This is a genomic window from Paenibacillus sp. 1_12 (assembly GCF_900114475.1).
GTDB lineage: Bacteria > Bacillota > Bacilli > Paenibacillales > NBRC-103111 > Paenibacillus_S.
In genome coordinates, this window is the sequence record NZ_FOTE01000001.1 from 486,320 (window position 1) to 543,990 (window position 57,671).

42 protein-coding genes and 1 pseudogene (2 of these 43 running past the window's edge) are annotated in these 57,671 nt (G+C 39.6%); 16 read left to right on the plus strand and 27 right to left on the minus strand.

Going from position 1 to position 57,671, the window contains the following annotated elements:
• On the minus strand, window positions 1-70 hold the beginning of the coding sequence (locus tag BM210_RS02130; RefSeq protein ID WP_143100979.1) for a hypothetical protein. 218 nt of this gene lie to the left of the window's left edge; the window shows 70 of its 288 coding nt (coding positions 1-70); the start codon lies at window positions 68-70; its stop codon lies off the left edge, out of view.
• Window positions 71-235: 165 nt separating this feature from the next.
• On the opposite strand from BM210_RS02130, the pseudogene BM210_RS36150 reads away from it, so the two are divergent.
• Window positions 236-463 (plus strand): annotated as a pseudogene (locus tag BM210_RS36150) (group II intron reverse transcriptase/maturase); the annotation flags it as partial.
• A 79-nt stretch (window positions 464-542) separates the two neighbouring features.
• On the opposite strand, the gene BM210_RS02140 reads toward BM210_RS36150, so the two are convergent.
• The 9 genes from BM210_RS02140 to BM210_RS02185 all read right to left on the minus strand — a co-directional run bounded on the left by BM210_RS02140 (window position 543) and on the right by BM210_RS02185 (window position 18,690).
• Window positions 543-1,853, minus strand: coding sequence for a stalk domain-containing protein (locus tag BM210_RS02140; RefSeq protein WP_091163991.1), 1,311 nt, complete (start codon window positions 1,851-1,853; stop codon window positions 543-545).
• 977 nt (window positions 1,854-2,830) lie between these two features.
• Entirely contained in the window at window positions 2,831-4,591 is a 1,761-nt protein-coding gene (locus BM210_RS02145) for a nuclease-related domain-containing DEAD/DEAH box helicase (protein WP_091163993.1), read from the minus strand.
• Window positions 4,591-6,360 (minus strand): DUF1998 domain-containing protein, encoded by a 1,770-nt coding sequence (gene drmB, locus BM210_RS02150; RefSeq protein WP_091163995.1) that lies wholly within the window; start codon window positions 6,358-6,360, stop codon window positions 4,591-4,593. The genes BM210_RS02145 and drmB overlap by 1 nt, the downstream gene beginning before the upstream one ends.
• Before the next feature lie 2 nt (window positions 6,361-6,362).
• Window positions 6,363-9,482 carry a helicase-related protein gene (locus tag BM210_RS02155; RefSeq protein ID WP_091163997.1) on the minus strand — a complete coding sequence of 1,040 codons (3,120 nt, stop codon included), beginning with the start codon at window positions 9,480-9,482 and terminating at the stop codon, window positions 6,363-6,365.
• Between the two features lie 19 nt (window positions 9,483-9,501).
• A complete protein-coding gene (locus BM210_RS02160) occupies window positions 9,502-11,817 on the minus strand; it encodes a UvrD-helicase domain-containing protein (RefSeq protein ID WP_091163999.1) in 2,316 nt (771 codons plus the stop codon).
• Window positions 11,807-13,249, minus strand: a complete 1,443-nt coding sequence (locus BM210_RS02165) for an Hsp70 family protein (protein WP_091164002.1) — start codon at window positions 13,247-13,249, stop codon at window positions 11,807-11,809. Before BM210_RS02165 ends, BM210_RS02160 begins: the two co-directional genes overlap by 11 nt.
• 21 nt (window positions 13,250-13,270) lie before the next feature.
• Window positions 13,271-14,557: a hypothetical protein gene (locus BM210_RS02170; RefSeq protein ID WP_091164004.1), complete on the minus strand. Its 1,287-nt coding sequence runs from the start codon at window positions 14,555-14,557 to the stop codon at window positions 13,271-13,273.
• Window positions 14,554-17,589, minus strand: coding sequence for a hypothetical protein (locus tag BM210_RS02175; RefSeq protein ID WP_143100980.1), 3,036 nt, complete (start codon window positions 17,587-17,589; stop codon window positions 14,554-14,556). Before BM210_RS02175 ends, BM210_RS02170 begins: the two co-directional genes overlap by 4 nt.
• A gap of 909 nt (window positions 17,590-18,498) precedes the next feature.
• Window positions 18,499-18,690, minus strand: coding sequence for a hypothetical protein (locus BM210_RS02185; protein WP_091164008.1), 192 nt, complete (start codon window positions 18,688-18,690; stop codon window positions 18,499-18,501).
• 101 nt (window positions 18,691-18,791) lie between these two features.
• On the opposite strand from BM210_RS02185, the gene BM210_RS02190 reads away from it, so the two are divergent.
• Window positions 18,792-19,859: a nucleoid-associated protein gene (locus BM210_RS02190; RefSeq protein WP_091164010.1), complete on the plus strand. Its 1,068-nt coding sequence runs from the start codon at window positions 18,792-18,794 to the stop codon at window positions 19,857-19,859.
• A gap of 5 nt (window positions 19,860-19,864) precedes the next feature.
• The gene (locus BM210_RS02195) at window positions 19,865-21,361 is read left to right on the plus strand and encodes a hypothetical protein (RefSeq protein WP_091164012.1); all 1,497 of its coding nucleotides are present in this window, start codon (window positions 19,865-19,867) and stop codon (window positions 21,359-21,361) included.
• Between the two features lie 235 nt (window positions 21,362-21,596).
• Here the strand turns inward: BM210_RS02195 and BM210_RS02200 are convergent, their stop codons facing one another.
• From BM210_RS02200 to BM210_RS02225, 6 genes are all read right to left on the minus strand, one after another.
• Window positions 21,597-23,897 carry a DUF2357 domain-containing protein gene (locus tag BM210_RS02200; protein ID WP_091164014.1) on the minus strand — a complete coding sequence of 767 codons (2,301 nt, stop codon included), beginning with the start codon at window positions 23,895-23,897 and terminating at the stop codon, window positions 21,597-21,599.
• 3 nt (window positions 23,898-23,900) lie between these two features.
• Complete coding sequence (locus BM210_RS02205) at window positions 23,901-25,970, minus strand: McrB family protein (protein ID WP_091164016.1); 2,070 nt, start codon at window positions 25,968-25,970, stop codon at window positions 23,901-23,903.
• Between the two features lie 2 nt (window positions 25,971-25,972).
• Window positions 25,973-27,025, minus strand: a complete 1,053-nt coding sequence (locus BM210_RS02210; RefSeq protein ID WP_091164017.1) for a DNA cytosine methyltransferase — start codon at window positions 27,023-27,025, stop codon at window positions 25,973-25,975.
• Between the two features lie 17 nt (window positions 27,026-27,042).
• Window positions 27,043-28,236, minus strand: a complete 1,194-nt coding sequence (locus BM210_RS02215) for a DNA cytosine methyltransferase (RefSeq protein WP_091164019.1) — start codon at window positions 28,234-28,236, stop codon at window positions 27,043-27,045.
• A 239-nt stretch (window positions 28,237-28,475) separates the two neighbouring features.
• Entirely contained in the window at window positions 28,476-29,402 is a 927-nt protein-coding gene (locus BM210_RS02220) for a hypothetical protein (protein ID WP_091164021.1), read from the minus strand.
• Between the two features lies 1 nt (window position 29,403).
• On the minus strand, window positions 29,404-30,057 hold the full coding sequence (locus BM210_RS02225) for a hypothetical protein (protein WP_091164022.1): 654 nt from the start codon (window positions 30,055-30,057) through the stop codon (window positions 29,404-29,406).
• 280 nt (window positions 30,058-30,337) lie between these two features.
• On the opposite strand from BM210_RS02225, the gene BM210_RS02230 reads away from it, so the two are divergent.
• The 6 genes from BM210_RS02230 (at window position 30,338) to BM210_RS02255 (ending at window position 34,753) form a co-directional block, all read left to right on the plus strand.
• Window positions 30,338-31,180: a DUF932 domain-containing protein gene (locus BM210_RS02230; RefSeq protein WP_218184885.1), complete on the plus strand. Its 843-nt coding sequence runs from the start codon at window positions 30,338-30,340 to the stop codon at window positions 31,178-31,180.
• A gap of 228 nt (window positions 31,181-31,408) precedes the next feature.
• Window positions 31,409-32,017, plus strand: a complete 609-nt coding sequence (gene radC / locus BM210_RS02235; RefSeq protein ID WP_091164024.1) for a RadC family protein — start codon at window positions 31,409-31,411, stop codon at window positions 32,015-32,017.
• A gap of 32 nt (window positions 32,018-32,049) precedes the next feature.
• Window positions 32,050-32,541: a C40 family peptidase gene (locus BM210_RS02240; protein ID WP_177237576.1), complete on the plus strand. Its 492-nt coding sequence runs from the start codon at window positions 32,050-32,052 to the stop codon at window positions 32,539-32,541.
• A 111-nt stretch (window positions 32,542-32,652) separates the two neighbouring features.
• A complete protein-coding gene (locus BM210_RS02245; RefSeq protein ID WP_091164025.1) occupies window positions 32,653-33,633 on the plus strand; it encodes a YqaJ viral recombinase family nuclease in 981 nt (326 codons plus the stop codon).
• Entirely contained in the window at window positions 33,623-34,360 is a 738-nt protein-coding gene (locus tag BM210_RS02250) for a Rad52/Rad22 family DNA repair protein (RefSeq protein WP_091164026.1), read from the plus strand. The genes BM210_RS02245 and BM210_RS02250 overlap by 11 nt, the downstream gene beginning before the upstream one ends.
• A gap of 93 nt (window positions 34,361-34,453) precedes the next feature.
• Window positions 34,454-34,753 (plus strand): DUF960 family protein, encoded by a 300-nt coding sequence (locus BM210_RS02255; protein ID WP_091164684.1) that lies wholly within the window; start codon window positions 34,454-34,456, stop codon window positions 34,751-34,753.
• Between the two features lie 132 nt (window positions 34,754-34,885).
• Here the strand turns inward: BM210_RS02255 and BM210_RS02260 are convergent, their stop codons facing one another.
• Window positions 34,886-35,230, minus strand: coding sequence for a helix-turn-helix domain-containing protein (locus tag BM210_RS02260; RefSeq protein ID WP_091164028.1), 345 nt, complete (start codon window positions 35,228-35,230; stop codon window positions 34,886-34,888).
• A 281-nt stretch (window positions 35,231-35,511) separates the two neighbouring features.
• On the opposite strand from BM210_RS02260, the gene BM210_RS02265 reads away from it, so the two are divergent.
• From BM210_RS02265 to BM210_RS02275, 3 genes are all read left to right on the plus strand, one after another.
• Window positions 35,512-36,528 carry a hypothetical protein gene (locus tag BM210_RS02265; RefSeq protein ID WP_091164030.1) on the plus strand — a complete coding sequence of 339 codons (1,017 nt, stop codon included), beginning with the start codon at window positions 35,512-35,514 and terminating at the stop codon, window positions 36,526-36,528.
• Window positions 36,529-36,700: 172 nt separating this feature from the next.
• Entirely contained in the window at window positions 36,701-37,360 is a 660-nt protein-coding gene (locus tag BM210_RS02270) for a hypothetical protein (RefSeq protein WP_091164032.1), read from the plus strand.
• 23 nt (window positions 37,361-37,383) lie between these two features.
• Window positions 37,384-39,843: a stalk domain-containing protein gene (locus BM210_RS02275; protein WP_177237577.1), complete on the plus strand. Its 2,460-nt coding sequence runs from the start codon at window positions 37,384-37,386 to the stop codon at window positions 39,841-39,843.
• A gap of 932 nt (window positions 39,844-40,775) precedes the next feature.
• On the opposite strand, the gene BM210_RS02285 is transcribed toward BM210_RS02275, so the two are convergent.
• A complete protein-coding gene (locus BM210_RS02285; RefSeq protein ID WP_143100981.1) occupies window positions 40,776-41,684 on the minus strand; it encodes a hypothetical protein in 909 nt (302 codons plus the stop codon).
• A gap of 456 nt (window positions 41,685-42,140) precedes the next feature.
• Window positions 42,141-43,979 (minus strand): hypothetical protein, encoded by a 1,839-nt coding sequence (locus BM210_RS02290; RefSeq protein WP_091164038.1) that lies wholly within the window; start codon window positions 43,977-43,979, stop codon window positions 42,141-42,143.
• A gap of 376 nt (window positions 43,980-44,355) precedes the next feature.
• Between BM210_RS02290 and BM210_RS02295 the strand changes: the two genes are divergently transcribed.
• From BM210_RS02295 to BM210_RS02305, 3 genes are all read left to right on the plus strand, one after another.
• Window positions 44,356-44,571: a helix-turn-helix domain-containing protein gene (locus tag BM210_RS02295; RefSeq protein WP_091164039.1), complete on the plus strand. Its 216-nt coding sequence runs from the start codon at window positions 44,356-44,358 to the stop codon at window positions 44,569-44,571.
• Window positions 44,572-44,833: 262 nt separating this feature from the next.
• Entirely contained in the window at window positions 44,834-45,979 is a 1,146-nt protein-coding gene (locus BM210_RS02300; protein ID WP_091164041.1) for a site-specific integrase, read from the plus strand.
• 501 nt (window positions 45,980-46,480) lie between these two features.
• Window positions 46,481-47,422, plus strand: coding sequence for a cation diffusion facilitator family transporter (locus BM210_RS02305; RefSeq protein ID WP_091164042.1), 942 nt, complete (start codon window positions 46,481-46,483; stop codon window positions 47,420-47,422).
• 186 nt (window positions 47,423-47,608) lie between these two features.
• On the opposite strand, the gene BM210_RS02310 is transcribed toward BM210_RS02305, so the two are convergent.
• From BM210_RS02310 to BM210_RS02330, 5 genes are all read right to left on the minus strand, one after another.
• Window positions 47,609-48,733, minus strand: a complete 1,125-nt coding sequence (locus BM210_RS02310) for a glycoside hydrolase family 88 protein (protein ID WP_177237579.1) — start codon at window positions 48,731-48,733, stop codon at window positions 47,609-47,611.
• A gap of 79 nt (window positions 48,734-48,812) precedes the next feature.
• Window positions 48,813-49,865 (minus strand): LacI family DNA-binding transcriptional regulator, encoded by a 1,053-nt coding sequence (locus tag BM210_RS02315; protein ID WP_091164046.1) that lies wholly within the window; start codon window positions 49,863-49,865, stop codon window positions 48,813-48,815.
• Between the two features lie 251 nt (window positions 49,866-50,116).
• On the minus strand, window positions 50,117-50,881 hold the full coding sequence (gene sdhB / locus BM210_RS02320) for a succinate dehydrogenase iron-sulfur subunit (RefSeq protein WP_091164048.1): 765 nt from the start codon (window positions 50,879-50,881) through the stop codon (window positions 50,117-50,119).
• Window positions 50,882-50,883: 2 nt separating this feature from the next.
• Complete coding sequence (sdhA, locus tag BM210_RS02325) at window positions 50,884-52,644, minus strand: succinate dehydrogenase flavoprotein subunit (protein WP_091164050.1); 1,761 nt, start codon at window positions 52,642-52,644, stop codon at window positions 50,884-50,886.
• A gap of 17 nt (window positions 52,645-52,661) precedes the next feature.
• Window positions 52,662-53,315, minus strand: a complete 654-nt coding sequence (locus BM210_RS02330; RefSeq protein WP_091164051.1) for a succinate dehydrogenase cytochrome b558 subunit — start codon at window positions 53,313-53,315, stop codon at window positions 52,662-52,664.
• 264 nt (window positions 53,316-53,579) lie between these two features.
• Between BM210_RS02330 and BM210_RS02335 the strand changes: the two genes are divergently transcribed.
• On the plus strand, window positions 53,580-54,479 hold the full coding sequence (locus BM210_RS02335; protein ID WP_091164053.1) for a LysR family transcriptional regulator: 900 nt from the start codon (window positions 53,580-53,582) through the stop codon (window positions 54,477-54,479).
• Here BM210_RS02335 and BM210_RS02340 read toward each other — a convergent pair.
• The 3 genes in view from BM210_RS02340 to BM210_RS02350 are tightly spaced (at most 54 nt apart) and all read right to left on the minus strand, a layout consistent with a single transcriptional unit that may run on beyond the window.
• A complete protein-coding gene (locus BM210_RS02340) occupies window positions 54,463-55,746 on the minus strand; it encodes a cation:proton antiporter (protein WP_256223206.1) in 1,284 nt (427 codons plus the stop codon). The genes BM210_RS02335 and BM210_RS02340 overlap by 17 nt on opposite strands.
• Window positions 55,747-55,800: 54 nt before the next feature.
• Window positions 55,801-56,463: a potassium channel family protein gene (locus tag BM210_RS02345; RefSeq protein ID WP_091164054.1), complete on the minus strand. Its 663-nt coding sequence runs from the start codon at window positions 56,461-56,463 to the stop codon at window positions 55,801-55,803.
• 11 nt (window positions 56,464-56,474) lie between these two features.
• Window positions 56,475-57,671: the 3' portion of a TrkH family potassium uptake protein gene (locus BM210_RS02350; RefSeq protein ID WP_091164056.1), read on the minus strand. It continues 156 nt past the right edge of the window; the window shows 1,197 of its 1,353 coding nt (coding positions 157-1,353); its start codon lies off the right edge, out of view; the stop codon is at window positions 56,475-56,477.

Consider the following 57,671-nt stretch of genomic DNA (forward strand, 5'->3'; position numbering starts at 1 on the left):
CAGCTAACGCTAATTCATTGAATCGTTGATCCCATGCAGGTTTCATCCAGTCTGGCCATGGTTGCCTCAACAATAAAAATCCCCTCCCAAAGAAGGTAAAGTGTTGTTGATGATAACTTGGGAAGACAGGAAATGACAAGTGTTTCATATCGCCTACTTACGATAAATCATTTAAAATATTATTAAAATCATCTAGTGGTCTATCTTTAGGATAGTTCTGCATCAATTTATAATGATTCGTCGCTGGCTCCGCATGTGCCAATGGAAGCAGTGGAAACGAGTGCGCACCCGAATCCGCGAGCTTCGAGCACTTGGTTTACCGGAGTGGGCATGCTTCGTCATGGCCAACTCGAGGCGAGGCGTATGGGAAATGTCTCGAAACAGAAACAATGCCCTTTCGACTTCCTACTGGGAAGTGAAAGGGCTGAACAGTTTACTTACTCGTTACTTAGAGCTTAGTTGATTCTTAGAAGCGTAGGTGTGCTTTCCATACTGCACCTTGATGCCATTGACGACTTCACCTGAATCAACCACAGGCGGTTTTACTCTGAGCTAGTAATGGTGGCTGTGTAGGTTGGTGCATCCCACTTAACGTCTGCTCCGATAGATTCACTTGCAAAACGTAAAGGTACGTAGGTTGAACCCTCGATGGTGAACGGTGCTACTGTCAGAGTAATCATATTACCATTGACTGTCGCTGTTGTACTGCCAATGGTCAGTTTTACGATAGTTGCCCCTTTTGTAATTGTTACCGTCTGGGTTGCTTCTTCCCAACCAATTTCAGAGCCAAGCTTCTCGAATACCCCACGTAGAGGGATAAAGGTGCTTCCGTCTACGATTCTAGCTGTAGGGTTTAAAGTTACCATTTCACCGTTGATATACACACCGACATTATCTTTGTTGAACTTTACTGCAGAGATTGAACCACTAGGAGTCGGCTTAGTAGTGCCTGTGGTTGGCGGTGCAGTTGGTGTGGTGACTGGCTCTGCCATAGTAGTGAAAGACCAAGTTTTATTTAGTGTTTTCCCTTCATCAGCACCTAATTCCGGTACATAGTTGACGGAAATAGTGTACGTCTCATTGTAGGCTAATTCAGTTTTAGGAAATAAGAACCATTGTGATTTCCACTCTGTAAAGTAAGGGATACTTTCCCCCTTACTGTTTTTGATAGTCGCCTTTAATTCTTTTATGCGTGGGACGTAATCAGGTGAGAAGGAAATGATATAACCCGACTTAGTCAGACCAAACTGTGTTAAGGGATTCGGATCTTCAAAACCGTAGAAACCTACCCCTACTCCAGTTTGACCATCATAAGGGTAAACTGAGTGGACTACTTCTGTGTTTTGTGCTACATATAGGAAGTTTATGTTTTTACCCGAAATACCGACACCTATTTCAGATAATCTCGGATTTACTAACGGTGTTCTGTGGTACGCAGAACCTAAGAATGTATCTAGTGCTTCTATAGCGGTATCGACATGAAACGTTAAACCTTCGCCTGCCTTCTTAGCGTAGGCTTCTGGTGCTCCCACTGCTGCAACACGTTGTTTAGCATCTTCGCCAGTAAACTTTTTTGACCCTTTTACTTCTGAGTGTTCCTTGCTATTATTTGCTGTTAGATAGTCCGCATGGTTTTGCGCCGCTTTCACCAAGTACGGATTCAATGTAACTTCTTTAAGCCCCATCTTCTTTCGAGTGGCGTTTAGGTAACTTAGTGCCTCTTTTGCTTCTTTGGAATACTCGAGGTCAGATGATGTGGCAGATACTGGATCAGTGGATGCTGCAAGTGCGCTGTTACCCCCAAGCAGGACTGATAATGCAATTGCTACGGATGCTAACTTATTGATTTTCATTTTAACCCTCCATTGTTGTTTTCGTAGTGTTTGTAGTCTCTAGCAACCTACTTGTTTATCTGTTAGCGGAAGGGACAGAAGGAAAATGTGTCCATCTACTAGGTTAGTCGTTATTAAATGCTAGTTGGCAATCCCCAAAAGATCTGACCAGTATGAATGTTTTTCATCATTGGGCTATCTTGATCAGTGCAATAATTGTTAGTACATTTACGGTAAGTGTGTGTCACCTCACCAGTTCTGCGCTTCACTTGACCGCATTGCTCAGCTGCCTCGTTGAAGGAAATATCATTATGATAAGTAGATTCTCTTAATAGATGTAGTACCTATGAAAACTTCATTTTGTATTTAGTAGTATTTCCCTATCAATCTTACCTTCAAAGTCAACATGATTCAACTATCTTCGAGTCTTTTCAACATAACTGACTACCAAAAAATGATAATTGCGGTAATAATACACCCTCTCAGATTGGTATTTATTCCCTTATTTGGGGTATTTGCAATATTACTATATCAATAAACTCTTGCTTGAATAATACAAAAAAAACATCTAATTCTCTCGATTAATCGGGAGAATTAGATGCTTGATTAAGTCTAACTATCAGGTAAAGATGGCGTTAAACCACTACTTTCTCACTACCGACACACAGCACTCCACATGTGCTGTATGCGGGAACAAACCCCATTATTATACCTTCTGTTATAGTGCCATGAAACCGCATAGAACCAGGGTTTTTCATACTCGTTTGTGTTCTTTTATATTGATTTGTTACCCTTGATGTTGATGTTTTACATCAGATTTACATCAAGAATCCTGTAGTGTAGAACTACTTAACTTAACAAGGGTACACTTAAACAATTTCCGCACAAAAGTATTTTTTAATAACATCGGTATAGTTACCAGGAAATAACCGAAGCATATTTTGTCTATTTTAATGTCTACTTGATGGGTAGGAGAACAATCTATCTTAATCTTACTTTCAACCAAGATTCATTTCCGTAATATACCTCGAGGATTGTGCGATCATCTTATTTCGTTCATCTTCAAGAAATTTATTATAAAATACGTATAAAAGAGACTTTGCCCGAGACATAGCAATATAATTGAGTAACCTTGTATCCGTATCCTCAAATCCTTCTACGTCTATTAAAATAATAATAGCGGCTTCCAATCCTTTAAAACTGTGAATGGTGCAAAATTTCAAAGCATCCTCAAGCACAATTTTAGGAATCAAGTTAGTTACATCTTGAAATTTGCATATTCCTTTAAAAAGGTTCTCACCTTTCATACACGAATTTTCGAATCTTCTACTGGATAGAATCTGAATGCTTCCCGGCTTTGCACCTTGGCCTAGTAAGTTTCTTACCCTCTTTAACAGTTTTATTCTTTGATCAGTAGAGTCTTCATATGCTTCCACTTCTACACCCAATCCGTCGACTTTAAAAGTCTTTGCTGGCGGTACGCCAGTCATTAACATATTTTGAATACCTATAGGCCTAGTGTTACGACAATTTGTATCTAATTTCAATTTTATGTAGGCGAAATCCTTAAGTAAATCCAGCCCGTTTTGTAACTCAGGATTATAAATATTTTGAAATGGATCATATGCAATGTGCCACTCTCCCTCTTTCAGACCTCCTTTCACCATTTGATCGAAGCACATAAGATACTCGTATCTCAATAAATCTTGTCCTTCATCTACAACAACAAGATCATAACGTTCAAATCCGTATGTTGCCGCGGCATCACAAAATGCTTCTGGTAAGTCTTTTTCAAAATATATAGATTCATCCGTTTTATCAGGGAGTTGCACTTGCATTTCCAGTAACATATCACTTAAAACTCCATGGAAGTGACCAGAGTGCATTCCTTGTAAAACCCACGAATCCGTTTGTTCAATCCGATAACGTAAGTGTTGATGCAATTTCTTATTGAAGCAAATGTACATCACTCTTTTCCCACAAGCAACAGCTCGTTTGGCATGCTCTAATGCTAACAAAGTTTTACCCGTCCCTGCACCACCTTGCAATAATATACGTGGGTTTTCCGATGCCATAGATAAACGGTCAATTTGTTCTTCTGTTAATTTCAACAGGTTTTTTTCAGTCTGTTCAATAATATGATTAAGGGATGATACGTAACCGAAATCACCTCTTAGATAGTTTAACAAAACATCAATTTGACGCAGATCAATTTTCCCAGGCTCAAAACCATGTTTCTCAATGGTTTTACTTCTCCAATAGCCAAAAACAGTTTTAACGTAATCATGGATTTGTGATTCTTTATTTCGCATATCATAAACAATTTCCGGGATGATATCAGGACCCTTTTGTGCAAAAGGTATGTCTGGAAACGCAACACCACAAGCATGCATTGCATTAGTTATAGTATGACTGTAACCGAAGTGTTTCTTTAAATGATCTCTTAAGGAATACATTCCACCAACAACTTGGTCGAAAGGCCCTTTAGTTTTGACATTTTCGTTTCCGTAGCGATCGACGAAATGCCAAGCGCCCTCTCTACGAAATACGTTTCCACCTTTCACCTCTAAACATAAAATACCCTCTTTGCATATGATGACAAAATCAATCTCGCTGAACACCTTGCTTCTGTGATTAGCCATACCTAAGGAATGAAGTACGACAAATTCATCAGGAAGTTTACGTAAAGCATTGAATAGTTTGATCTCACCGTCACTTGTATTGCGTTCATCGTAAAAAGGCGGAATCATTCTGCTCATTACAATTCCTCCGGTGACGCACTATCCATCAATTCACGAAAAAAACCAATATCCCTGTTGTCAAATGTACCTACAATAGCTGCCCTATCGAGGAAACAATTTCGAGCTTCACAGCTCGTCTCGGGCAAAAGGTTACATGAGTGGCAAGAAGCATAGTTTAATGAGTCAACACCTTGCGCCTTAGAGTGAATACATAGCGGATCAGAAGAGCACCAGCTTGCTGATTCCAACATTTGCAGGAATGTCGTTTCAAACCTGTCTTTTTCTCCTTGCCTTACCAAACCGCCTAAACTCCCTTCGGAATCGTTTGTTGCTGTGTAGATTAGAATACCGCACATCTCAGACGAATTTTCTCCATCGATAAACGTTGAATATATACGCTCCTTTATTGACGCTGTTGCATAACCACACTGCATAATCAACTGTTTAATTAGTAAATGGGATAATGAATGTAATAAGACATAGCGTGGGGAGAAATTATCCCTTTTAAACATTGAAGTCTGCATTCTCCCTTCCATTAATTTGTAATAATCGGAATTTTTATTCTCCCAATCCTTTAAACGATTCTCATTAAGCTTAATGAAGATACCTTCACCCTTCATCTCCATACCCGGAAGCCAATTCTTATAATTTTTACTTACTTTACAAAATGATTCATTATCATTATCGTCAAAATCCGGATTGATTCTCTTGAATCCGCGAAGGGCAAGAACTTCACGAAGCTTTGTTGCTAGTACTATCTGATCAATATAGTCTTTTAGTGAATCAGGTACTTCTTCTGTTCGAATCTTAAACTCACCGTCATCGTCATCGGAATGACCAATTAAAAAAGCCTTGTATTCATCTTCCAGTATTTCTTCCCAGGATTTTTCTTTACCAGTTCTCTCATGCCTATCTCTTAGCAAAGCTTGTTCGTATAGATAATCTGCATCACAGTTACATTTTTTATCCAAACCTATACTTTTCACTACAATACAGAAAGTATTTTTATCGTTTAATAAACTACTTAATGTTTTCCAATGATTTCGAAGTTCGCCCTGTACCATCTTACTCCATGGAGGTATAGATAGTGCACTCGCATTAATTGCGAAATATAAATTAGTCGCTCCTCTTTGTAAAGTTCTCATTTCTTGATCACATGGCGTAGACTCCTGGTCATTTAACCATGGGCGTTTTCCAAAACATTTAAATTTTGTTTCATGTGAAAAACTTTTAGCCATGGATCTTCTGGATTTGCATGTTTTACACTTAATGATAATACTCTCTAATCCAGAACTATTATCTTGGGTCTCAAAATAAAGTTCCGAATTGCCCGTACACTTCTTACCTTCATGTACCCAATATTCATATGGGAAATCGTCTAAATGGCCCTTTTCGCATGCAACCACAAACCTCGATGGTACCAATTCCTTATTACATGCTTTACATTTAGGTTTCTCCGTGAAACCGAACTTTTTTTCATGAGCCAATCTTCTACATTTCGGGCAGAACAACCAGTGAGGAAACCGGAAGGCAGGCAGATCCTGATCGTTCTCACCCTTGACTGATGGAGAGACAAAAAAGTCCACTCCTAAAAATTTTTGAAGATTTTCTTCATAAACCAGAAAATCTTGATTCTCTTGGTGTTTCCAAAAATCCGTGCCGGCCATAATTACGGATTCCTTGCTCATATCTACAATAGCTCCGCATCCAGAGCCTGAAACGATTTGACTTCTGCGAAGTTTACCTACGGTTACGATTTTCTTAGCCGTTGTACGTCCGAACCGCATGTTTATCCCTCCAAATATACTTTCGATTCACTATCTACGGTTCTCATGGTGTTCAATGTAGGAAATCCTCCACCGTAAGGATTTTCAATATAGGATAATAATGGAATACCGTTATCTTTCTTTTGTTTTTGATATACCAAATCACTGCTTGCTTTTGCTTCCCACTCGGTTAAGATGGCCAGAAGCTGCATATGAGTAGCTGCCTTCTCCCGTTTATCAATCAGCTCCACTTTGTCCAAAATGAAAGCGATCATTTTTTCAATTTCCGGTTTGTACAGACTAACGTTTTTCGCTTCATCATTATCTCTAAGTCCGTTTACTAAGTGCCGACTCATACTTATCAAGACTGCATGTAAGGCACGTTCCCTTGCCCTTTCAGAAAAAGGAGTTAAACTCGTCGCTTCAACAAATTTATATATGGATGAGTGATATGATTTGAATTGCTCATAATGAGATCTGTCTCGGCTCCTCGATGCATCTTGCAGTATAATTACAAGTCCCGGTGTTCTACGACCGACACGGCTTGTAGCTTGTATATATTCAGCATTTGATTTGGGTTGTCCGTTAACAAACATTACTCCCAATCTTCCTACGTCAACCCCTACAGAAATCATATTACTCGCCATGATAAAATCAAATGCTGATTCATCAGGATATTTTTTCTCCAGACGTTTTAGTATATCTGCGATTTCCGTCGATTTTTTACGACTTGTTAACTCTTCATAATTTGCAAAATCTCTTTCTGATGTAAAAAGAGGATAAGCGGATTCTTTAAACTTCGTCCCATAAATGTATTTGAATCTTGCTTGAACGTCATCAAGAACGTGGACAACAGCCCCGCCCAATTGTTTTAAATTATTAAAGTATCCCGTAATTGTCCAGAAGGAATCTACGATATCATCTGGATAGCCCAGATCCTTTAGATATCTTGTTGCATATAGTAAAACTCCATAAATGCGAACCAGCATCGTCGTTGCTGACTTACCGGGAGCCATAACACCGAAATATTTCCTGCTTGGACTATCTACTGGAGTGGACTCTTCCGCGAAATATGAGTCCCTGATGTCCAGTCCTTGGGGAGGGAATTGCCTAAAATCTTTTCCATATAAATTTAATATTTGGTTTTTTGCATTTCGGATGGTTGCCGTAGATCCAATGATTTTTGAATTCCAATTCTCATGTTTACAAAACATTTCAATAGCTATCTCATAAAGACCAGTAATCGTTCCCAGGGGACCGGAAATAAGATGCAATTCGTCTTGAATAATTAACTCGGGCGGAAGCTTCTTCGAACTGACGGAAAACAATTCTCCTACTCTCTTTTCCCATGTCATTCTCGCAAATTTGTCGACTGTACTTAGAATTAACGACGGTTTGTATTGATAGATATCTTCATCAATTAAATATAAAGGAAGGCCGTCCTTAAAATCACAATTCGTATTGCGGCATCTAATAATCATTTTAGACTTAGTAACCTCGTAGTCTACCGGTCTGATCACATTGCCGCACCAAGGACAACTTAAAATTTGGCATGGGTTATGATCCTTTTCTTTCAGGCTATCGAACCCTTCCTCTAATATTTTCTTAAGTCCTTTTTGTGCATCTTCCCTCCAGTTAGGTGTCAACCCTTCACCAGCCCATAAGCCGATAGAGATCTCTTCCTTACCTAATATCTCTGGATACTTTCGTCTAATCAACTCACATGCGCAAATTAACGAAGAGGCTCGCTCGTATTGTTGTAACGTCAACAAACGTAACGTATATCTCATTATTATTGTTACACCTGCACCCGAAGCCTTTTTTCGATAAGACCGGATGCGTCGATAAAATATCGTAAAGGCTGAAAGCCCCAAATATGCTTCAGTCTTTCCACCTCCTGTCGGAAACCATAGCAGGTCAACCACATTTCTGTACTTATCGTTTGGATCGGCTACAGACCTGATTTCCTGTAAAACAAATGCCAACTGAAAAGGATACCATCCTATAACATCCATACTATATTTTTCGTTTCTGAACTCAAGCTGCCGAACCCTTTGCTGTAACATAGCTTGATTAGCTAATTGAAAAGCTTTAAAAATGTCGTTGTCTTCCTTTAGCAAGTCAATTGAGGAGTTGAGCCTATCGAGAGCTTCCCGACATAACCTTAAATTTTCGTCGGCACATTCAATATATTTACCGGGCAATTTATGAGCTTCAGCTGCTGTTTTATCTATCCAATTTCCATAAGAGTTTGTTAACTGCTTTAGGGAATGAATGATTTCTTCCTTACCACCTTCAGAAAGCATTTTCCATGACAGCACCTTCTTATCAACATGAAAAGACGGCATCATTTGAAAAAGATTATATTTTGGAAGAGAAGTGGTTAATATTAAGTAAGCGTGATCTCCTTCGGCTTTCCAATCCACGCTGCATCCATGGCCAACAGCAAAAGTTTTATTGTGGCGGTAAAGCATTTCTAAATTCAGTAATTCAGAATCTTTACTGAAGCCGACCCTCAGTTGCTTTTCAATGAATACTTCCTTATCGGTTCCTGAAATTTCAAGTTGCGATTGAAAGAACGATTGTTCATTGTTTGTCTTAATATCTCTTCCAGCCTTATAATTATTTATAAGTGCAACAGTATATGTTTTGGAACCGTCTTTATACTCCCTTTGCATAAATACTTGAATTTCAAGCCCGGAGCAAACTTTAAAGATCGTCCCTGATGAATCATCTGTATGATAAACGAATTCTTTGTTGTCGTGATATCGGCTCCAGATAAAAGGATGGATTTCGCTTGTAACATTTTTTTTATCACTCGCTTTATACCAAGCAAACGAGCAACTGATAACGAATTTCTCCAGACTCGCTTTTGTAGTGAATGAAGCGGCAAAGGAAGAAGGATTTGCCGAATTGCACATATTTAAAGCTTTATCTGATGATTCCGTATCATCTTCCAATCTGTCCTTTTCTTGTTCTTCTTGATGGACCATATAATTTTGAGGATACAATATTCCCATCGAGTAATAACGAATTGGATCAATATCCGTAATTATCTCATTATCAGAAAGAGGCCCTACCAGATCCTGTTCCAGCATTTTTTCTATTACGTCCCTGGCCTCATAATACTTTGAATAGTCCATATTCCGATTCACCCTTTCTTTATATAGGCCACCTTACATTCCCTAAACCCAAAATATGAACCCCCAGCCAAACCCCTAGGGTACAGAATGGCTCCGGTACTCCTCCTCCGATTGTCTCCGGCTTTCTAATAACGGAATACAATTTATCCACATAGAGACCTTCCACTGTGGAGGGGAAATATGAGATATTACCGTAAACTTCCCGTATTGCCTGCTTAAAAGATTGACAGAACTTTTGTGAAGTGCTTCCGATTATCGTATCGTTATGTACAATATGAAATATTTGCCCATTATAGTGAAGAGTTATTTCGTCCCCTTCTATTATTCGATCTCTGATGTACTTCTGATTATCCTTGGGCCCTTTAACTATAACTTGATTGACAAAACTCTCTTCGTCCGTATCATCTTTCATACCGAACTCGATGCTGCTTAATGATCTCTTTCCATAGAAGCGAGTTTGATACCATCTCCCATCATTTGATCTGGATAGGATCGTTTTATCCGATTCAATTAAATTCAGTTGCGTTTTCGCCCTGGTTATAGCAACATAATACACTTTTGCTTCTTCCATCAGATCAGTATCTTTTCCGCGATCTGATTTCCTTACCAATAACACTTTATCGAATTCTCTGCCTTTGGATTGATGTATTGTCGTAACACACAGGCGGGAATCTACTTCTTCGTAAAGTTCCTCAGGCAGCTTGTATTCTCTGGAAAGTTTCCCAAGCAAAGTATCCCTATTGACATAGCTCTGGTCTTCTCCGACAATACCTCTTAAGAGATTGAATTTCATCTCTGTCTCCCCCGGGTTCCAAAAACTGAATGTTCTATTAAGCAGTTCCATATTCCTTAGAGTTATGACATGATCATTCGATGAAAGCAACTCCGTTATCCATGAAGGTATCAACGGGTACATATTTTGCTTTTTTACGCTATGGGAAAACCCTCTTTTTCTGAGATAACCTGAAAGCTTCAAAACTTCACCGTTAGTTCTGCAAAGTAATCCTATTTTAGAATCAGACAATTCCGAACCACCCAATTCGAAATTTGAAAATCCGCCCCTGGAAGGGAGCTCGCTCATTAAACCCAGGAAAGATTGAATTTGATCCGGGATACCGCTTTCCAACATGGTTCTGGATTTTAACGAAAAGGCGGTCAATACCTGATTCTGCCTGTGGTTTTTCGATAAAGACACAGTTTCCAGTTTTTCTCCGCAATATTGATGCAGCCAATCTCTGAATGTAACCGAATCAAGTTCATCCGGCTTATCTTTTATTTGATAATCATATATTCCTTGCATAGGGTCCCCAAGCAATGTAAAACCGCCATGTAATTTTTCCAGTATAGCTTTTACAAAACGAGCCCTTAAACCGACTAGATCCTGAATTTCATCAATGAAAATATGTTTAAAATTTTCTAACAACAACGGTTCTTCATCCAGTAATTCGATAGCCATTTGAATTCTTTCTTCATAATCCTTACCAACTACATCTTTACCGCAGTGATTTAACATGATCGTTGCAAAGGAGTCGAATGTTCTAATTTCCAAAAAAGCTAAATCTCCCGGAAGTTCTCCCGATTTTATTTCTTTATAATATCTCTCTTTAATCTCTTTGACTGCGGTTCTGGTAAAACATAGAACCAGCATTTCTTCCGAGGGACTAATGTCATTATGGAGAAACATATATTTGATTTTTTCGATCAAAGAATACGTCTTTCCCGTACCGGGACCCGCATTGACCAGCATACAACGTTCTGGGTCCCCTTCGATAATATCAGTTTGAGAGCCCACTTCTTTGTGGGTTAATATTGTTTCAGTTGGGTCCAACACTACGTTAAGTATATTTGCTGCTAGTTGTAGATCTTTGGGTTTAGTCAAGATAGCATTGTCGTAAATTTGTCCTATTTCCCGTTGATTAATAGGCCTACGAGCGTCATTGAGTGATTTCAACAGTGTATAATGACGAACAGATACTTCAACCTTATCTACACCGGGTCGACAGGTGCTAAAATGTTTACAATCTACTTTATAACAGCGACATTGCTCTTTTAAGTTCCCGTCAGCCAAAGCAAAGCCAAACACCATATCTTCCTTATCACCCAAGAGAGAGCAATAGGAATTTAAATCAAAATCGCTGATCTGAGGAGGTGTAAGAAGATGTTTAATATTATCTGTATGGAATCCGCTTACAGCTTGCATCCCTTTAATATTCCTAAGCATTTCAACCAAAGCTTTTTTTCCTTTTACGTGTTTGTGAAAATTTGTATCCTGAACCAGAGAACCGTTTAATGGATGAACATTACTTATTGGGATAATATTTGACTTAACTGGCATCAGTTATCACCTCGATTGATGAATCCGGTAATTTATAAGTCATCTTCGGACCTGGGTAACTCCATAGCACGTGATACTTATCACTTCTATTTTTACTCTTGGCTTTAAAATGAATCACCATATCCTGATCCAAACTTACCGTAATATCAATTTGCTCTTTGAAGAAGCCAAAAGAGGGGACATGGGCGTATCCCAGAATCTTCCCATTCTCATTTGCGAAAATGAGGTTAGCTGTATCACTATCTTCCACCAAAGCGAATGATGCGGTGAATTCATTGCCTCGCATACTTTCACCATTCTTAATGATCGGGTAAAAACCACCGTCCGACAATATCACTCCAACGGATTCCGACATTATATAGCTTCCTTCAGTCAAACTTAATTCGGCAGCCCCATAGGCCACACTCCACTCCGAAGCATCGGGAAAAATCTTATGACAATTCCATTCTTGCTCGACTCTCTCAATAAATGGGCGTAAATTAATGCTCCCGCCAACCAACAAGATGCATCCCAGATTATCAAAATTGATTTTGGCTTGCTCTAATGTAGCATTCATACAATCCATGGCTCTGAGAACTTCCGGTTCGATTAGTGCTGTAAAAGTATCATTATCGATAGCGACCTTAACAGGACCGTAGTCACCGTATTTATTAAGCCTGACATCCACCAGATCCATGACAGATAAATCCCTTTTTGCCGTCTCACATTGCGCAATGAGTCTATCTCTAAACGAAGCGGGCATATCTTCGAACGAAACACCTCTCGGATTTGCTCTTTCAATTTGGTTGTGAGCCCATCGAGCCAGCTTTGAATCAATGTCGTCACCACCGAGCATCTCGTTACCCACGGATACTTCACGAATGCTGCCCTTGTTATTTTCGAGTATTGAGATATCTAAAGTACCTCCTCCCCAATCGAACACCGCTACTTTAGAGTATGATTTAACCTTATCGAAATTATGAAATATAGCGGCAGTAGACTCACTAACAAAGGATGTAATCGTTATACCCGCCGTCTTAGCAGCGTAACGTAGAGCTTGACGCTTTTCCGCGGAAAAATCTACCGGAACGGCAACGACCGCACTTTGGATTAAGCCATCCCCTGATTTATCGGAGACTTGTTTGACTAATCCTTTGAAAATTTCAGCCGCGATCATTTCCGGTGTCCACACTTTACCACCTAAATTCCATTGAATATTTTCACCAAGCCAGGATTTTATAGAGCTGAATACCTCGCATGACTCGCTTAACTGTTGTCTTTTATTCCAAGCTTCCCTACCACTTAAGACCTCACCCGTGAGTTTATCGATGATGACCAGTGAAGGAAAAGGGGCCGTATAGCCGTCCGTATAACGGATTGCCCTTTTACCATCCAGTATGCCAACACAAGCACTGTTCGTGGTCCCAAAATCAATACCGAAATCGATTTTCATATGTATCGTCTCCCGTGTCTGTTATAACTCAATGCCTTCCTTTATAAGCAGATCAAATACTTTTAACAACTGTAATCTTAAATTTCCTCCAAGATCGAGACTCATATCATCAGATTTAATCTCCATCAGATCAGCATATTCCCATTTCAATAAACCACTTAGTTTTCGCTTGAACTCTCGGGAGGCAAATGTACTTTCTTGTTCGGACATTTCAATCAGTTGTACTAACTTAATTTCATATTCTCGTTCTTTTTGCCCCTGCAATATCACCAGCTCTTTATTATTTTCAACTAATGTATTGATTTTTGCTAAGAGATCACGATTTTCAATCGAATACTCATAATTTTTTCGTTCGTATTCCTGTATTTTAATTTCCTGTTCTTTTCGTTTACGAACTTCCGCTTCCAATTCGTTTCTTACATACGAAGCAGCTTTTGTCGAAGCGGCTATTTTTGTTTCTATGTCTTCGACATAATTTTTTAACTGGCTAACTTGTTTGAACCACTCGTCTTTGTTAAACACTGATATTTTTTGTGCCGTTGCTTCATTAATTACAGTACTAGTCCTATTGATAGGTTCCATCGAACTTTTGGATTTATTCATTTGCTGTAAGAGTCCGAGAGAAAACATCAAATTTCTTGCTTCATCTACCAAATCAGATGTTGCTGTTTCAAATGAATATTTGAGATTGTTGGGCATAATTGCCTTCCTCCCGGATTCTACAAGCCATAAAAGAATTGGCATCCGTAAATCAGCATTAACGTCCGATTGCTGTTTCTGAATCAAGCAAGCTGCAGAGACCAAGATTAAACAAGAGAATTGCTTATCAGTAAATGGCATTTCGGATAATTTCGCCCTAAGTAAAACATTAGAGTTAAGCAAAATTTGTGTGATAGTTGCAAGCAATTTTTCGCCCGAAGGCATTTGATTAGAAAAATCGGTTATCTTTTCACATAAATCCATAAACAAAATAAAGGATAGCTGGAGTGCGTTCTCAGAAAAGTGTTTCACTAAATGGATTTGGCGAAGATAACCTGAACCACGGGCCTGATCCAAACTTTTTGATAGTTCTTTGAAAAAGAGAAGTTTAATATCTTCCTCCATATATCTCCATGCATCTGCGACAGCCTTAGTACCCACCGAAGGAGGAAGGGCAAACATATAATCTAAGCCTCCTTCCCAATAAACGCTATCTTGTAGTAATCCGCATAAATGCCTCTCGGCTTGCTCCTTATCCGCGGCGGATAACTTTCCATTCCCTTTAAATTTGGTTACCAAATCATCGAGAATTCCTACAACCTCATTCATGTTTCAGTGCTCCTTATATACATTTGTATGGTCCCCAGCATATTCTCTTTTTCTGGGGATTTCGGGATATTATCTTTATAGAAAAGTAATCTTAAGGCTATATCTCCACTCTCTTTTTTTCGATCGGATAAGCATCTGTTAAATATTAGCCAATTGTTCAACCAATCATTACTAAGTAGATTAACTATAGCTTCTTTCCCTTTTTCCGCATGTGACAAATTTGTATAAAGCGCTTTATCATCAGGCCTCAAAGGCAAAAAATTAATTAATTGTAGCAAAACTGAATCATTGTGAATCGTTCCTTTATCAATCGGCAGACCTAATAGGTATCTGGTGATGAGTTCTTTTAAAGGTGTAAACGTGTAATCCGACCAATCAGACTCCAAGACCTTACAAGCATTTACGAACCTAGCTTGTCTCATCAAAACTGTTGCATGTAAGATGTGTTTTAATGCTATCATCGTTGCATTCCCGTGGGTAAATTCTCCAATCCTTCGAAAAGCGTCAATGTCCCTGTTCTTTAAATAACTGCTCCAAGATTGTGAGACGATAAGACCACCTCTCGCCTTTGCCAAATCACTCGTAAATATTGTAAATTTACCTTCTTGCACCTCCAATGACCAATCTTGCAATTGCTTAAACCTAGTTTCAATAGTGTCGGCAATCTTAAATCTATCAATCTTTTCTTTCCAACGGCGTACTGAAACGATTTCACTCTTCGATACTGCGTATTCTAAAAGTTCATGAACAATCTCTTCACTTTCAATGCTTTTAAAAAAACCAATCATCTGTTTATCAATTAATTTATCAATCCAGTTCACATAATTTCCGTTAACCGTTATCGTGTTCTTGTCAAGAATAGAAGCACATGCAAATATGGTGTGCATCCATTCGTCAAATTCGGGGAAAACAGAAGGTTGCATGCTAAAATTAATCGGAACTGTAGGGTTCATCAAAAGAGATCTGATTACGTTATTAACTAAGACTATGTTGTCTTTAGGAGAGGCTAATTTCTCATCATCAAATAATATATCATGCTTGAGCTTTTCCAGATTAACAAGGTTTGTCCCTGTATCAACAATCTCCCCAGAGACAACTAAATAGAGACGGTTTATTGCTGCATAATTAAAATCATTCCTTACCAAATCTGATGTTTGAAGCTTATAACTTTGATTTTGAAAAACACCATTAGTAATTGGTTTTGACCCTATTTGGAGAACGAACTCGATTTCCGAATGCCCTTTTAAGTTGAAATTATTTTCAGGGATGTTTTTTGTTCCAAATTGAATATATTTAATAGCACTTCCTGCCATATCGGTAATACCAAACCTTAGAACTGGTATGGAAAAGCCGACTTGAAAATTTTCGGTAATTATTTCACCGTCAATCGATTCTCTTTGTTTTTCTAATTTCCAAACTTGTTTATCTTTTTTACCAATTGGTGCACAATTATTAATTTTTATAGAACATTTCCTGGAAGGATCATAAACTTCAAAAATTATTTCTTCTGTCATTCCATAAGCCTTTTTCAGCTCCGGCAGAACCAAATTCGGTAATAAACAGAAAGTGATCTCCTTGTACTCTCCAAAGAAGGATCTACTTCTGCTAAGAGTGGTTATCCATATTCTCCCTCTCAGGGGAGCGTTATTGTTAACCAGTTTATAGAAGACATCTATATCAGACTTGCTTCTCATCCGCCCTACGGTGCCATCAGAAAGTTCATAAAATAAACCGATTACATTATTCTTTATAGGTGTAAAGTCCGAAATTGATAGCTCTGGTATTTTGCCCAAAAAAACATCGGTTAAATAGCTATGGAAAGGTAATATGTTTTCTTCACCTTTTCTCCAGGTAATGATCACTTCACTTCCAGAATTTTCCCCGAGTATTTTAATGTGTTTTAAGTGATCCCCATAGTTTATCTTTATTAGGTTTATACTGTATGGTCTGTTCATCGAGATATTGATATGCCCCAAGCTCCTGATCAATATGTTGTCAGGTATATCATACGAATCGGGTATAAGAATATAGTATTCGCCTTGAGTCAAGGCTTGTTGCGAATCAATGAGGTATCTACTTTCACGCTCGAAAACTATCGGTAATCCGTTCAGTTCCAAACCCAAAATATCCCAATTTACTGATTGACCCGATAGCCCTGACACTGATCCTTTGTATGAAGGTCTGAAATATTTGTAATCATTAAAAATAGTCACGGGATAAGTGAAACCCTCGTTGTTATCCATTCCCCTATGATATTCTGAAGAAGGAAAACTAATTCCCACATTTTTTTTATATATGTCCAGAAAGATACGCGGTTTGTAGCGGAATATACTATCAAAATTGTTTTTTCCTGTTTTAGAAGCGTTAAAGTAGGAAATCACTTCGTCCCAAAATCCCGGTCTAAAACCTGACAAGCTTCTTATTTCAATTTGAGACATGACACCATCTTCATACATCTTGATTAAATGACAGACCTGTAAAGTGAATTTCAAACCCTCAGGGTCTAATAAAAAGTTTTTCAAAAAAGCAGCACAATAAAAATCATTTAATCTGTTAATCAGATCCGGTTTCGATATTCGAAGCAATCGATTCCATCCTAATTTGTCCTTCATATCCCGAATGATCTTGGCAAAAGATTCCGTATATCTTTTAGAAATTCCGCATTGTTCCAGAATACTTCCAACATACCGAAACGGTCCAGATCTTTGTACCTTTAAAAGTCCTAAGCTACGAAGTTTTTTTTCTAACATGTTACCAATATCACTGGTAGAATCAATTCCTGTCAGTTCAATAAAATGTTTCCAAAAGCCATCTTCATCATAGTAATAATATGCACTGTTTACGGCGACAATAAGAATGATTGTTGAATAAGTCTCCCTATCGATTATTACATTTGGAGAATTTTTTAATAATTCAGTAATTTGCAATAGCTCGGCTTCTTCCAAATATATCTCTCCAGCATACTGGCAAGTTTTTAACCGATTATTCCATTCTTGTCCGTACTTTTGAAGTTCTTTATGATTCATCATCATATTATCACCTATTATAGTTCCATTTTACTATGTCTTATTCGACAACATCCAAATTATCCCTCTTATTTGCGAAAAAATAACAAAAAAACCACTGGTTTATAACCAGTAGTTTATTAGCAATCCATTACATCGTATATCTGCTCTCTTAATGCCTCACCAATAGCTTTGTATTGAAGATTATAAAGCCAGCGGACTCACGATGGTTACCGCAAATCATGTAACCTTGGAGCAAATGAAGTATTGGACGAGTAAACTCAATACAGACTCTCCCTTTAAGGCTATTCCTTCATCGACTCGTTTTGTGCCACTCTACGTATCTGAATTGCCCTCCGGTGTCTCTGCCTCTTCGCTTGTGGTTCGTGTTGGGCCCACCAGCATTGAACTTCAAAAGGCTTCGATCCTCAGCTGCTTCGCGAAGCCATAGAGGCGTTAAGCTCATCATATTGAGGTTATCCGGCTCTCATCGCTTCTATCTCGCTTCAGGTTATACCGATTTGCGTAAATCATTCGACGGGCTTGCCGCACTCGTGAAGGAAGTATTTGGTCAAATTTTAAATATTTCTATTATCCTAGAAGTTCTACACAGAGTACAAGAAAAAACATTCTGTTGAAAAGGCTCTCTTATTGCTGTTACATATCTGCCCATCTCTTCCATTATTATATCATTTTCATATTAATGATAGCTAATTAAACCCGTTAATTAATTTTAGATAATGAGAGGTGGTGTTTCGTTAGTTTTTGCGTTTGGGAAGATTTGTGCAATTGCATTTTAATTAAGTTTACTTAGCGACGCCATTTGCTCCAATATAAATAATGAATCCCCCACTAAAGCTGTGGGGGATTCATTATTTATATTCACAGGTACTAAGAACTAAATAACAATAGTACATGATGGGTAATTCTGGTATATTAGGTATTAGAAAGCTCTTCAAATTCCATGTTTATAAAGGGTAGTTCTTCCTCTTTGAATGAATAATTTTTTATGAGCTCATTTTTTGATGAGCGAGCAAGTTCTAATGCCAACTCGCCATCACTAGCCTTAAATGTCCCAAATTCTTTCCATGTATCATCATGCTCAATAAATATTTTGAATTGTCTCATGACAACTTCACCTTCCTTTTTCTAATTATTTCTTATTGTACTTCGATCCATTAAATTTATACCCGGCGCAAGTTGCTAAATAAGGAGAGACGCAAATCTATATGTTAAAAGTTGAACAACTTCAAATACAATCGGCTATGATACACCGCCTTGATAATCAAAAGGAACAAAATGCAGGATTAGATCTTTCCGATCTTCAATTAAATATGGATGACGAATTAAGAACTGTACTTGAGACTCACACTAAGAATGGTTTTGAAGACGGAAGAATCCGTTACGCTTACTTTTCTGACTCAGATATGAATCAAGTATTAACGGAAAGCTACAAAATTCTTGATGATATGCAGAGTCAATTTGTCTCAGGCTCGAAAATCTTGGCAAGGCTCCTTTTTAATGCAATGACTAATAAAAGAATATCAGCAGCAGATATTGCAATCTGTCTTGCTAATTGCAATGGCATTGAATATATTTGTCTGCTCAAGTTAGATTATAAGGATAATTACATATCGGAGGCAATTGATACACCAAGTGGAAGATATATCGGTATCAAGAAATTAGGGAGTGGTTGGCCCCAGTTAGGTTCAAAACTTCAAAAAGCTGCTTTTATCAAACGATCCAGCGATGAATACCAATTAATTATTCTAGACAGACAAAAGAGCAAATCGGATGAAGTAGACATATCTCAATTCTTTCAAAGGAAATTCCTTAATGTCGAATTGATTGATGACTCCAAAACCAATACTACAGGATTCATAAAAGGTGTCAGGCAATTTGTCGAAACTGCTGCAATAACTCCTGAAAAGAAAAAATCAATTTTTGACAATGCTGTTAATTTGGTCGTTAACACTGAGAATATAAACGTAACCCAATTTGTAGAATCCCAATTTAGCGAGGACTTACCTGAAGCAGAGAGAAAGTTATATATCGACTCGTTAATTGCAGAGTTCGAAAGAAATGGTGTTAGACGTTTAGAATTTGTTAAGTCCCAAGAAATCGCACAGGTGTATTCAAGAAAAAGGCAAATATTCCTCGAAGGAGCACGTCTTGAGATTGACCCTGCAATTTACAATGACTCCGATAAATTCATACTAACAAGACGCAGGGATGCCTCGGGTGAAGAAATAGCTGATATTACTATTAAAGGACTGAAAATAAAGAAAATGGACTGATCTATATGGAATGGTTGGACTTATTAAAAACAACAGGCTTTTCACATAGGAGCGAAACTCGAAGTAATGTTGTTTATTCAAATCGTCTTCAAAAGGTTAAAGTCGATCAATTTGTATCTGAGTTTTCAACTGTATGGGGAACAGATTACTCTTTGCACCTTGATGATGAATATATTCTCTTATTACCATCGGAGAACTCATTACTAAACAACACCTTAGACTTGTGCAGTGACATTGTTGAATTAAAAGTTGAACTTAAAAAATCGGGCATGATTTCTTCAACTGTATCAGCTGATTATAATGTCCATACCTTTTCTCAAGGAAGTATATTGTTGGACAACTTAAAAGATTTGAGCTTTGTTGGTCTTGAACACTTTGTTTTTAATAATCGTAATCAGCTAACTTATATTGTTATTTATGATGATCCTGGGTACTCGACTGTTATGTCGAACAAGTTTATTGCAATAGGCGATATAAATGTTCTAGAAACCCCTTTCGATGAGCCAGAGAAACTTTTCAAAGCGGCTCAAGACAAAATAAAAGAACGCAATGATAATATTCGCTGGAATCGGGAAATAAACTTTCTTCCACCCGATGTGTTTTATTTTAATGGCGACAAAACGAATGAACTAAGTGTATTCTTAAGTCAGAAGGCCGCCGCGATGTGCATCGCATTTACAGCATTGAATACAGAATACTTAGATGAAAAGAAGTTGTATCAATCGACCTACTCCGGACTTAAACAAACCAAATTCCAACTTGTTGTTCCTGACTCATGTGAAAAGGAACAAATTGATAGAATATTTTCCCTCTACGAGTGGGCTTATAGTGAAAAGACAGCAGACAAGATTGGATTGATCCAAAATATAATTAATCTACACATAAAAGAAGAAAACAATCCGAACCTGGAGTCGCTGTTGCAAAATATTTCTGAAGTATTTGAAATGGTAAAAGAGAATTACCGAGTTTACATTCAAAAAAGCGTAAAATCATATTTAGATGAAAGAAAGCAAGTCGAAGATTTTATTAGAACAACTTCTAACGAAATTAGCAAACAACTATCTGGGCTAACTGATATTGTAACAAAGAACTTGTTTGGTTTGCTCGCTACCGCCATCACTGCTGCTATTGGCTTTAATAAACCAGATAACCAAGCCTATATTCCTTGGATTCTCTACGTTTACAGCTTTTTCTCAATTGCCCTTACTATCTATTACAGTACACTTGCGAATGCCAATAAGAAAGCCATCATTGAGGTATATGAAAAACGAGTTGCAGACTACAAAAAGATTTTCCTAGAGGATCGCATTGATAAAATCACAGGAAACAGTATTGAGAAACAAACTAAAATATTCAGGAGGTATCTCCATTGGACTGTTTGGCCGAGCATTGGGATTAGCTTAATTACAATTATTTTTGGTTTGAAACTCCATGGAGTAATTAGAATTCTGTATTCTCATATTTGGCAGCTCGTAAATTGGATAATAAGCTTGGTAACATAAGAGAAGCCTATTCAAGCTACTGAATAGGCTTCTCTTAATTTATTTATTAACATATTCTCAGAGGTGGGCTCATTTAACTTCTTAAACCAAAGGGGACTACATAACCCGCACGTCCCCATTTTGATACAGTTAATTTGTATTAATTTACTGATAATACAGACATAAGTAATTAATCCCTCGGTAGAGCTTTATTGTTTTATCCCAAAATGAAGATAATTTATTTTCAATGCTCTACTTAGCTTGTATACTTCCTCACTACCTCATCAAAAGCGTTAACTGAAATCGTCTGATTTACATTAGAGAAATTCCAAGCAATACCGTCATATCTTGTATCGATTTCAATATTGAAAACAACATGCATAATGTCATGCTCAATATTGGGGTAATTTAGAGATTTTATTTTGTCAAAACTAGATATATGAGGTCCACTGTTTATTCTATATATTCCCAAAGCCTTCATATTCCATGACCCAATCAAAATTATCAGCTCCACACTAAAGAAGCCAGGATTAATCATTAACTCTCCATCTACAAGGTCCAAATCAGACACGAACTTACCTGTAGATTCAATCCAATCAAATACTTCTTGGTTTTTTACTAATGCCAAAATCATTTTAATATCTTCAACAGGTTTTTCTCTTTCTCCTGAAAATAAGCTTCTTTCTGGAACTTCCGCAAAAACGCTACCCTCTCTTTGTTCCTTGTGAGCAAAATAATTGTAGTACGAAAACCGTTCCCTCATTGTGGAACGATTGCATAAGTGGTCAACCACATTGGTCAAAAACTCTGACAAACCACTAAGACCTGATGCTTCGCCTGTTTTGCCTGGAGAAATAGCAAATGCACCTACACCCGGTAAAATTTCATGATAACCCTGCCATGTTTTATCCTGTGTCCCTGGATATAGGACATAAGCACCCTCAGAGCGTTTTATTGCGTCCCTGTAAGAATGCATCTTAAGTAAGTCAGCTCGCTTATAGATACCTTCTCTTTGTCTTTCTTTTTCATCATCCAAATTCTCATCATTTCTTCCAAAGAGCCCCTCGATACTATCCACTTTATACTTCGCATCAAAATGAATGTGTACCATTAGTTCTTGTTTTTCCGCATCAAGCAGCGAAAATTCCGCTGGCCAAAAACTCAAAGTATAATCTGGCCTCATTTGCTGGGTCCAAGAGCCTTGTTCACTTCTTTGCGAAGTCCATTTAAAGGTCTTGTTGTATGAGAATTGAACACGGAGTTTTCGACCTCTATTTTCCCATAGCCCGTCAATAACTAATTGTTTTCCTGACTTTAGTTTCATATATAAGCCGTCGGCCGAAACTTCAATCAATCTATTTACAGGTGGTTCACTTAATTTAAACTTTTTTGAAACTAAGCCTAGCAGTTGAAAAAATAACCAGTACTCATATAATAGTGGCAAATCACGCTTTCCTGAATTAAAAACGTCTTCGCCACCCTCCCATATTAGTTTTGTTGCTAATTGGAACCTTAGCCATGCTTGCATTAACTCACGATATCCTGCTTTTCTCTGTAGAACAGTGCTACCATATGGAATGTATGTTGGCTCTTGTAGCCCCCTAAAAAAATCGGACGACAAAGTTTCATAAAGATACTCATTAAGACTCTTCACTTCAGACAACAGCCTCTTATCAGCCATTCTCTTTTTTAAAGACAACACTTTTTCTATTTTACTTAAGAAATCGGAGTATACTTGGAGAGAGTATTTAATAAACCGGTTTTCAGGAGTATCATTCACTTCTATTTTTTCGTTAACAGTCACAAAAGTAGGGATTGATGGAGTACTTACTCCCTTTGAAAATAGTACCCCGTGTAATCCATGAGATGCTGGGACTGGCATTCTTTTGGGATTCCGTGCGATTTGTTTAATGGTATCAGACGTATGCCTGACATTCTTCCTGATATCTTGATTTACTCTTTCATCAGTCAAATTGGTATGTCCAGTTGAAATTATCCTACGGATTGCATCTTTAAACTCTCTGGACTCAATGATCGATTTTAAGAAAGCAAATCTTTGTTGTATCGTATCGGGATCTTTACTTGGGTCGGTAGTAAGTTTTAGTTGAGTAGGCGATTTAATATCAAGAAGTAAATCATTACATTTATCACCAATGTACTGCAACATTGAACGGTAATCTTCTCTGTAGTTAATCTTTGTTGACTTTATTTCTACACTTGCCCGACCAACAACTTTCCCATGACCATCTTCCAAAAAGAGGGGGAATAGCCCGTTATATGATCCCGTCTCAATACGCCCTTTTTGAATTGAACCAGTTATCTTGCTTGGAATAATTACAGAGTTTCCCCTAATACTAATTCCTGTACGCACGTCCGGAAGTTCATATTCATATACTCCGTTCTCAACTAATTGAACCCGTTCTTCGTTGTATAACCGTTCTTCTGCTTGGTTTAAAAGGAATAATGAATTTTTTCTCTCAGCGTAAATTACCATTCTTCCAGAAGTGTGTCTAGACTCGTCTTCAAATATTACCTCAGTTACCTCGACTGTCTCCATATACTAAGCCTCCGCAAAACTTGTGAAGCCATTTTGCTCTAATTGCTTTAGCATTCTTACAATCTTCCCGTAACTTAACTTTAAATATGCTTCCTCTGGATTTTTTATATATTTACCATGTTCATCGACTGCTAAAGGATGATCATCAAACGTATCCATATACGCTGCTTTGGTAGCCAACTCTTTAAGTGATTCCTCATTAATGAGAAACATTTCTTGATCGTTACCCATTTGCCAGAGATGCTCGTTGTAGCAGATAGCTGCCAAAGCACAAAGTAATGGCTCCAGTTTCTTCCTTGACCCATGTATTTTGGGTAAAATCTTCTGTAATACTTGTGCATCAACTGCTTCTTCAAATGAAAAAACAATTGGGGATATTAACCCATAATAATAGAGGAACCGTGCCATTTCTTTAACAGTCCTAAAACCAAATTCAGCCCCATATTCATTTAAAATATCAAAAAACATTAGGACTTCTTTCTTTAACATGCTGCGGGCCATTGCATCACTATCTGGATCTAACCTCGATGCCGCTACTAAGGCTGCCGCAAATCTTTTTCCTTTACCATTTAACGCTTCTATTTGTATCTGACTCGGTTTGTCCATATATGAACTAATATCTTCACGATTTACTCTAAACTCAATTGTATTTGCTCTGTCGAGAACCTTTGGTGAAAACATGTATGTGGTTTCATCGACATTCACTGTTCCTATAATAAATAAATTCCGGGGTAATCCATCAAGAGTTGGCGGTACGCTATCTCTCGCTGTTAAATCGCTATGGAGGAATACTTGCTCATTAGACTCGATTGCAGAAAGAATATCTGCGAAATATCGTTCCACATGTGATAAATTCATTTCGTCGAGAAGTAAAAAATAAGGATTCATTGCATCATTAGTTGCGTTTAAGATAACATTTAATGCCTGAGTCCTGACATACTTATTTCCATCCAAAGCATCAGCATATCCAAGAATACTATCCCTACTGGTCCAATCAGCCCCTACAGAAACTAACTCAAAATTACTTGAAGTATCTGCTCGATTTGCTGATATCCACCTTGCAAATGCCTGAGATAACTTTGTTTTTCCCGAACCGGATAGTCCTGTGAAAATGACAAATGGTTTCGCTAAACAACTTGCAATAAATCTTGAAATAAATGCGACATTATAGTTGAGTCCTACGGCTGCAAGGTCTTGATGAAATGCGGACACAATCTCGGAAATTGAGTCGGTATCGTAATCATTGGTTATCGCGGCATCACCAATATAATAAGAAAACCAATCCTCTTCATTTTGCGCCTCAAAGTATCTCGGAGGGTTCTGTATTATTTCTTTTATTGAAGATATGGAAGTCGGAGTGAGATGACGAAAACCCTCGCTATCAGCATGTCGAGTGATAATCAGACCACCCCACCCAGCAAAAGAATACCAAGGCGCAATCCTAGCTGATTGTTGTTCCATGTGAACCGGCTCACCTAGTAGATTCTGTAGGATATCTTCACTAGTTGCTGAATAACTTGTAATTTGATCCCTAGCATGTTTTATCTTTTGAATAGCCTCATCTAAGTCCTCCATCCTTGTTACCCTCAGAATCACTCTATTCATTTCTTCGAAATGAAGTTTGTTTTCCAAATTAAACATAGCCTTCCAGATACAAATGCATGGAAGAACGTCACAACTTGCTGGCAAGCCATAGTTATCTGAAGGGTTACGTAGTTGATATCGTGATAAGATGCTAATCGCTGTTTTTGCTACCTGAGAAAATATTCTGTCCCGTTCCTCCACTAAGTTACTTTCCATTGATAGTATTCCCGTACCTAGCCGGGAAAGTCTCAATTTGTTATCATTATCTTTGAAAACCAACCCAAATTTTTCATACATCTTTCGATATGTTCTAATTCTTGAGTCTGCTACTCCCCAGTCTGTAGCCTCTGCTTGGCCTCTGTAGTCATTCCACTGATGACCGTCTAACTGAGTGAACTTTTGTAAGTGTTCGCGTAGATCTGCAGTTACCTGTATTTCAAGAGTAGGAAACTCTGTTGTATCCCTAGCGCCACTAGGCCAATGTTCCATATCTATCCGTCACCTTCCGCTAACAATATCTCTTTTATTTTTGTGGCAATTGCATTAGCAAGCAGGGGAGGTACAGCATTCCCAATTTGCTTTGCTACTTGAACCTTAGTACCATAAAAAATATAGCCATCAGGGAAAGTCTGTAAGCGTGCACCTTCTCTGAGTGTAATCGTTCTGTCTAACTCCGGATGACCAAACCTGCCCCTGGAAAAACTATCAAATCGTGCTGTTATTGTTGAACTTGGCTTGTCCCATGCCATTCTACCATAAACATCCAAATGCCTGTGTGTACTATTGTTCTTGTGGCAATCTAACTGTAGATGTTCAGGGAGAGAATCTCTACCCTGTCCTTCGGTAATCGATCTGATTCGTTCAAGATTTATTGGTGAAAGTTTGTCTGCTCTATGATTATGGATTAATTCATCGTCAGTTATCATTAAATCTGAGATCGCTTCTCTTACAGTTGACGGAGTATTAAGAGACGGCCTAGTGGGCTCTGGAAATGTAAATTTAGTAAAAGGACTCTCCGTTTTTTCTCCAACAATAAAAACACGCTTTCTAACTTGAGGTACCCCAAAATCAAATGCGTTTAATTTCTGTATGTGAATTAAATAACCAGCCTTCTCACATTGCTGTTCCAATTCTTTTAGAACCGGCTTACCTCTTGTTGATAACAAACCTGCGACATTTTCCATAACAAAAAATTTTGGCTGTACCTCTAAGACGAGACGGATATACTCCATAACTAATTGATTACGAGGGTCATTATTTTCGCCTCTTCTTTGAACGCTGAACCCTTGACATGGGGGTCCTCCAAAAATAACATCAAGTCCTTCTATTTTTTGCTTTGCCAATGCTTCAATTACATTTTTATTAATTTCATAAATGTCGCCAACATGACCATGACTACCAAGGTTCTTGTTATATGTCTCTATACAGGCTGGATCGTTATCAAGTGCATAAAGTATTTTAAACCCTGCCATCGAGAACCCTAGAGACATCCCACCAGCACCGGAGAATAGGTCAATGGCAGAAAGTTTTTTATCTTTGCTCATTTTGTCCTCCAAAATGTTCAATTTCTTTGCTGCTTCAAATGAGCAATAACACTGCTATATGATTGGAAGAATGGTTGCTCGATGTTCTCTTCCTCTTCACTACGATTTTGGCCTGCCATCAAGGTAAGTACATGTGCAGCCAAATGTGTTGAAAAGATTGGTGGCACGGCATTTCCTACTTGCTTATATTTATCGTCAAACGGACCCTCGAATATGAAATCCGATGGAAAACCTTGTAATAGCGCTGCTTCCCTAATGGACAGTCCCCTATCTTGCTCAGGGTGTGTGAATCTGCCACAAGATGGTGTCCTACATCTTGCGGTCATTGTTATGGAAGGTTTGCTCCAAGCAAGCCTACCATAAACATCATAAAAGCCTTTTACTTTATCCAAGCAGGCAGGCCCTACTCCAGGGGGACGAGACCCTCCATCCTTTGGAACTTGTTTTAAAATTTCAACTGTTTCTTTTCTATGATTGGAGGTTTTATGCATTGAGTCATCTTTGCTTGTTTCTCCTGCTTTTAGAGGAGGGAGATTTCCAATCGCATCTTTAACAGTTCTAAATGATCCCCGAGTAAGTACAGGTGCTGGTACTGTTGGACTAAAGTGCTTGGATGCCAATACAACTGCTCGATGCCTCTCTTGAGGAACACCATATTCGGCCATATTAACAATACTCGATGTAACATTGTATCCTTCTGCTTCTAAAATATTCTTAAACGCATTGAAATGATGCCAATGTTTCTTGGCCAATAAATCTGGTACGTTTTCCATGATAATAAAATCTGCCTTCAACCCCACAGCAATTTCTGCAAATCTCCCTACCAGGGAATTTCTTGAATCTTTTCTAGGATCTTTTTTTCTATGGGATGAGAAGCCTTGGCAAGGTGCGCATCCAATTACAATGAGTGGATTGTTTTTGTCTCTTTTAGACGCTAAAATATCTTCTATATCTGATACTTCTACGTTACCTAGATCTAATTGGTGTGACCTAACACCGTAATTTGTCTCATAAGTCTTATTTGCATGTTTATCAAAATCAAATGCACCTATATTACGGAAATATCCTGTCTCTTCTCCAACCTTATGGAACCCATAAGACATCCCACCAGCACCCGCGAAAAAATCTACAAAGTCAAAGGTTTGTTGTTTAAGAACCTTGCGAATCCCGAGCCAATCTATATAATTTAAATGATCTTTTAGTACACTCATGTCATTTCACTTCTTCCATTTGTAGAAATATCGTATTTAGACTCGAATAATAGGTATAATATAAAATTCTATATTTCTCATAAAGAATCCTTCTTGTCAACTAATAACCCCATTATAGCAAATACACGTTCGTATACAAGGGGAACAATATGGAGAGGGCAACAACGACCACTCATAATACTTCACATTCAATGCAATAACTTTAAAAATAAACATAAATTAAACTGGAACCATTATTTCTATTCAGCCCACGCAGGCACTTCAACACCAAAATTTCTGCACGATCGTTTAGCTTTCCTTTTAAAAGGAACGCACCAGTCCCTACGCTCGTAGATCACCACTTGTCGTTCCTCTTCGTGCTCTTCGTAATACCGAAACTCTACCTCCAACTCTTGCAATCTAAAGATTCCATGATCCCCAGATTCCTTACAAGAATAACAATAGAACCAGCCGTTAATATACGTATCTGCATCAGCCTCTAATATATCCCCACAATGTGCCTCACATTTATGAGATTCCAAGATCGATATATCGACTCCGTAATTTCCACAAACCTGCTTTAAAGTTTCGTACGCCTCTTTGGCCATCTCCATATTATCAAACACATAATTCAATCCCCAATGACAGGGATGCTGATGATGCTTGATCACATAGAGAATAAAATCTTCATAACCGGTCAAGTACAAGGCAGTGCAGACTTTATCGTAAATTTCTTCTTCATTCTTATCCAAACTTCCATAATTAGCATCACTTCCAGTAACCCAATACAGCATTTTTCTATTTGGCCTCCATGCAAAAACACGCTTCTGGAGCTCTCTCAGCTTCAAAGTATACTGATAGATTTCCCAAGCGTAAGAACCATCGTCACCTTCCGCACGAATAAAGCCAGCATGGTCATCGATCAACTCATCCATTTCTTCAAAAAGCTCGTCAACAGCATTTTCCAATCTTCTAACCGTTTTACTAAACATAGGTTCCCAACTCTCTAGGAGTTCGATATACGAATTTCGTAGCATCAAGTAAGTGTCTTCATAAGGATGAGGGTCGAATGAAATGTCATGCTTGTCCATATACTCCTCCAAACATTCTTCTGAACAATATCGGTCACCACTAGGGTCGATCACATATTTCTCATCCGTTTCTTTTTCGCAATGAATACAACTCATCTTACATCCTCCCCTTCTTCTCATCGCCTTTTATCATCGGTGAACGACCAAGCAATGTCAGTCGCCATTCTAAGAAATTTTCATCATCGATCTCTAATCCATACTTCTCTTCAATAGCTTTCATCGCTTTGACATAAGCGTCGCGTGAAACCCATAAGTCAGATGGCTGCCGTGGCACAGAGCCGAACAGCAATACCAAGAACTCTCTATATGCCAGACTAATCCGATCCGCCGCGGAGTCGCCCAAAATGATTTGAACGATTTCTTTTATGGCTGATTTTGCATTTTTACGCTGTCCGATAGTCGAATACGATCCTTCGTAAATATCTGCATGCACAGGTATAAATGTCATCATCTTTTGATGAAACTGTCCGATTACCGTGCCACGATATCGGAACGTAATGATCCTTGCTTGATGATCCACGGTAATCTCAATATTCCCCTTGCAGTATAGATCGTCCATAATTGCAATCAACACCTGTTTAGACCGTTGCTTCCGAAGGCGATTCATTGGTAGCCGATTTATATCGAACAAAGGAGAATTCCAAAATTGTATAACCTTGCCCCAGCGTGAATCATTGACAGGAATAGATAGCAAATAAGTATAAGGATTTGCTACCTCTTCATTTGATGATCCTATTAGTCGTACATCCATATCCATTTCTCCCCTCTATTTTCCAAGTCAATCATTTTGTAAAACGGATGGCTGTTGCTTCTTTCCTAATATACACAGGCATCTTGTAGAATTCTAAATCACCTAAGAAATCCTTTCAGTTCGCATATCGCTACAAAATAAATCTATATTATTACCTTGATACAGAACTATAAATATATACAGCGGAACAGTTGAACAACTGTTCTGCTTATCTGTATTTCTTTTTAAAAACACGCCAACATGGCTGTTTTATAAATTCATTTAATGGGAGATGTTGTACATGGCAGCAAACGTCGAAAGTATGTTTTATGTAAGGGAAGCACCTTGGCACGGTCTTGGTAAAAGAGTTGAACAAGCACTCAATTCGGAGGAAGCCTTACAGGAGGCAGGTTTAGATTGGACTGTACTTCAAAAGTCCATCCAAACCGAAGACCAAATGGAGATCACAGGTTACAAAGCAAACATCAGGGAAACCGATCAACGCGTTCTCGGAGTAGTCACAGACCGCTATAAAATCGTTCAGAATCACGAAGCCTTTGCTTTTACTGATGAGCTACTTGGCGAAGGTGTGAAGTACGAAACTGCAGGAAGCTTACAGAATGGAAAGAAAGTGTGGCTGCTTGCAAAGCTACCGGATAATTATATTATTTCGGGCGACCGTATCAGTCCGTATATGGTGTTTTCGAACAGCCATGACGGTAGCGGAAGTATCAAAGTTGCTATGACCCCCATTCGAGTCGTTTGCCAAAACACCTTAAACCTGGCTTTAAGCAATGCCAAAAGAATCTGGACAACTATTCATACCGGAAATATGAAGTCCAAACTGGATGAAGCAAGAAAGACAATCCTCTTAGCGGAAAGTTATATGGATAACCTTGGAGCAGAAGTAGACCGATTAAACAAAATCAAGGTATCCGATCAAAAGGTGATGGAGTATATCAACCTTCTCATTCCCTTACAGGACAATGCAACCAAGCAACAGGAAAAGAATGTGCAGCAGTTAAGGTCAGATATGCAATTGAGATACTTTGATGCCCCTGACCTTGCTTTTGTAGGTAAAAACGGATATCGCTTTATTAATGCTGTATCGGACTTTGCAACCCACGCTAAACCTCTTAGGTAAACGGCTACATTTAGAGAAAATATGTTTTTAAAGACTGTGGAAGGGAATCCATTAATTGATAAAGCGTATGAACTTATCCTAGCGTCGGCGTAATCATTTTGGATTGTCGATGCATATTCTATGTTCCTGAAAGGATTCCATTACCCAAGAGAGCTGAACACTAGTTATGTGTTTGGCTCTTTTTATTTTGCATGAATTATATAAATCAAATTTGTAGGAGGTAGTACGATGAACGAATACAAGCATTCAGAACTAAAATCTCTATTAACAGACTTAATGTGTGAACGGCAAGGCAGCTACATGATCGAAGAGCTTTTCCAACACTTCCCCTCTGTTTCAGAGCTAGCAGAAGCCAGCGAACAGCAATTAGTTCAAGTTAAAGGTATCGGAGTAGGTAAGGCTCGCCAGCTTCTTGCCATGCTTAAGCTCGCCAGAGCACTTACCGCTCCTGTCCAAGATCCCTATACAATTAGAAACCCACAAGATGTATTCAGTCTTCTAGAAGCTGATTTGAGACACTTGCAGCAGGAGTATTTCGTATGCCTTTTTCTCAACACAAAAAATCATTTAATATCCCGTGAAATCCTCTCTAAGGGCTCTCTAAATGCTTCGATAGTTCATCCGAGAGAAGTTTTTCGAGCAGCAATTAAACGGGCATCTGCTTCTATCGTCTGCGTCCATAATCACCCGTCTACTGACCCTTCCCCATCGCCTGTAGATATCGAAATCACCAAACGGCTTGTCGCGGCGGGAGAAATAATCGGTATAGACATTTTAGACCATATCATTATAGGTGGCCACAGATTCTACAGTCTTAAAGAAAAAGGACATATGTAGCAAGTTCCTTACAACGAATGGAGGAATAATACATGCTTGAACTACTTATTTCAATTGTAGATTCAATCCGTAATGAATTCATGGAACGTGAAAATCTGGAGCCAGCTTTTGGCTCGGTCATTTATACGCAATTAGGATTTGGTTCTATGGAACATTCCGGAATATACCTTCTAAATGGTGAGGTTGTTGAACTGAACGGAGATGGACAAATTCATATAGTGAGTTTAAAGGAATTTACAGGTCGACTAACCACCTTTAATGATGATATCTATGTCCCTTGTTACGCCGATTATGACGGTACCATTGCTACACCCGGTACTGGCGGCAATGCTTTGGAGATGGCTGGATCAATCCGAAACTATAATCTATTGATAGACAATTGCCATCAATTTTGTGCAGGCTGTGTAACTGGAGATTTTGAAAACTCAAGTAACTTCCTCTGGATGCTCAAGGATGTCGTGAAAGAAGCAGCAGGTACGGAAGTTGTATGGAAAAAATGGAACTGGAAAAAGAATTTCGATTGACGTTTGTATTACACACTGTCATTGGTCATAACCCATATGACAGCTTAAAAGAACAAGGGTTAATGTGACGCACACATTAACCTTCATTTATTTTTGGAGGTGACATACAACATGGCAACTGCTATCAAACTACATGCAGACATTCTTGTTGAGACTGAAGATTTATCCTATGAACAATGGCTTGTCTACCGTCGCAATGGTATTGGAGGTTCGGATCTTGCTGCCATCTGTGGTATATCCAAATGGAGAACAGCCATGCATGTGTTCCTGGAGAAACTGGGAGAAGCTCTAGAAGAGCAAATGGGTGAAGCGGCAGAATGGGGAACTCGGCTTGAACCGCTTATTGCCGATAAATTCGCCTGTGAGCATCCTGAGTGGGCGATCACGGAGAAGAAAATTATTTACTGCCATCCTGAGCATCGTTGGGCATTAGGTAATCTCGACCGTATGATCATTTGCCCCAAACGTGGCCGCGGCATCCTTGAGATTAAAACTGCAAGCGAATACCTGCGTAAGGAATGGGATGACGGCAATATTCCCGACTATTATTACGTCCAATTGCAATGGTATATGTTTGTAACTGGATTGGAGTGGGGATATTTTGCCACGCTTATAGGTGGGAATAAATATCGGGAGTTTGAAGTTATGCGCGACCATGAGCTTATAGATCAGCTTTTCCGACTCTCCAGTGATTTTTGGCATCAATATGTACTTAAAGGCGAATGCCCCCCTGTGGATGGATCAGAGGCTTGTACAAAGCTTCTGAACAGACTCTATCCCGAAGCCCGGAGCAGTACTACTCTTCCGTTAGAAATGACTGAGCTTGTTGAGAACTATTTCTCCAAAAAACATCAACTCAAATTTTTAGAAGAATCCCTAACCGAAATCGAAAACCATTTCAAATCCCAACTGGGCACCTTTGAAATTGGGATCACAGGTATGTACAAAGTGAATTGGGAAAATCGCAGCCGTACCGGAGTGGACAGCAAGCAGTTGAAGGAGATGCACCCTGACATTTATCAAGAATGCCTTAAACAATCCCATTTCAGGCAGTTCAGTATTAAGAAGGAGGCGATTAAGAATGGAGAATGAATCAATAAGCTTGTTCGAACGATTAAACGCACCTTTCCCCTATTCAGATTATCAGTATGATAGCTTCGGTGATCGTTGTTACATTTCCGGGCAGACCATTACAGAGCGGTTAAATGAAGTATTGGGAGTTGGATATTGGAAATACGAAGGGTTATATGAGACAGAGAAAATCATACAGGAGCCGAACGGAAAAAATCCTCGTGTCAAAATGTATGTGCGCTTCAGCATTTTTAATAGCGAATTACGGGATTGGATTACCTTCATTGATGTCGGTAGCGAACAAGTAAAGCCAGGCATGAACGAGGGAGATGCAACCAAGAGTGCGATAACGGACGGCATGAAGAAATGTGCAAGCAGAATCGGCGTTGGGAGTGACCTCTATAAAGGAAAGATCACTTGGGATAAACAGCGGCAAGCCATTATCGTACCCGACCACTATAACCAGTATTACCATGACCGAGGATGGATTCCCAAAGTAGAAGCCTCCCCTCCATCACCAGTTGCTAGCAATCGTACGTCTAAAAAATCCGAGCTTACCGATAAACTAAAGAACAAGGCTTCTGCTGTTCAAAATCAAATTAAAGCGGCATGGCAAGAATTGGCTGGTAGTCTGGACGGGCTTGATGAATGGTACACCAAAAAGCAACAAGAGCATGTAACTGATCAGCAAATGATAAACCTGCTTCAAAAAAAGCTGCAAGAAAAACGAAACGCTGCAAGTGCATGAGTTGAAATGATTGAAACAATTGGACGGTCGGGCAGCACCTAATCTTCCTATTTGTACTCTTTTAGATTGGAGAAAGAAATGGGGATGTTGTCTATGTTCGATGGAACAAAATACGTGACTCCTGGAATACAGCGTGAGGTACCCGTCTTCTTACAAAATATCCTTTGGTATTTAATCGAAACGATGGAGGTGCCCGAAAAGCACCCTTTACAGGTCTTTCAATTCGAGAGCATTATCGAAGACGGCAAAAGAAAACAACAGATTGTACATAGCCAAGAGCAGCCGGATTATAGGAAGCATTACGCTATTTCCACTAGGTCTATTGTTATAGGAAAGGTTTATGTTATTGATGATGCAACTCATTGTACGATGCTACTTGCGGATGAATATTGAATTCCATTTCCACACAAGTTACAAGGCGTAAAATATATATTATTAATCAGACATCTTGCTAGAAGATGGTCATAACCAAAAGAGAGGGAACGTAGAGGCTGGTACAATACACAAATTCTCCATTTCCCTCTTCTATTTTTTATCACGAAACCATAGCAACTGCTTTACAAACTCATAGACTGCTTTCTTTTCTTCTTCAGTCCTTCCATTTAATTCGAAAGAAATTTTGTCTACAAAAGAAAAATCGGTCCTCGTAGCGATATCATGATCGAATTGAAAAAGCTCCTCAATCTTAGCATCTAGTGCGATTGTGATCTTTTCCAAGGTAACAATAGTTGGACTCTTGACCCCGCGTTCTACGGCTCCAAGGTAAGATGGATCTATCCCCGCTTTAAAAGCGAGCTTTTCTTGACTCAAACCTCTACTTTGCCGTAGAGCCCTAATTTTTTCACCAACCAGTAACGCAATATTGCTCATTGATTCCACCTATCTTCCATATTCCATACCCTTATATGAAAACGATAGATGGTAGCACCATTAGTAACAACGTTCCATAAACACTAATTTAGTGAATGTCTATAGACATTGATTAAATGTGTCGAATTGCCTATAATTACAATGGACGTTGGAAAATCTTGTCGTTTATTAATGTAAAAAAAATCGTATTCAATAGTTTACAGGGGGGGTTGCTATTTTCTGAATAGATTGAACACAGTTGTTTGAATACAAATACATTTATGGTAGATGGAGGATAACATATGTACCTGCGAATTATTATTAGTTTGATCATTTTCTTGGTACTTAGTGCTTGTAATGCGGAAACAGAAAAAACAATTAACGATGTCGCATCGAATCTGAAAGATCAAGCTAGCAACATAATAGACATGGAAAACTCTCATGTACTGTCAGTAAAAAATGGCCACTTTAAGAGCAGCCCTGACCAATCCATCGGGGATGCTTTTCAAAAATTCTTTGGTGATCCTACTTGGAAATATTTTAAGTCTGATTCGGGTAAAGATGTCGTTGAGTTCACCGGACATATGATATATCAGGAAGCTAAAGTAAAAGCAAGATTTCAATTTATCTTGAATGAAGATAACTCATTTGAAGGGGGAGCATTATCTTTTAATGAAGTACCTCAGAATGCATTAACAAAAGCAGCTCTATTATCTACGATATTTGACAATAAGAAAGACAAGAATGGAGATAGTACGAAAGTGAATCAGAGCGCTGATAATACTGCCCATAAGGTAGCATCCGACGCTGGGAATGTGAAACAACCCACTGCCTTAGAAGCATCACCAACGTCGAAACCATCAGATGCGGCGGCGCCGCCTACACCTACTAAAAAAACGCTCCCTAGCAGCCTATCAGGCGGGAAAATACCTGAAATCCCTTCGGGTATTGGCGACAGCATGATCACATTATTTAAATCAAACGGGAAAGTAATTAACGAGGTTGATACGGGTTCAGGTCTTGCTTATGTATTTTCCAATGTAGTCTATTACACAACAAGCAGGTTGAGTGTGAACGGCAACATTCAAGAGGGAGAGGTTGTCGCACTGAGGTTTTTAGAGGGACATTCCATTCTCGGTATAAAAATTGGTTCAACCCCTAAGGTAATTGTAGAAAAGCTGGGTGAACCAAACAGCAGCGGATATAGTGATTTAGATGGAAAATATACATTAACCTATAAATTTGGCGACTATATTCTCTATATCTCTGCTCCAGATAAGGCTTCGCCTACAACAGAAGCTCTTTATAAGAAAGATTAGATTACTCATTTTCATGGATGCTTATCGATTTCTTGAAATTGTTTTCATTCAGTTTTGACTGGCACTCTCGGATTATTGCCTAGTGTTGAGTTTTGGAATACAGATGAATCTAAGAATCAAAAGACCAGTTGGGTGTATTAATGGAAATTCGCAAAAGAGGGGAAAACTGCGAATGAAGCTTAACACTATTTATTCATTAAAATTTGCAATAATCCTTACGTTGTTTCTTGTTCTTCTAGTTGGTTGCAACAAGGAAATAGAGCCAGTCGCTCTACTACCCAAACAAGAAGAACAGGAAAAGAAATTACAAGAGGAAACCGAAGAGAAAGGGAACTCATCTGAGCTTATAATCACTTTGAATAATCTGATTGATTCTGGGCTCAAATTATGGGATAAGGCCGATAGCGTGAATTCCAGTATTGGTAACACCATATCCATGCTTGACTCGGACGTCCGTAAGGTCAGAAAACAGAAATTCATAGAAGATGGAACTACGTTTACTTTGGAAGATTTATTCAATGGTACTTTGGATAATCCAAAGTGGAAATCTAAAGAGATCGATGGAGTCAATTTGGTCATGGTTACAGGTGGGGGAAGTAAGTTTTTGAAAAGTCTTGATTCCAAGGGGTGGGACTTTGAACGAACATTAGAACAATTTTTAGCAAAGTCAATTGATATGACTGTTGTTATACCTGTTCGTAAGGGCGAGATTGTTGTAGAGTCAGTGAGCAGTTTTATTGAGGTATCAGGGGTGGGGAAGATGCCTATCACAGGTCCAGGTATCTTAAGTGAATTACTAAAAACATATTTATCCGAACAAGCGAAAAAATAATTTTTATGGGAGATGATTTCATTATGATAAAAAAAACATTAAAAACTCTGGTAATATGCAGCATCATGTTCGTAAGTCTATTGTTTATAAGTAATCCCTCCATTTTTGCTGAAGGAGAAACCGAACTCCCCGTGTTTAACACGTTAAAAGGGTATGGGGTCTCCAAAGTTAAAATGAGCCCTGATGGGAGTATGTTGCTTGCGACAGGTAGTGCGTTTGATACCTATCTATGGAACGTCAATAGTGGAATTAGCAAAAAAATTAACATACCACCTCATACGAGAACTGAAAATGTAAATGATGCCACTTTCAGTCCAGATGGTACTATGTTTGCGCTTTCCGCGGGTTATGAATCCTATGGAATACACTTGTTTGACAGCAAATCCGGCGAACTTAAAAATACAATTAAATTAAAAGATCCATATATTGGCGCACTAAGTTTTACATCCGATAGCAAATCAATCATAGCTCAAGTAAGTGATGGTAACCGTTCCATAAAAACAATAAATATTACGACTAGTGCAGAATTACTTAAATTGGATGTCACTAGCAATGCAAGCAGGATTTCCCATCACCCACAAAATGACGAGTTTGCGGTACTATTATCTGATTCTCAAAGTATAGTACAAATTCGCAATGAAAATACAGGAGCGATTATAAAAACGTTGAATGATTTCACAGCAGGCTTCTTATTTTCAGATATGGGATTCTCGCAGGATGGAAATTATTTTGTTGTTTCACATAATGGTGGAAAAAATTCAGAAACAATCGTGTTTAACGCAAAAGATGGCTATAAGCAGATAGCAGTCATCAAGGAATCCGGTAACATCTCATTTAGCAAAGACGGAAAGTTATTGATTTTGGGGGACATGGTTTATACAGTTGAAGAAGGATTTACACATTTTTACAGAATCAAAGTAAAGAATTCAAAAGAAACTATCAATCCATATGTAAGCGGCATAACTCCAGATGGAAAATATGCTTTTTATGTTGATAATGTTGATGCAAGAGATCGAAAAATCAGGTTGCTCGACGCCTCAGCACTATCTATCCGACTATCATCTATCCAGATTGACCCGAAAGGCTTTGCTTTAAATGTCAACGACCATACTAAGTTGATGTTAGAGGGTACCTATTCAGATGGAACAAAAAAATCGTTAGATACCAGCAAAGTAAAATGGAGTATACAAGATTTCTATGTGGCAGAAGTGAAAGATTCTATTTTGTATGGTCGAAGCAACGGCAACACAATATTAACCGCAAATTTCGGTGATTTGACAACAAACGCGCAAGTTGTGATTGCTGATGCTCCGACTGACCTTAAAGCTGCATTAAATGGGAACAGTATCAACCTAACATGGTCTGGCGTAAAAAACAAAAATGATCTACTTGGATATTATGTATACCGTAAAACTGGGAACGGAAGTTACAATAACACTCCGCTCACCGATTTCCCATTGCAAACCACCGAATACGCAGACTTGAATATCGATGCTAAACAAGGCAACTTCTATATTATCAAAGCCGTTTATAAAAACAAAATAGAATCCATACCTTCAAACGAAGCCTTTGTAACGTCCAAAGCGAAACAAATTATTCTACAGGTTAATAATCATATGATGAAAATAAACGGTGAAAGCAAAGAAATCGATGCTGGAAACGGCACAACACCAATTATACACAATGGAAAAACCTTGCTACCAATCCGTGCTTTAATAGACGAATTAGGTGGGAAATTAGATTGGTTAGATGGTGAGCAGAAAATTACCATTCAATTGAATAATAACAAAATTGATTTATGGATCGATAAAAATACGGCATATGTAAATGGAACCGCACAAACACTAGATGTTGCCCCGGCAATTATTAGTGGTCGCACGATGCTTCCACTCCGTTTTATAGGTGAAAATTTAGGGCTTCAACTTGAATGGGACGGAGCAACTCAAACGATAAACTTATCTTATGGTGGAACGGCTAGTGCTAGTATTGACATATCTAAGAAATGGTATGAATTGGAGTACACTCGGCCTGTTTCCAATACGTTTGGAGAATATATCGACAGCGGATTTGGCTTCACGATTAATTACCCGCTTGCTTGGGGGAAGCCTAAAATCACTGAAAGTAAAGAGCATAACTTTGGATTTTATACTACTTATTACAAAAGCGATAACACAGTAATCATTTCGTATGGAGAGTTCTTGCAAGATGGTGAATCGAATGTAGCCTACGTGAAGAGAAATGGATTTGATATATCAAACATCGTTGCAGAAGAAAAAATTCAATACTCTGAAAAAGTTTATTATTTGAAAGAGGATTCGGGAAACAAGAAAAAGATAGCTATCATGATCTTTAAGCATGGAGAAGTTTGTGTATTTGAGAATACGATTTATGATGTCAACTTAATTCAGAATGATCAAAAAGCTATTGATCTATTTGTCGAGATACTTACAACTCTTAAGCTCACTTCCGCCGCAGTTGGATGATCTTTAAATAATAAACAGATAGAAAGAACGTGAAGAAATAGAAAATAACATAAGCGCTTGCAAGTAAACGAAATTATAAGAGCTATATCAGCGAAATAAGGTTGGAAATAATAAATGTCAGTGATCACAGAAGGCTTGGTTGTTTATAAATCAACTTACAGATTTATCAAAAAGGATGGATAATTATACAATATGGCAGCAATGTCTGGGCTATTAAATGCTTCAGAAACAAATGGCTACGGGGCGTATAAGGATTACTTTAAGAGAAATTAAATTTAAGAATTCAGGCGTTAAGTTATCCTCACGTTAAAAGAGGAGTTATCCTAAGATATAAGTTTTTTAAGCTTTTAAGCCTTGGTCCAGTCAACCAATAATAAAATACACTACAGGCATCTTGCCTTGTGTATTTTTTTTGAACCGTTATCCTTTTATAAAGCTTTACATGTGGGGACTTCTTCCCCACTTCCCCTTCTCTTTGGAGAATCTCTCTCTCGCTCGTTCTCACGAGCTCTTTCGTTCCCTCTTTATCTCGCTCCACTCCTCTCATTCATCTCGGCGCCTGCTCCCTCCCGGCTGCTTCCTCCGGCGCCGGGTTCCGCTCCCGGAGGTTCTCACCTCCTTGCGCTTCGCTCATTCGTTCGCTCTGCTCCTCACTCAAGATCTAAAGATCTATCTATTCCCACCCTCTCACCCTAATGTTTTATTGGGAATAGAAAGTTATCCATCGAGATATCCATATAATTTGATTTATTGATGCTAGACAACAAAAGTGTGAATATTTCGGTGTGGCGGAGACGTTTGTGTTAATTGTCAGAGCCACAATGTTAACGAATTAAAGCTGGTATATTAATAGGGAGAGCCACCCTAGTTGATGATGGCTATTTAATGTTAGGTAGTGGCACTTAATGAACTATCCATTTAGCCCCATTTCCTCATTCTTTTCCACAATCAAAAAGACAAGGCAAGTAATCAACACCTTCTGTTATCGGAATCGTAACAGGATTAACTCCTAGTTCAAGTAACTTTTTGATTCGTTTGTCGAATTCCATCATATCCTCGACCGTCTCTCTAGCCTTCCATATCCCTCTTTTACTATTGACTAATTCAAGAGTTGCAATCAATGCTTCATTGGTTTCTGAATGTAATCTTTTTCGACGAATGATTTCCTTCGCTTTCGATAATGTATAGTAGTCACCATAGCCTATGGTTTTCTTGAAATATTTATGAAGTTCATTATCAGATATATCTTCCCGCAGAAATTGGCAAAACCCTTGTTTGCTTAGACCATTGCTTTTAATAATCCTAAATACCTTATTGTAATGACATTGAACCTCGAATCTTATTGTATAATTAGCATCTTCATCGAGACATGGTAAATTATTTTCCTTTAATTGCTCTCCCTTATCGTAACATTGAACAGTCAGGGTCACATGTTCATGCTTTGATTTTGATTTGCTTTTTCGGAAGATATAAAAGCTATGCTCTGTTGGTTCATATCGTTTGCTGGATTCCCTATACGTTAAATATTGTTGAAAACCATTCGGAATATTAGCACGTTTAATTAGTTTCATATAAAGTTTGATATGTTCCGTGTAAAAATTGACAGCAAAATCTACCCTTTTGAAACTATAGGAATCTAGATGATGTAGTTGGAATGTTAATTTTTTATTACACTTTCTACTCTTAAATTCTTTTTTTATCGGTTTGAGGGCCTTTTCGAAAGCAGTGTAAATAGATTGGCAATGCTCTATGCTAGCCAATTGTAAATAATCGTTTTTATTCAAAAGTCTCATAGGATTCATAATAATCTCTAATGCCTTATAACTAATACCATCCTCCATTTCTTTACTCCGTAAAATGAGCTTTATTCCTGTTTCCTTCATCAGTAGGTGACAATGATAAGTTCTATCTTTCTCAAGATAGAACTTGGAACCATTAAGACATGACAGGTCGTGTAGAACTTCAAATAATGCCGAATAAATACGACTGTTTAGCTTACAAAACATATGAACTGTATGGTGCATAACACAAACCCCCAATTAATATCAATCTTAGGTTTGTGTTATGCGCATTTTTAAAAGTAATATAACAGTGTTCAAGCCCCAGTAAAACCACTGTTATAGATACAAATCATATACGTATATATTAAAAGATAATATATACGTATATGATCAAGGAGAGGAAATGAAATATCATTATTTCTTTAATTCTCTTCCCTGTCACTAGCAGTAGAATTTGCAAAAATAAAAGCACAAGGGCAGCGATCACTCGCTATCTTTGTGCTTTTATTTGTTTGCTTAATCATTCTGCTTTCGTTTCAATAACTCAAGCGCTTTATCTTTGTCTAGTCTAAAGGTAACAACCGTACCCTTATCGGAAGCTACATTTATGTTAGAGTCAATATGCTTTATTAAGAGCTTGCTGAGTTCGATTCTTTCATCATCATCGTTCTTCAAAAGGATAACACCGGCTGAATAAAGGTTCTTGTAAATTTCTTTCTTGTTCTTTGCAAGCTGGATACTTTGTCCATTCGCTGTGAGCAATTCTTCTATCTTCTTAAAGACAATGTCTTTAATACGGAGGATATTGCCGTTCTCAACCCATCCTAAGTTTGTTGTATTGTTAATCTCTCGATTATTTTTGTCGTTAATATCTGGAAGGTTACTAATTTGCAGTAATTCTAATAAATTATCAAGGAAAACTATATGCTTCTCTACTTGAGTTGTGCCATGTACATTGTTAGTTCCCAGTAAGTTAATAACACATTCATTTCTAAATATCTGAGTTGCTTGCATCATATGATCGTCGGCTTCTTTTTCTGTTATTATCTCTTCTTCCTGAGCTGCGGATATCAATACAAAATATCCGAATAACAGGCAAGAATAACCCTCCACTTTATTCATGTCATAGTTATCAGAACCCTTCAAAATAGCTTGTTGGAATTCAGATATTTTTTTACTAATTGATTTTGTGATGTTCTTTTTGCTACCTTTGCGGTAAAAGGCAGGTATGTAATCTGAAATAATATCTGAAATACATGTCGATAAGATAAATGGACGATTTTTAAATTCTTTTACAAGAGAGAGATCTATGTATAGATTATCAATGTTAATATTTATTACAAAATCTTGATTAACTGCTTCTTGATTCAGTACAAGCATCATATTGGAATCATAGTTATGCTGTAACAGTTTTTTTACGCCATTTACTTTTTTTGAATTGGTAACAGCGTTTACGATAAACACTGCATCCCTTATAAGAGTAGATTTACTCTTTATATCATCATCCATATTAGAATGAATTGTTGCATCAAGGCTATCTATGTACTTGCTTCTATTGAAAAAGTTGCAGAACAAATTGGCAAAGCCAGTTCCACTCAGGAACTGATTATTTCCGTAAATACACAAGGAAAATTTGGATGGATTCCGCTTCTCATACTCCAAAAAGCTTGTGAATAATGAAAGAAACGAGTAGGACAACAGCGGAATGGATACCGCTCTATCTGTTACCTCAATCAATTTCAAGGTAGAACGAAGAGCATCGTGATTAGATAGAGTACTTTTTCTTTCACTATTAATCTTAAATTTAGAGTGCAGTTTTGTTTTGTCAATTACGAAAAAATCAGTTCCTGCCAATGGAATATAATACCACTCATTATTAACCTCAATCCATCCGGTTTTGGAAGTGTATATTATGTGAAGGCACTTGGCGGTTATTTTATCAAATAACTGCGTATAATCACTAAATTCGTTTACAAATGTATTCGATAAATTCAATCCTCTTTCCCGGCATTTGGAGAGGAAATCATTTTTGTAATCTCGCAAACTCATATCGAAAATAGTCTTTTTAAAATCTCCGTTCTTCTTCTTCCTAATAGCACAAATTCTAATTCCAAATTCTTCCTTATTCATACCATCCCAATAAAATAGTCTATGGCTAGGATATATAAAAGTATCATTTACACGCTCGTAATCATTTGGATCGTAATAGGGTCGAATGACAGCAAAGTCATTATCTATCTCCATATCTATACCCTTTTTCGTAAAAGCCTTATTAAATTTCTTGATCATTAAAAGGGAGTCTTCATCTTCACTAATACTATAGGTAGTGCTATAAAGTGGGCTATCGAAGTTCATTAGTATGCTCCTATGCATGCAGAAATTAAAGGATTAATGAATTAAAGGATTAAAAACACCAAGAAAACACTCAATGAAACTATAATTACTGCACTATTACATATCTTTAGCGTAAGCTTGTTGTTACAAAATATTCGTTTCGTTCATGTTAAGTGATAAATAATCATTAATTATCCGGATTTTATTTCCGCTTATTGTATCACAAATTGCTCTTTTCTAACAGTTATCAATTATGCATTATAAACTCAATTCAAGTCATTTAACGTAATACAGTGAAAGCTAATTTAACATAATCTGTACTGAACAAAGAAATAATCGCATTGAGATGATGTTTGTTTCTATATTATTCTAATGAACCTATGGAAGGATGATCATTATGTTTGCGCAATACGATGATATTGTCAACATTGAGGATTGTTGTGAAATGCTTAATATTGGACGGAATAAAGCCTATGAATTGCTTCAAACAGGTCAAATTAAATCATTTAAGGTAGGTGGCAAAGCTTATAGAATACCTAAAGTATGCATACAGGAATTTGTTCTCGCCCAAGTACAGATTGAAATTGACCAATACAGAAAGAAAATCGAATAATTCTTGATGAATTCTGTTGATGAACCCTATCAAGAAAAGTTTGATTAATCATGCGCGGAAGCAGGTAACGAGCAACTGAATCCTTACAAAAATCGCAGTGAAGCAATTTGAAATTGAATCGTCAGAACGTAACCTGATCGATTGCTGTATGTCAATTAAGCCAAATAAAAAGTAATTCCAATAGTAACAACTTTGTAATCGGCAGGGGCACATTGCTCCTGCATATTTTGCGTTCCCAAAACAAAGCGAAGGAGAATAAAACATGCCCATTTACAAAGATGAAAATAAGAAAGATAATCCTTGGTATTATTCGTTCGAAATCAAAGACGAGAATGGCAAATGGAAGACAATACGAAAGCGCGGCTTCAGGACCAAAAAGGATGCTGAAAAAGCAGAGATATCAATCAAGGATGCAATGAATAAAGGAACGTATGTCCAGCAATCCAAGTTATCTTTCAGTGAATATTTGAACAATTGGCTTGCCAACAGACGCGATATTAAGGACAAAACAAAGGTCGGGTACAAAGTTATTATCGAGCAGCATATTGCCCCACTGATAGGTCGAATCCCTTTATCTGAAGTTAATGCGATGACTATTGAAAGCTTCTTGACGAAAATCGAGGAGAAGAACTTTTCAGAAAGTTATGTTCGAAACATTTTCAAAGTCTTGAATAAATCCTTAAAAGATGCGGAACGTAAACAATTGATCATACGGAATCCTGCTGCTCTTGTCGCCAAGCCAAGGGTATCAAAGAAAGAGATGCTTTGCTGGACTCCCGAAGAGTCAAAGCAGTTCCTAAAAGCAATATTCGACCATAGGCTTAGAATCATTTTTGTCTTGGCAATACATAGCGGTATGAGAATGGGGGAAATATTGGGACTTCGATTTTGTGACGTTGATTTAACTAATATGAAGATTAATATCCGAAATATTTTAAATTTTAAAAACCAATTACAAGCTGGCACCAAAACAAACGCTGGTAATCGTTCGATATCCATTTCTGATTTTGTAGTGAAACAACTTGAGATTAGAAGGCAAAATATGCTAAAGGAAAAAGCCGCGGCAGGTGATGATTACGATGATAAAGATTTTGTTGTAAGCACGAAATACGGAACCCCTTATTCCAAGGCGATGTGTGATGCAGTATGGAGGCGACTCTTAAAAAAATCCAAACTTAAAAGAATCCGATTTCACGATCTTAGACATACTTGCGCCTCATTACTCCTAAGTTTAGAAATTCACCCAAAAGTTGTACAAGAATTACTGGGACACTCGAGTATTCAAATTACGTTAGATCTTTACTCACACCTTACACCCAACATGAACAAGGATGCAGCATATGCAATGGAAAGGCTACTCGATCTAGATGATGAGGACGTTCAAACAGAACCCGAATCAGAATATTAAATAATTCCACTTACTCGGAATTGTCGTTTACATAGGTTTCCTTCCAATATCCTTCCAATGTCTCTAAAACGTCCCCATACTATAGCTTCTATGCCCCGTAAACCCTTGCTGTATGAGGGTTATTTGACGTGTCTACAAAAAAAGAGACCCGCCAACGGGGCGGGTCTTCAAGTGTTTATATTAAAAAGGGGGTCTTGTTTATTATAATACACGATAAAGATGTTAAAACCATAACAGCTATATTTCAGTTATGTAACAATTTTGAAAGCGCTTATTAATATGGTTAACTGCTTACACGAATTTGGGATGTGTTATAGATTACTCTTATAATAAATAGAGTATTCCATAGAAAAACAGAGTAAATCAATGATAAAACTTCTCAAATGGATGATAATTGCTATCAAATCGTTGATAAACAGTATCAATTAAAGTATTTGCCAAAATTCAGACCTTGACGTATAATCCAACCATAGATTATTTAACTGTTAAGGAGGCAATCTTATGTATGATTATCATCATCTCGGCCATGTCAAAGAACAATCCAAATCCAAAAAAACATTGTGGCTTACACTTATATTAACGCTATTTTTCACTGTAGTCGAAATTATCGGAGGACTGTTGTCCAATTCTCTGGCCCTGCTATCCGATTCTGCTCACATGATCTCTGACGTATTGGCGCTTGGACTTAGCATGATCGCGATCTATTTGGCGACACATCCACCTAATGCCAGATTTACATTTGGCTATTTGCGCTTTGAGATTGTGGCCTCGTTCCTCAATGGGCTGGCTCTGGCTGTCATTTCCGTAGGAATTTTTATTGAGGGCATCACGCGCTTTATTCATCCCCAACCGATTGACTTCAAGCTGATGCTTGTGATTGCATCCATTGGTCTGGTTGTCAACATCGTACTGACGGTTATACTTAGCCGCAGCATGAAGGAAGAGAACAATTTGAACATCCAGAGTGCCTTGTGGCATTTTATCGGCGATTTACTAAGCTCGGTTGGTGTTATTGTTTCCGCAATACTGATTTATTTCACTCAAATGCAGTGGTTTGATCCTTTGATCAGTATTTGTATCGGCGCTATTATTTTCATGGGTGGTTTAAAAATCATCAAAGCATCTTATTTAATCCTGATGGAATCTGTACCTTCGCAATTTAATCTGGATGAGATCCGTGCAGCTATCAATCAAGTAGAAGGTGTGGAGGACGTTCATGAGATGCATTTATGGGCGATTTCCTCCGATCATTACTCTTTGACTGCTCATGTATTTATCAGCGAAAACATTCAACCGTTCTGCATCATTCTAGCTATTAACGAAACCTTGAAGGAGCAGTATGGCATCACTCATTCCACGATTCAAATGGAAAATGCAAATATCCATCCTCACGGAGAGTACGGCAAGCAATTTCTGCTGCACCGTGAAGAGGAACTATCATAGACCGAATGATTAAATAGCAGGCTAATCTACTCTTCTGTAATCTCGATACAGATCATAAGAGCAGCTGGTCCAAAATAGGAACAAAAGCCACCAAATCCGCTATCAAGTGGAATTTGGTGGCTTCGATTCTTTTTGGCATGATTTGACAATTTTAATCTAGTTTACTGATCAATGTCCGCATCTTACTTATCTCTCGTACCAGTAGCCCTTGATACCTTTCTCCATGCGAACCAGAGCTTCCAGGTAATAATAGTCTCCCCAAATTACATGATCATCGGGCGCACTTCCGCCGCGAACGCTGTACGAGCCATGATCCAGCAGCCCCTCTGCATTCGGCTGTCCAATTGTGGAATAGCTGTTAACCAGCCCTTTCATCGAACGCTGAAGTCCATCTTCAAGGAATGCACGATCCGGGTCGTCTGCTTCCAGATGCGTCAGAAGTTCAAGGATACCTGCAGAGGTAATCGCGGATGCTGAGCTATCACGCTTCGTATCTGCATTGATCGGAGCGTCGAAATCCCAGTATACAACATCATCCTCAGGCAAACGCTCCAGAAAATATCTGGCCAATCGTTTGGACGTTTCCAAATATAAAGGATCTTTTGTATAGTGATACGATAAAGCGAAGCCGTAAATACCCCAGGCTTGTCCGCGAGTCCATGTGGAGCTGTCTTTATAGCCTTGGTGCGTACCGCCTCGCAAGGAGTCCCCATCCTCAGGGTCAAAATAAAACGTATGATACGAGGAATCATCGCCACGAACAAGATAGCGGCGTGATTTGTCAGCATGAATGATAGCAATTTCTTTATATTTCTCATCGCCGGTTTGCTCATAAGCCCAATACAGAAGCGGCAAATTCAATAAGCAATCAATAATGATCCGTCCGCCATTTTTCGGGTCGCCTTCGGGTCCCCAAGCCTGTATATATTGTCCTTTTGGTCTCCAACGGGCTAGAAGCACATCCGCTGCTTGAATCGTCAATTGCTTGGCGGCTTCATCGCGCTCAATAATCCATTGTGCTTTAGAGGACAGCGAATACAGAAAACCGATATCATGATGATCCAGCTTCGTTTTCGATTCCAGACGACTACGGAAGCTGTCAACGGTTCTGTGAGCCGCTTCTTTAAATACAGGGTCACCGGAATACTCATAGCACAACCATAAAATCCCGGACCAGAATCCGTCAGTCCACTCATCATTCGGATTCAGCTCATATTTCCCGTCGTTGCTGACATGCGGGAACAAATCGCCAAATCGGTTAATGTTAGCTCTCGTTTTATCCAAAACATCTTCAATTGCCTTCTTCCACATCCACAATCACTCCTGTTTAAGTTAGTTTTCATTCAGCCTTATTAGGTTCGTTCTATTCCAACATGTACTTGAATTGTGCTCACTTCGCAGTGGACAGACGCGGCAGTATCGTCAAGGGAATGCGCAGCTCATGCTCAATCGTATCGGGAAGCGCTGGAACCCCTTCATCAGTATCAGGCTCCTCTCCCAATTGACGAAGCATCAGTGAAATCGCGTATTGAGCCTGATGGCTGTAAGGAATATCTAGTGTCGAGATGGGCGGGTAACAAGCACTCGAAACAGGATCATTATTGATCCCAAAAATCATATACTGCTCGGGTACCCGATAGCCTTGCTCCACTACCGCTGACATAAAACGGAGCGCCGCGATATCGTCAAATGCCAAAATACCGATAGGTCCCCTTCCCCCACTGATTTCCTGCGTCTGCTGGACCAGATCTGCCATCGGTTTGCCTCTCAGCTCCACAATACCCGACACCAATTGCTCTCTATGCCGCTCAGACAATCCCTGGCTAAAGCCCTTTAAACGTTGGTCATTCGTCGCCTTGGATCGTACGGAACTGAGATAGATCAAAGTTTTACACCCTTGCTCTGCCAAATGATGAACAGCCTGCGCACATCCATCCGCAAAATCAAGATTAACCGCGTGAATGGCAATATCCTGCGGCCAATCCCAGGCATTGAACAATACCAGCGGTGTCCCATCGCTAACAATTTGACGGGTTGTATCTGGAGACATTGCAAGTCCATGGCAGAACAAACCATCTACCCTGCGCTGTAACAATACCTCCAGATGGCGCTTCTCCATATCCGGATCATAGCCACCAGCAGAGAAGACGGACATATGGTAGCCAAAGCGGTGCGCAGTCCTTTCCATTTCTTCAGCAAAACGACCATAATAGGCATCATAATTGGGTATCATCAGCCCAAGTTCGAAGGACTTCCTTCGGCTCAAGTTAGCCGCCATCACATTCCGACGATATCCAAGCTCCGCAGCGATCTTCTCTACCTTGTGAATGGTCCCTTCCGACATGGGAACCTTGCGACGGTTCAGTACATTAGATACGGTTGCTATAGATACACCTGCCGCTTCCGCAATATCAACAATGGTAATCTGACGATTTTTGCTCAATGATCCACCCCCATACCTAAAATTTAAACGTTTAAATAAATTGTAATAGTAAACAGTTCGAGAGTCAATATCTAAATATCGCACCGAGTCCTGACGGCACTCTATGAAGCCATAAACGACCAAGTAGATTATTGTCTTCCATAGATAAAGACTCCTCATCACACGATACGTGATAAGGAGTCTCTATGAATTGATCGCATTATTTGCAGACAGACTGCTCCGAATGGATCAACAGTCTATGTGTCATTCTTCTACAGTCCCAACCACTTGGCAAACAAATGTTTGGTTGTATCTTTGTTCATAGCGGCGATAGAAGTTGTAAGCGGGATTCCTTTTGGGCAAGAACGGACGCAGTTCTGCGAATTACCGCAGCCCTCGATACCGCCATCCTCCATTAAGGTTTCCAGACGCTCATCGGCATTCATTTCACCTGTCGGATGCGCATTAAACAAGCGAACCTGTGAAATGGCAGCAGGTCCGATAAAGGACGTTTTGTCATTCACGTTCGGGCAAGATTCCAGACATACCCCACAGGTCATGCATTTGGATAGCTCATAAGCCCATTGGCGTTTGGATTCGGCCATCCGTGGTCCCGGACCCAGATCATAGGTTCCGTCAATCGGAATCCATGCTTTTACTCTTTTGAGTGCATTGAACATCCGCTCGCGGTTAATGACCAAGTCACGAACAACAGGGAATGTATTCATCGGTGCGATGCGAACCGGCTGCTCCAGCTTATCTACCAGCGCAGTACATGCTTGGCGAGGTTTACCGTTGATGACCATCGAACAAGCTCCGCATACTTCCTCCAAACAGTTCGATTCCCAGCATACCGGTGTTGTTTTGTCACCCTTTGCATTCGTCGGGTTACGCTGCACTTCCATCAATGCACTGATTACGTTCATATTAGGACGATATGGAATTTCGAACTCTTCGGTATAAGGGCTGCTTTCCGGAGAATCCTGACGGGTTACAATGAATTTCACCTTTTTGTTAGCTGTAGTCGTTTCAGCCATGATTAGTGTCCTCCCTTCTTCTTATCCGTCGAATAGTCACGTTTACGCGGCTCGATCAAGGATACGTCCACATCTTCATATTCTATGGTTGGGCCATTTGGAGTCCATTTGGCTTTCGTAGTTTTCAGGAAACGCTCGTCATCACGCTCGGTGAATTCCGGTTTATAATGGGCGCCGCGGCTCTCATCACGCATCAAAGCTCCCAATGTCATCGCATGGGACAATTCCATCATGTTCCACAATTGACGGGTAAAAGCTACACCCTGATTGTTCCAACGTGCTGTATCGGTCATGCTGATATTCTTGTAGCGCGTCTTCAACTCATTGATTTTATCCAAGGTTTCCTGCAGCTTCTTGTTGTAGCGAACAACCGTCATATTGTTGGTCATCACTTCGCCCAGTTCCTTGTGAAGCACGTATGCATTTTCTTTTCCGTCCATTTTCAACAAGCCTTCATACTTGTCCTTTTGCTTAGCCAGATCCTGATCAAACAAGCTGGAAGATACGTCTTCAGTATGCTTATCCAATCCTTTAATATATTCGATTGCCTTTGGACCTGTAATCATTCCGCCATAAATAGCAGACAACAGCGAGTTTGCACCAAGACGATTCGCGCCATGGTACTGATACTCGCACTCGCCACAGGCGAATAAGCCCGGAACATTGGTCATTTGATTGAAATCGACCCACATGCCGCCCATGGAATAATGCACAGCAGGGAATATTTTCATCGGGATTTTACGAGGATCATCGCCCATGAATTTTTCGTAAATTTCAATAATTCCGCCTAGCTTAACATCCAGTTCCTTCGGATCCTTATGGGAAAGATCCAGATAGACCATGTTCTCACCATTGATACCGAGCTTGTCATCGACGCATACTGCGAAGATTTCCCGAGTTGCAATATCACGAGGAACCAGGTTACCATAGGCTGGGTATTTTTCTTCCAGGAAGTACCAAGGTTTACCGTCTTTGTACGTCCAAATCCGACCGCCTTCACCACGTGCAGACTCCGACATCAAGCGCAGCTTGTCATCCCCTGGAATCGCCGTTGGGTGAATCTGAATAAACTCGCCGTTCGCGTAATAAACACCTTGCTGATACACAGCACTAGCCGCTGTACCTGTATTAATAACCGAGTTGGTTGATTTACCGAAAATAATTCCAGGGCCGCCCGACGCCAGAATAACCGCATCCGCTGGGAAGGACAATACTTCCATACTGCGCAGATCCTGTGCAGTAATCCCGCGGCATACGCCATCGTCATCGATAATAGCTCCCAGAAACTCATAATGCTCATACTTGGTTACGAGACCCGCAGTTTCCCAGCGGCGTACTTGCTCATCCAACGCATACAGCAATTGTTGACCGGTAGTAGCTCCGGCAAATGCTGTACGGTGATATTGCGTTCCTCCGAAGCGGCGAAAGTCCAATAAGCCCTCTGGCGTACGGTTGAACATAACGCCCATCCGATCCATTAAGTGAATAATACCAGGTGCAGCATCACACATCGCCTTAACAGGCGGCTGGTTCGCGAGGAAGTCTCCTCCGTATACGGTATCATCAAAATGCTCCCAGGTGGAATCGCCTTCGCCCTTTGTATTTACAGCGCCATTAATACCACCTTGAGCACAGACGGAATGTGAACGTTTAACAGGAACCAGTGAGAACAGGCTCACGTGAACTCCCGCTTCAGCGGCTTTAATGGTGGCCATTAAACCAGCCAAACCTCCGCCGACTACGATTACTTTAGAATTAGCCATTGTTGTGTATTCCCTCCTTAACCTTTAACCGGCATCGGCAGATTTTGGAACTCAGGACTTAAAAAAGCGGTCAAAGACATGATGAACATAATTGTCATCAATACAAATACGCCCATCCATACGAATGTTGAAATTTTTTGCGCCCGCGGACCGACAGTGACTCCCCAGCTAACCAGGAATGACCACATACCGTTGCTAAAATGGAACACCGCAGCCACAATGCCGATACAGTACAGAACAAAATTGATCGGGTTCGTAGCAATATGGTGCATTTGCACGCCGATTTGCTCCTGTGGCAAGCCCAGTGTAATTTGAAAACGGGTTTGAAAGAAATGCCATGCCACGAACAGGAACGTAATAACCCCTGTCACTCGCTGCATAAAAAACATTTGATTGCGGAAATATCCATAGTTAGATACGTTATTCCGTGCCGTATAAGCGACATATAAGCCGTAAATGGCATGATACAGCAATGGAAGCCAGATCCCAACGATTTCCAGCGCTAATGTGAGAGGTAGATTGTGAAGAAAATCCACATGCTCCAGGAATGCCACATGTCCGCCTTTAGAAGCGGAGTAGTTGGTAATTAGGTGTTCGATCAGAAAGAATCCGACCGGAATAACACCAAGTAATGAATGCAACTTACGATTTAAATACGAATTTCGAAACATTAGAATGCGTTCCCCCCTTAAGTAGTAGATAGCCGTGTTCACACGATTGTCAAAACCATATTTCATTGTACCCCCGCAAGAAACAAGCGTCAACAAGTTCGCTACGCCTATTTTCCATGAATCGACAACGTTTTATGCAGTTATAGACAAATTTTGTGAAGATTACGTGACCTATACATCGTACTCCTTTAGTGCTTATAATGGAAGTGCCGATTTTTTATAATCACTTATGCGTTTTACACATAACAGAAAGCAGGTGTCCGAATGTTTGAGAATATCGATATCTTCGCCATTGTGGTTGAAATGGAAAGCTTGAATAAAGCGTCCCAATCGTTAAATATTTCACAGCCGGCCCTATCGAGAAAAATTATGCGGCTGGAGGAGGAGCTCGGAATCCAGCTGTTTCACCGCAAAGGCAAAAGACTGGAGATTACCCGCGCCGGTCAAATCTGCTATGAGTATGCGCTGGAGCAGCGCGCTATGGGGCGCAAGCTGCAGCGATCACTGGAGGCCTTCAAAACCACCGACAAACCATCCAGCATTATTATCGGGGCCAGTCTCACCACACTTCAGTCCACCTTGCCGGATCTGATTACGATTTACGCCAAGGATTACCCTCACACCGATATTAAAGCTATAACCGGTAAAACCCATGAGATCGTCCCGATGGTCAAGGAGCGTAAGGTGGACATAGGCCTCGTAGCTTCCAAGATCGAACACCCTGGGCTGCAGTGCATTCCGCTTTTCGACGACCGTCTATGTATTGTGCTGCCGGATAATCATCCTTTTGTGGATAAAGCAGTTATTCATATCGAAGACTTGCACGAGCTGCCGATGATCCTATTTTCACGTGGTACCTGGTACCGGATTTTGATGGATGAACTGTTTCAGCGTTATTCGTTGCATCCAGATGTTAAAATGGAAATTGATTCGTTCGAAGCGATCATCCGTCTGGTCTCCACCTGCAAAACGGCCACACTGCTGCCCGAATCTTATCTTCGCCGTCATTTTCTGGAGGAGAACGAGCTGGTTGTCCGATTCATTCCCGCTCTGGATCAAACAACAAGAACAACCTCCCTGCTCTTCACAGAGGAAGCTGTTCATCATCCATCCGCACAACGTTTTATTGAAAAAGCCAAAAGCCACTTTAACCGGACCGATTGAGTTCTTCTGTATCTATTATCGTATCAGCGTCGGTATCAGCATCGGTCGCAGCGATACCCAGCTTTCGGGCTACATAGGCCGTAGTACTTGCCTGCAGCAGGATCGTGAACAATACCGCCAGAAAAGTTACCGAAGCCATCACATCTGCATACTTCACGCCAAGTCCAACCACCATACCGGATAAGGCCGCAGGAATGACTCCTGTTTCTCGGACCCAGAACATGAACACAAGCTCTTTCCAGGTCCAACGCGCTTTACGGTCCGGCAGTGCAGAAGCCAGCACCGTTAACGGACGGGCAATAAACATAAAAACAGCGATGACTCCCAGGCTCGGCCACAGGTTAGCCCAGATCACACCAAAGTTCACCTGACTGCCAAGCATAATAAAAATCAGCATGCGCATGATCACGGTTATATTTTCGCTAAAATGACCCATCTCCTGATGCTTGTCCTGTAAATCGAGCTTAAATATATGTACATTACCCCAAATGAGTCCTGCTGTAAAAGTGGCCATAAAACCGCTGACATGTATCGTTTCACCAAATAAATAAGCAGCAATAGCTGTGACCACCATCGCAATAGTCGCATAATCCCGCATCCAACCAAGCTTGATATGCGCTGTGATATAGACCAATATGAATCCTATCACTGCCCCGACAGCAATACCGCCAAGTGCGGTAACCAAAAACTGCATGACACTTGCGGATATGGAAATCGCTTGTCCTCCGGTAATCACAGCCAGTACGGAAAACGTTAGAATCGATCCGGTAGCATCATTAAATGCCGATTCACTTTCGACCGTTTCTCTCACCTTCGTACGAATTCTCACCTGCTTAAACACAGGAATCAGCGTTGCCGGGTCCGTGGAGGAAATAATCGCCCCCAGCAGCACGGCGTACAATAAAGGCATTCCGAGCAGCCAATGCGCAGCAGCAGCGACAACCCCGCAGGTGATCAGAACGCCAGGAACGCTAAGCAATGTCAGAGTCAGCCACACTTGTTTGAGCCCGGACAACCGAATATTGCGGCCGCCATCAAATAAAATCAAGACAGAACCTAAAGTTAAAATAAACTGATTCGTAAACGAACTGCTTGTCTCTGTTACCAAATGCAGACCCTGGCCTACGATCATCCCCGCAATTAAAAATAAAGCGACATCCGGAAGCTTCAACCAGGCAGCTAATTTTCCGGACAGCATCCCCATACCCAAAATAAATATCAATAAGAACAATACATGGTAAACCAGCTCACTGACCTCGTTATTCAACCCACCACACTCCGAATCCGATTAACAAGGTTATGTCCATGTCCGCTAAAGCGGTCATTTTACGACTTCATTCTCAAACGACTCGATCTGCGAATTCGTGCCTATAATAACCATGATATCCCGTTCTTCCAATAAATCATTTGCTGTAGGCGCTATAATAACGCCTTCCTTCTTATTAATAGCAACGATGCTGCAGCCATATTTGTCACGTAAATTCAAATCCTTAAGCGTCCGCCCCGACATCCGCTTCGATACCGATAACTCAGCTATCGTATAATCCCTGGACAGCTCGATAAAATCCAGCAGATTCGGTGATACCAGCTGATGCGCTACACGGATTCCCATATCACGCTCCGGGAATATAACACGGTCAACGCCGATTTTATTCAGCACCTTGCCATGCAGTTCGGATAACGCCTTGGTAACAACCGTTGTCACCCCAATATCCTTAAGCAAAATTGCCGTTAATATACTTGACTGGATATCGCTTCCGATAGCTACGATCACACAGTCAAAGTTACGTATACCGAGTGAGCGCAGCACCTCCTCATCCGTAGAGTCCGCCACAACCACATGTGTTAATACCTCACTCATTTCATCAACTGCTTCTTCATCCTGATCGATGCCAAGAACCTCATGACCTAACTTGATCAGCTCTCTGGCCAAACTCGAACCGAATCTCCCCAAACCGATTACTGCATACTGCGTGCGTTTCATTGTGCTTTCCCCTATCCGATTGTAATTTTCCCCTCAGGGTATCTATATAATTCTTTTTCGGTTTTTGGTCCCAGCGCATACGCTAAGGTTATTGGCCCCAAACGGCCAGCGAACATCGTCAGAGAAATCAAAATTTTGCCGACCACCGTCAAATCGGTCGTTAATCCCATGGTCAGGCCTACGGTACCAAAGGCCGAGGTGACCTCAAATAATATCATCAAGAACGGGTGGCTTTCTGTGGTGGACAATACCATGGCTACGAAGATCACGAGAAATAGCGCAATCATCGTTAAGGTAATCGCCTTCAGAATCCGATCCTTACCCAAGCGGTAATGAAACAGTACAATGTCCTCCTTGCCGCGAATCATCGCTACAATCGCACCGATCAGAGTCATAAAGGTCGTCGTCTTGATGCCCCCGCCTGTTGAGCCTGGAGAAGCCCCTATGAACATCAGGATAATCATAAAAAATTGTGAAGCTTGGCGCATAGCCCCGATATCCACCGTATTGGCCCCTGCTGTTCTCGGAGTTACCGATTGAAAGAACGAGGCCCATATTTTCCCCGACCAATCCAGCGATCCCAATGTTTTGGCATTGTTGAACTCAAAAACAAACATCACTACAGTACCCGTGAGGATCAATACTCCTGTTGTACTTAGCACCACCTTGGAATGCAGCGACAATCGTTTTACTTTCCTGTATTCAAGAAGATCCGACATAACGATAAAACCAATACCGCCCAGCACAATAAGCCCCATCGTAACCAGGTTGACAACGGGGTCCGAGGCATATGAAGTAAGGCTGCTGAAAGGACCGCTCACCGATCCGAACAAATCGAAGCCTGCATTATTAAAAAACGAAACCGCATGCCAGATTCCAAAATAAATCCCTTTGGCAGGGCCGAGGTCCATAGACCATCGGATCGAAAAAATAATCGCGGCAATTAACTCAATCGAAAGCGAATAACGAATTACTTTACGAATCAGGCGTACAATTCCCTCCATACTCCCTTGATTCATCGCTTCCTGAAGAATAAGGCGTTCCTTCAAAGAAATCCGTTTCTTCAAAGCAAAGGCGAATAAGGTTGCCATCGTCATAAAGCCGAGTCCGCCAATCTGGATCAGCGTGATAATGACGATTTGGCCAAACATGGAGAAGTACGTCCCCGTATCCACAACAACAAGTCCGGTCACACACGTCGCGGATGT

What these genes read in the sequence shown, in the direction of transcription:
- BM210_RS02175 (WP_143100980.1), bottom strand. Translation starts at nt 17,589, where the DNA reads ATGATGATGAATCATAAAGAACTTCAAAAGTACGGACAAGAATGGAAT.
- BM210_RS02345 (WP_091164054.1), bottom strand. Translation starts at nt 56,463, where the DNA reads ATGAAACGCACGCAGTATGCAGTAATCGGTTTGGGGAGATTCGGTTCG.
- radC (WP_091164024.1), top strand. Translation starts at nt 31,409, where the DNA reads ATGAACGAATACAAGCATTCAGAACTAAAATCTCTATTAACAGACTTA.
- BM210_RS02310 (WP_177237579.1), bottom strand. Translation starts at nt 48,733, where the DNA reads ATGTGGAAGAAGGCAATTGAAGATGTTTTGGATAAAACGAGAGCTAAC.
- BM210_RS02255 (WP_091164684.1), top strand. Translation starts at nt 34,454, where the DNA reads ATGTTCGATGGAACAAAATACGTGACTCCTGGAATACAGCGTGAGGTA.
- BM210_RS02250 (WP_091164026.1), top strand. Translation starts at nt 33,623, where the DNA reads ATGGAGAATGAATCAATAAGCTTGTTCGAACGATTAAACGCACCTTTC.
- BM210_RS02140 (WP_091163991.1), bottom strand. Translation starts at nt 1,853, where the DNA reads ATGAAAATCAATAAGTTAGCATCCGTAGCAATTGCATTATCAGTCCTG.
- BM210_RS02170 (WP_091164004.1), bottom strand. Translation starts at nt 14,557, where the DNA reads ATGAATGAGGTTGTAGGAATTCTCGATGATTTGGTAACCAAATTTAAA.
- BM210_RS02270 (WP_091164032.1), top strand. Translation starts at nt 36,701, where the DNA reads ATGAAGCTTAACACTATTTATTCATTAAAATTTGCAATAATCCTTACG.
- BM210_RS02335 (WP_091164053.1), top strand. Translation starts at nt 53,580, where the DNA reads ATGTTTGAGAATATCGATATCTTCGCCATTGTGGTTGAAATGGAAAGC.
- sdhB (WP_091164048.1), bottom strand. Translation starts at nt 50,881, where the DNA reads ATGGCTGAAACGACTACAGCTAACAAAAAGGTGAAATTCATTGTAACC.
- BM210_RS02275 (WP_177237577.1), top strand. Translation starts at nt 37,384, where the DNA reads ATGATAAAAAAAACATTAAAAACTCTGGTAATATGCAGCATCATGTTC.
- BM210_RS02145 (WP_091163993.1), bottom strand. Translation starts at nt 4,591, where the DNA reads ATGAGCAGAATGATTCCGCCTTTTTACGATGAACGCAATACAAGTGAC.
- BM210_RS02220 (WP_091164021.1), bottom strand. Translation starts at nt 29,402, where the DNA reads ATGAGTTGTATTCATTGCGAAAAAGAAACGGATGAGAAATATGTGATC.
- BM210_RS02305 (WP_091164042.1), top strand. Translation starts at nt 46,481, where the DNA reads ATGTATGATTATCATCATCTCGGCCATGTCAAAGAACAATCCAAATCC.
- BM210_RS02190 (WP_091164010.1), top strand. Translation starts at nt 18,792, where the DNA reads ATGTTAAAAGTTGAACAACTTCAAATACAATCGGCTATGATACACCGC.
- BM210_RS02155 (WP_091163997.1), bottom strand. Translation starts at nt 9,482, where the DNA reads ATGGACTATTCAAAGTATTATGAGGCCAGGGACGTAATAGAAAAAATG.
- BM210_RS02185 (WP_091164008.1), bottom strand. Translation starts at nt 18,690, where the DNA reads ATGAGACAATTCAAAATATTTATTGAGCATGATGATACATGGAAAGAA.
- BM210_RS02215 (WP_091164019.1), bottom strand. Translation starts at nt 28,236, where the DNA reads ATGAGTGTACTAAAAGATCATTTAAATTATATAGATTGGCTCGGGATT.
- BM210_RS02245 (WP_091164025.1), top strand. Translation starts at nt 32,653, where the DNA reads ATGGCAACTGCTATCAAACTACATGCAGACATTCTTGTTGAGACTGAA.
- BM210_RS02230 (WP_218184885.1), top strand. Translation starts at nt 30,338, where the DNA reads ATGGCAGCAAACGTCGAAAGTATGTTTTATGTAAGGGAAGCACCTTGG.
- BM210_RS02210 (WP_091164017.1), bottom strand. Translation starts at nt 27,025, where the DNA reads ATGAGCAAAGATAAAAAACTTTCTGCCATTGACCTATTCTCCGGTGCT.
- BM210_RS02260 (WP_091164028.1), bottom strand. Translation starts at nt 35,230, where the DNA reads ATGAGCAATATTGCGTTACTGGTTGGTGAAAAAATTAGGGCTCTACGG.
- BM210_RS02225 (WP_091164022.1), bottom strand. Translation starts at nt 30,057, where the DNA reads ATGGATGTACGACTAATAGGATCATCAAATGAAGAGGTAGCAAATCCT.
- BM210_RS02205 (WP_091164016.1), bottom strand. Translation starts at nt 25,970, where the DNA reads ATGGAACATTGGCCTAGTGGCGCTAGGGATACAACAGAGTTTCCTACT.
- BM210_RS02290 (WP_091164038.1), bottom strand. Translation starts at nt 43,979, where the DNA reads ATGAACTTCGATAGCCCACTTTATAGCACTACCTATAGTATTAGTGAA.
- BM210_RS02240 (WP_177237576.1), top strand. Translation starts at nt 32,050, where the DNA reads ATGCTTGAACTACTTATTTCAATTGTAGATTCAATCCGTAATGAATTC.
- BM210_RS02295 (WP_091164039.1), top strand. Translation starts at nt 44,356, where the DNA reads ATGTTTGCGCAATACGATGATATTGTCAACATTGAGGATTGTTGTGAA.
- BM210_RS02330 (WP_091164051.1), bottom strand. Translation starts at nt 53,315, where the DNA reads ATGTTTCGAAATTCGTATTTAAATCGTAAGTTGCATTCATTACTTGGT.
- BM210_RS02285 (WP_143100981.1), bottom strand. Translation starts at nt 41,684, where the DNA reads ATGGAGGATGGTATTAGTTATAAGGCATTAGAGATTATTATGAATCCT.
- BM210_RS02265 (WP_091164030.1), top strand. Translation starts at nt 35,512, where the DNA reads ATGTACCTGCGAATTATTATTAGTTTGATCATTTTCTTGGTACTTAGT.
- BM210_RS02200 (WP_091164014.1), bottom strand. Translation starts at nt 23,897, where the DNA reads ATGGAGACAGTCGAGGTAACTGAGGTAATATTTGAAGACGAGTCTAGA.
- sdhA (WP_091164050.1), bottom strand. Translation starts at nt 52,644, where the DNA reads ATGGCTAATTCTAAAGTAATCGTAGTCGGCGGAGGTTTGGCTGGTTTA.
- BM210_RS02300 (WP_091164041.1), top strand. Translation starts at nt 44,834, where the DNA reads ATGCCCATTTACAAAGATGAAAATAAGAAAGATAATCCTTGGTATTAT.
- drmB (WP_091163995.1), bottom strand. Translation starts at nt 6,360, where the DNA reads ATGCGGTTCGGACGTACAACGGCTAAGAAAATCGTAACCGTAGGTAAA.
- BM210_RS02160 (WP_091163999.1), bottom strand. Translation starts at nt 11,817, where the DNA reads ATGCCAGTTAAGTCAAATATTATCCCAATAAGTAATGTTCATCCATTA.
- BM210_RS02165 (WP_091164002.1), bottom strand. Translation starts at nt 13,249, where the DNA reads ATGAAAATCGATTTCGGTATTGATTTTGGGACCACGAACAGTGCTTGT.
- BM210_RS02195 (WP_091164012.1), top strand. Translation starts at nt 19,865, where the DNA reads ATGGAATGGTTGGACTTATTAAAAACAACAGGCTTTTCACATAGGAGC.